The sequence below is a fragment of the Verrucomicrobiia bacterium genome, assembly GCA_035946615.1.
In the GTDB taxonomy this organism is placed as follows: Bacteria; Verrucomicrobiota; Verrucomicrobiia; order Limisphaerales; family UBA8199; genus DASYZB01.
In genome coordinates this window covers 1-57,671 of record DASYZB010000013.1, presented here as the reverse complement: position 1 = coordinate 57,671, position 57,671 = coordinate 1, and the positions used below count along the sequence as shown (strand labels likewise).

At 58.1% G+C, this 57,671-nt stretch carries 51 protein-coding genes, 1 tRNA gene and 2 pseudogenes (1 of these 54 running past the window's edge); 37 read left to right on the top strand and 17 right to left on the bottom strand.

The annotated features are described in order from the left end of the window. The 4 genes from VG146_02565 to VG146_02550 form a co-directional block, all read left to right on the top strand. On the top strand, nt 1-1,666 hold the 3' portion of the coding sequence (locus VG146_02565; protein HEV2391225.1) for a hypothetical protein. The gene continues 1,085 nt to the left of window position 1, outside the view; 1,666 of the gene's 2,751 nt are visible here — the last part of the coding sequence; the start codon falls outside the window, past its left edge; its stop codon occupies nt 1,664-1,666. A 6-nt stretch (nt 1,667-1,672) separates the two neighbouring features. Next, a complete protein-coding gene (locus VG146_02560; protein ID HEV2391224.1) occupies nt 1,673-3,850 on the top strand; it encodes a PQQ-binding-like beta-propeller repeat protein in 2,178 nt (725 codons plus the stop codon). A gap of 316 nt (nt 3,851-4,166) precedes the next feature. Then, on the top strand, nt 4,167-4,316 hold the full coding sequence (locus VG146_02555; GenBank protein ID HEV2391223.1) for a DUF5989 family protein: 150 nt from the start codon (nt 4,167-4,169) through the stop codon (nt 4,314-4,316). A gap of 19 nt (nt 4,317-4,335) precedes the next feature. Beyond that, nucleotides 4,336-5,994, top strand: coding sequence for a hypothetical protein (locus VG146_02550; GenBank protein HEV2391222.1), 1,659 nt, complete (start codon nt 4,336-4,338; stop codon nt 5,992-5,994). 20 nt (nt 5,995-6,014) lie between these two features. On the opposite strand, the gene VG146_02545 is transcribed toward VG146_02550, so the two are convergent. From VG146_02545 to VG146_02525, 5 genes are all read right to left on the bottom strand, one after another. After that, nucleotides 6,015-6,395: a hypothetical protein gene (locus VG146_02545; protein ID HEV2391221.1), complete on the bottom strand. Its 381-nt coding sequence runs from the start codon at nt 6,393-6,395 to the stop codon at nt 6,015-6,017. An 87-nt stretch (nt 6,396-6,482) separates the two neighbouring features. Beyond that, a complete protein-coding gene (locus VG146_02540) occupies nt 6,483-7,046 on the bottom strand; it encodes a c-type cytochrome domain-containing protein (GenBank protein HEV2391220.1) in 564 nt (187 codons plus the stop codon). A 104-nt stretch (nt 7,047-7,150) separates the two neighbouring features. Further along, nucleotides 7,151-7,900 carry a prepilin-type N-terminal cleavage/methylation domain-containing protein gene (locus VG146_02535; protein HEV2391219.1) on the bottom strand — a complete coding sequence of 250 codons (750 nt, stop codon included), beginning with the start codon at nt 7,898-7,900 and terminating at the stop codon, nt 7,151-7,153. A 424-nt stretch (nt 7,901-8,324) separates the two neighbouring features. Beyond that, a complete protein-coding gene (locus VG146_02530; GenBank protein ID HEV2391218.1) occupies nt 8,325-8,468 on the bottom strand; it encodes a hypothetical protein in 144 nt (47 codons plus the stop codon). Nucleotides 8,469-8,551: 83 nt separating this feature from the next. Further along, complete coding sequence (locus tag VG146_02525) at nt 8,552-9,133, bottom strand: hypothetical protein (GenBank protein ID HEV2391217.1); 582 nt, start codon at nt 9,131-9,133, stop codon at nt 8,552-8,554. Nucleotides 9,134-9,404: 271 nt separating this feature from the next. Between VG146_02525 and VG146_02520 the strand changes: the two genes are divergently transcribed. The 8 genes from VG146_02520 to VG146_02485 all read left to right on the top strand — a co-directional run bounded on the left by VG146_02520 (nt 9,405) and on the right by VG146_02485 (nt 15,579). Beyond that, nucleotides 9,405-10,061, top strand: coding sequence for a response regulator transcription factor (locus VG146_02520; protein ID HEV2391216.1), 657 nt, complete (start codon nt 9,405-9,407; stop codon nt 10,059-10,061). Further along, nucleotides 10,058-11,605: an ATP-binding protein gene (locus VG146_02515; protein ID HEV2391215.1), complete on the top strand. Its 1,548-nt coding sequence runs from the start codon at nt 10,058-10,060 to the stop codon at nt 11,603-11,605. The genes VG146_02520 and VG146_02515 overlap by 4 nt, the downstream gene beginning before the upstream one ends. An 82-nt stretch (nt 11,606-11,687) precedes the next feature. Further along, the gene (carA, locus tag VG146_02510) at nt 11,688-12,842 is read left to right on the top strand and encodes a glutamine-hydrolyzing carbamoyl-phosphate synthase small subunit (protein HEV2391214.1); all 1,155 of its coding nucleotides are present in this window, start codon (nt 11,688-11,690) and stop codon (nt 12,840-12,842) included. A gap of 117 nt (nt 12,843-12,959) precedes the next feature. Further along, nucleotides 12,960-13,472, top strand: coding sequence for an FHA domain-containing protein (locus tag VG146_02505; GenBank protein ID HEV2391213.1), 513 nt, complete (start codon nt 12,960-12,962; stop codon nt 13,470-13,472). Between the two features lie 122 nt (nt 13,473-13,594). Beyond that, nucleotides 13,595-13,668, top strand: a tRNA-Gln gene (locus VG146_02500). Nucleotides 13,669-13,788: 120 nt separating this feature from the next. Continuing rightward, the gene (locus VG146_02495) at nt 13,789-13,977 is read left to right on the top strand and encodes a hypothetical protein (GenBank protein HEV2391212.1); all 189 of its coding nucleotides are present in this window, start codon (nt 13,789-13,791) and stop codon (nt 13,975-13,977) included. Between the two features lie 351 nt (nt 13,978-14,328). After that, a complete protein-coding gene (locus VG146_02490) occupies nt 14,329-14,835 on the top strand; it encodes an asparaginase domain-containing protein (protein HEV2391211.1) in 507 nt (168 codons plus the stop codon). A 111-nt stretch (nt 14,836-14,946) separates the two neighbouring features. Further along, nucleotides 14,947-15,579 (top strand): MBL fold metallo-hydrolase, encoded by a 633-nt coding sequence (locus VG146_02485; GenBank protein HEV2391210.1) that lies wholly within the window; start codon nt 14,947-14,949, stop codon nt 15,577-15,579. A gap of 40 nt (nt 15,580-15,619) precedes the next feature. On the opposite strand, the gene VG146_02480 is transcribed toward VG146_02485, so the two are convergent. Beyond that, nucleotides 15,620-16,864, bottom strand: coding sequence for a hypothetical protein (locus VG146_02480; GenBank protein ID HEV2391209.1), 1,245 nt, complete (start codon nt 16,862-16,864; stop codon nt 15,620-15,622). 135 nt (nt 16,865-16,999) lie between these two features. After that, nucleotides 17,000-18,049 carry a type I glyceraldehyde-3-phosphate dehydrogenase gene (gene gap / locus VG146_02475; protein ID HEV2391208.1) on the bottom strand — a complete coding sequence of 350 codons (1,050 nt, stop codon included), beginning with the start codon at nt 18,047-18,049 and terminating at the stop codon, nt 17,000-17,002. 242 nt (nt 18,050-18,291) lie between these two features. On the opposite strand from gap, the gene VG146_02470 reads away from it, so the two are divergent. Next, nucleotides 18,292-19,320: a hypothetical protein gene (locus VG146_02470; GenBank protein HEV2391207.1), complete on the top strand. Its 1,029-nt coding sequence runs from the start codon at nt 18,292-18,294 to the stop codon at nt 19,318-19,320. A gap of 34 nt (nt 19,321-19,354) precedes the next feature. After that, nucleotides 19,355-19,507, top strand: a pseudogene (locus VG146_02465) (GxxExxY protein). Between the two features lie 45 nt (nt 19,508-19,552). Here the strand turns inward: VG146_02465 and VG146_02460 are convergent. Beyond that, a complete protein-coding gene (locus VG146_02460; protein ID HEV2391206.1) occupies nt 19,553-21,172 on the bottom strand; it encodes an amidase in 1,620 nt (539 codons plus the stop codon). A gap of 144 nt (nt 21,173-21,316) precedes the next feature. On the opposite strand from VG146_02460, the gene VG146_02455 reads away from it, so the two are divergent. Beyond that, nucleotides 21,317-22,150, top strand: a complete 834-nt coding sequence (locus VG146_02455; GenBank protein HEV2391205.1) for a glycosyltransferase family 2 protein — start codon at nt 21,317-21,319, stop codon at nt 22,148-22,150. Nucleotides 22,151-22,200: 50 nt separating this feature from the next. On the opposite strand, the gene VG146_02450 is transcribed toward VG146_02455, so the two are convergent. Beyond that, a complete protein-coding gene (locus VG146_02450) occupies nt 22,201-22,806 on the bottom strand; it encodes an FHA domain-containing protein (protein HEV2391204.1) in 606 nt (201 codons plus the stop codon). A gap of 145 nt (nt 22,807-22,951) precedes the next feature. On the opposite strand from VG146_02450, the gene VG146_02445 reads away from it, so the two are divergent. From VG146_02445 to tsaB, 4 genes are read left to right on the top strand one after another with little or no spacing between them, the layout of a single operon-like run. Next, nucleotides 22,952-23,878 carry a CPBP family intramembrane glutamic endopeptidase gene (locus tag VG146_02445; protein HEV2391203.1) on the top strand — a complete coding sequence of 309 codons (927 nt, stop codon included), beginning with the start codon at nt 22,952-22,954 and terminating at the stop codon, nt 23,876-23,878. Further along, nucleotides 23,875-24,804, top strand: a complete 930-nt coding sequence (locus VG146_02440; GenBank protein ID HEV2391202.1) for a thiamine-phosphate kinase — start codon at nt 23,875-23,877, stop codon at nt 24,802-24,804. The genes VG146_02445 and VG146_02440 overlap by 4 nt, the downstream gene beginning before the upstream one ends. Further along, the gene (tsaE, locus tag VG146_02435; protein HEV2391201.1) at nt 24,782-25,288 is read left to right on the top strand and encodes a tRNA (adenosine(37)-N6)-threonylcarbamoyltransferase complex ATPase subunit type 1 TsaE; all 507 of its coding nucleotides are present in this window, start codon (nt 24,782-24,784) and stop codon (nt 25,286-25,288) included. The genes VG146_02440 and tsaE overlap by 23 nt, the downstream gene beginning before the upstream one ends. After that, entirely contained in the window at nt 25,269-25,928 is a 660-nt protein-coding gene (gene tsaB, locus VG146_02430) for a tRNA (adenosine(37)-N6)-threonylcarbamoyltransferase complex dimerization subunit type 1 TsaB (protein ID HEV2391200.1), read from the top strand. The genes tsaE and tsaB overlap by 20 nt, the downstream gene beginning before the upstream one ends. Before the next feature lie 9 nt (nt 25,929-25,937). On the opposite strand, the gene VG146_02425 is transcribed toward tsaB, so the two are convergent. Beyond that, a complete protein-coding gene (locus VG146_02425) occupies nt 25,938-27,398 on the bottom strand; it encodes a beta-galactosidase (GenBank protein ID HEV2391199.1) in 1,461 nt (486 codons plus the stop codon). A gap of 283 nt (nt 27,399-27,681) precedes the next feature. Between VG146_02425 and VG146_02420 the strand changes: the two genes are divergently transcribed. Next, a complete protein-coding gene (locus VG146_02420) occupies nt 27,682-28,068 on the top strand; it encodes a hypothetical protein (GenBank protein ID HEV2391198.1) in 387 nt (128 codons plus the stop codon). Nucleotides 28,069-28,316: 248 nt separating this feature from the next. Then, entirely contained in the window at nt 28,317-29,420 is a 1,104-nt protein-coding gene (locus VG146_02415) for a pentapeptide repeat-containing protein (protein HEV2391197.1), read from the top strand. Nucleotides 29,421-29,750: 330 nt separating this feature from the next. On the opposite strand, the gene VG146_02410 is transcribed toward VG146_02415, so the two are convergent. After that, on the bottom strand, nt 29,751-29,999 hold the full coding sequence (locus VG146_02410) for a hypothetical protein (protein ID HEV2391196.1): 249 nt from the start codon (nt 29,997-29,999) through the stop codon (nt 29,751-29,753). A 62-nt stretch (nt 30,000-30,061) separates the two neighbouring features. Here VG146_02410 and VG146_02405 point away from each other — a divergent pair, with 62 nt between their 5' ends. Together VG146_02405 and VG146_02400 are read left to right on the top strand one after the other, a co-directional pair. Next, entirely contained in the window at nt 30,062-31,690 is a 1,629-nt protein-coding gene (locus tag VG146_02405; GenBank protein HEV2391195.1) for a glycoside hydrolase family 172 protein, read from the top strand. A gap of 229 nt (nt 31,691-31,919) precedes the next feature. Then, a complete protein-coding gene (locus VG146_02400) occupies nt 31,920-34,697 on the top strand; it encodes a DEAD/DEAH box helicase (GenBank protein HEV2391194.1) in 2,778 nt (925 codons plus the stop codon). Between the two features lie 8 nt (nt 34,698-34,705). On the opposite strand, the gene VG146_02395 is transcribed toward VG146_02400, so the two are convergent. Beyond that, nucleotides 34,706-35,215 (bottom strand): hypothetical protein, encoded by a 510-nt coding sequence (locus tag VG146_02395; GenBank protein HEV2391193.1) that lies wholly within the window; start codon nt 35,213-35,215, stop codon nt 34,706-34,708. 357 nt (nt 35,216-35,572) lie between these two features. Between VG146_02395 and VG146_02390 the strand changes: the two genes are divergently transcribed. Genes VG146_02390 through VG146_02375 form a run of 4 tightly spaced genes read left to right on the top strand, consistent with a single transcriptional unit; the run spans nt 35,573 to nt 42,276 of the window. Further along, nucleotides 35,573-36,862 (top strand): glycosyltransferase, encoded by a 1,290-nt coding sequence (locus tag VG146_02390; GenBank protein ID HEV2391192.1) that lies wholly within the window; start codon nt 35,573-35,575, stop codon nt 36,860-36,862. A gap of 45 nt (nt 36,863-36,907) precedes the next feature. Next, nucleotides 36,908-38,122: a UDP-galactopyranose mutase gene (gene glf, locus VG146_02385; GenBank protein HEV2391191.1), complete on the top strand. Its 1,215-nt coding sequence runs from the start codon at nt 36,908-36,910 to the stop codon at nt 38,120-38,122. 37 nt (nt 38,123-38,159) lie between these two features. Next, nucleotides 38,160-39,398 (top strand): beta-glucosidase, encoded by a 1,239-nt coding sequence (locus VG146_02380; GenBank protein HEV2391190.1) that lies wholly within the window; start codon nt 38,160-38,162, stop codon nt 39,396-39,398. 31 nt (nt 39,399-39,429) lie between these two features. Further along, on the top strand, nt 39,430-42,276 hold the full coding sequence (locus VG146_02375) for a glycoside hydrolase family 2 TIM barrel-domain containing protein (protein ID HEV2391189.1): 2,847 nt from the start codon (nt 39,430-39,432) through the stop codon (nt 42,274-42,276). On the opposite strand, the gene VG146_02370 is transcribed toward VG146_02375, so the two are convergent. Beyond that, nucleotides 42,254-42,892 carry a nucleotidyltransferase family protein gene (locus tag VG146_02370; GenBank protein HEV2391188.1) on the bottom strand — a complete coding sequence of 213 codons (639 nt, stop codon included), beginning with the start codon at nt 42,890-42,892 and terminating at the stop codon, nt 42,254-42,256. The two genes, VG146_02375 and VG146_02370, sit on opposite strands and share 23 nt — an antisense overlap. Before the next feature lie 210 nt (nt 42,893-43,102). On the opposite strand from VG146_02370, the gene VG146_02365 reads away from it, so the two are divergent. After that, entirely contained in the window at nt 43,103-43,288 is a 186-nt protein-coding gene (locus VG146_02365) for a hypothetical protein (GenBank protein HEV2391187.1), read from the top strand. 282 nt (nt 43,289-43,570) lie between these two features. Here VG146_02365 and VG146_02360 read toward each other — a convergent pair whose 3' ends face one another. Continuing rightward, nucleotides 43,571-44,086, bottom strand: a complete 516-nt coding sequence (locus VG146_02360) for a response regulator (GenBank protein HEV2391186.1) — start codon at nt 44,084-44,086, stop codon at nt 43,571-43,573. Nucleotides 44,087-44,273: 187 nt separating this feature from the next. Between VG146_02360 and purB the strand changes: the two genes are divergently transcribed. Genes purB through VG146_02345 form a run of 3 tightly spaced genes read left to right on the top strand, consistent with a single transcriptional unit; the run spans nt 44,274 to nt 46,080 of the window. Next, entirely contained in the window at nt 44,274-45,587 is a 1,314-nt protein-coding gene (gene purB, locus VG146_02355; protein HEV2391185.1) for an adenylosuccinate lyase, read from the top strand. Between the two features lie 50 nt (nt 45,588-45,637). After that, nucleotides 45,638-45,760 carry a hypothetical protein gene (locus tag VG146_02350; GenBank protein HEV2391184.1) on the top strand — a complete coding sequence of 41 codons (123 nt, stop codon included), beginning with the start codon at nt 45,638-45,640 and terminating at the stop codon, nt 45,758-45,760. 23 nt (nt 45,761-45,783) lie between these two features. Further along, on the top strand, nt 45,784-46,080 hold the full coding sequence (locus VG146_02345; GenBank protein HEV2391183.1) for a hypothetical protein: 297 nt from the start codon (nt 45,784-45,786) through the stop codon (nt 46,078-46,080). Here VG146_02345 and VG146_02340 read toward each other — a convergent pair. Then, nucleotides 46,061-47,167, bottom strand: a complete 1,107-nt coding sequence (locus tag VG146_02340; protein ID HEV2391182.1) for a hypothetical protein — start codon at nt 47,165-47,167, stop codon at nt 46,061-46,063. The genes VG146_02345 and VG146_02340 overlap by 20 nt on opposite strands. Before the next feature lie 344 nt (nt 47,168-47,511). On the opposite strand from VG146_02340, the gene VG146_02335 reads away from it, so the two are divergent. The 5 genes from VG146_02335 (at nt 47,512) to VG146_02315 (ending at nt 55,583) form a co-directional block, all read left to right on the top strand. Further along, nucleotides 47,512-49,026, top strand: a complete 1,515-nt coding sequence (locus tag VG146_02335; GenBank protein HEV2391181.1) for a DUF1553 domain-containing protein — start codon at nt 47,512-47,514, stop codon at nt 49,024-49,026. A 19-nt stretch (nt 49,027-49,045) separates the two neighbouring features. Next, entirely contained in the window at nt 49,046-50,398 is a 1,353-nt protein-coding gene (locus tag VG146_02330) for a DUF1501 domain-containing protein (GenBank protein ID HEV2391180.1), read from the top strand. 194 nt (nt 50,399-50,592) lie between these two features. Then, nucleotides 50,593-52,839 carry a hypothetical protein gene (locus VG146_02325; GenBank protein HEV2391179.1) on the top strand — a complete coding sequence of 749 codons (2,247 nt, stop codon included), beginning with the start codon at nt 50,593-50,595 and terminating at the stop codon, nt 52,837-52,839. A 72-nt stretch (nt 52,840-52,911) separates the two neighbouring features. After that, a complete protein-coding gene (locus VG146_02320) occupies nt 52,912-54,744 on the top strand; it encodes a pyrrolo-quinoline quinone (GenBank protein ID HEV2391178.1) in 1,833 nt (610 codons plus the stop codon). Nucleotides 54,745-54,896: 152 nt separating this feature from the next. After that, nucleotides 54,897-55,583, top strand: a complete 687-nt coding sequence (locus VG146_02315; protein ID HEV2391177.1) for an SGNH/GDSL hydrolase family protein — start codon at nt 54,897-54,899, stop codon at nt 55,581-55,583. A 167-nt stretch (nt 55,584-55,750) separates the two neighbouring features. On the opposite strand, the gene VG146_02310 is transcribed toward VG146_02315, so the two are convergent. Both VG146_02310 and VG146_02305 read right to left on the bottom strand, forming a co-directional pair. Next, complete coding sequence (locus VG146_02310; protein HEV2391176.1) at nt 55,751-56,539, bottom strand: prepilin-type N-terminal cleavage/methylation domain-containing protein; 789 nt, start codon at nt 56,537-56,539, stop codon at nt 55,751-55,753. A 50-nt stretch (nt 56,540-56,589) separates the two neighbouring features. Continuing rightward, nucleotides 56,590-56,778 (bottom strand): annotated as a pseudogene (locus VG146_02305) (glycosyltransferase family 2 protein). A 702-nt stretch (nt 56,779-57,480) separates the two neighbouring features. Here VG146_02305 and VG146_02300 point away from each other — a divergent pair. Beyond that, nucleotides 57,481-57,671, top strand: a 191-nt coding sequence (locus VG146_02300; protein HEV2391175.1) for a DUF4372 domain-containing protein, incomplete at its 3' end; no start/stop codon positions are given.

Genomic DNA, 57,671 nt, shown 5'->3' with positions numbered 1-57,671 from the left:
CCAGTTGGAGCGCGGAGAGCATGCCACCCCTTATGAACCGCGCCAGCCGCTCGAATCATTTATCGAGACAACCGCCCCGGGAAATATTTTCACCAACCCCGCTGCAGGTCTAACCATCACGCTACGGGCTTACAACGACTCCGAGCGGGCCGCAACCCTCCGAGGCAACCTCGAATTGACTGATTTCTTCGACCGCCGGGCTTTTGCCGCCGAGCGGCGCCTGCATGTTCCGGCGCACGGTGAGCGCAGCCGGGCCTGGGCACATCTGTGCAGTGGCCGCCAAGGTTTTTTCAGGGCCAACTGGACCGCTGTCCCATCCCGCTCTCTGGAACCTCGCGCGCAGTCGTCGTCCCTGTCCTTCTCAAATGGGACTGTCCTGTCACAAACTCAATCGCTCCGTTGCGGCCTTATCCTTCCAGCGAACAACGACCTGGCTGACTCGGCCTTGGGTTTCAATCATGCTTACCCGTGGGACTTCCTTGTTCAGCGGGCGCGGCAGGCGGGCATCGTTTGGTGGCGTGATTGGTCGGCCAAGTGGCAAACGATCGAGCCTGAGCCAGGCCGGTTTGATTTCACCGCCGCAGACACTCAAATCCAGCGCCTGTTCGCCCTGGACGGCCAGGTTGAGGTGCTTTTGCCCTTTCCCTCAGCGCTTTGGTCCACAACCGCCCGTGCCGATGAGGTCCAAAAAGCTGCGGGCAAAAACCAGTCCCTGCGGACGCGCCTGCCCGTAGCTTTTGCGCCCAGAGATTTAAAGGCCTTTGGCGATTACGCGCTCAAAGTGGCGCGGCATTATGACCGGCGCAAAGTCACTTACATACAAGTCCTCAATGAGCCGGTTTATACTGATTATGCCCTCCCGCGCCAGTTTGGTTACTCGCTGGGCGACTACCTGCATTTTCTTGAAACGGCTGCCAAGGCCTTGCGCGCAGAGGGGCAGTGCCGGGTTGTGGGCGGCATCAGCGCGGGTCTCGAAGCGGGGCTGACGCAAGATTTCGTGGCCCAGGGTGGCCTGCGCTGGCTTGATGTGTTCGACCTCCACATGTACGACCCAGCCCGGCCAGCGGAGAGCTTTGAAGATTCATTCTCATTCCTGGAACATCTCATGAACGAGCATGGCGGCCCGAAGCCGGTCTGGATTACCGAATGGGGTTGCTACGCCGATGACGACCCCGCCTGCGCGCCGCCGAGTGTGGGCGATGCCACCATGAACCGGTGCCGCTGGCCCAGCGAGTGCGCCGCTACAGAGCACATTGTGAAGTTTACCGCTGTCGCCTTTGCCCATGGCGTGCGAAAAATATTTTTTCATGCGGGCACCTGCGGGACCATCAACGGGCCTGATGCCGCCGGCGTGCTCTTCGAGTACGGCGGCACACCCCGCAAGATGTATTGCGGCGTGGCCACTCTGACGCGCTTGCTCGGCGTCCCCGACCGCTGCATCTCGCAAATTGTTCATGAGGGCACCCGGGTGTACTCCTTTGAGAGCGCCGGGCGGGTCGTCTCAATCGCCTGGGCTGCGCCAGAGCATCCCGCGCGACTCAAGCTGGGTCCAACCGTGAAGGCCTGCGATATGATGGGCAATGAACTCCCCGGGGGCAGCGTCCAACTCGGGCCCTCGCCGGTGTATCTGGTTGGTGAATCGAAAGAGACCGTGCTGAGCGAGTAATAAACCATGAAATTGCGCAGTTCCAAATTCAATCGGCTCTGCCTTGGGGCGCTTGGCTGCAGCCTCTGGGCTTTAAATAGTTTCCTGTGCGGTCTTGCCGCGGCGCCCGCTGAGCGCAACTGGCCCGTCTATCTCGGCGACCGCGGCAGCACCCATTACTCGCTCCTGAAGCAAATTACGCCGCGCAACGTCCGCCAACTCGAAGTCGCCTGGGTTTACCATTCCGGGGATGCCCGCGCGGACAACCTGTCTCAAATCCAGTGCAATCCACTCATCATCGACGGCATCCTGTATGGGACGACGCCCCGGCTCAAACTCATTGCCCTCGACGCCGCTACCGGACACGAGCTATGGCGCTTCGATCCCTTCGAGAGCCGGCCCAGCAGCGATGCCCTGGGCGTCAATCGCGGCGTGGTTTATTGGGCTGACGGCACCGACCGCCGAATCCTCTTCTCCGCCGATCATTTCCTCTATGCTGTGGATGCGGCAACGGGCCGGTCCATCGAGGGCTTCGGCGACAAGGGCCATGTGGATATCAAAGACGGGCTTGGCCGCGACGTGAGCAATCTCTACGTCGTTTCGACCTCGCCCGGCGCAGTTTATCGCAACCTCCTGTTCCTTCCCCTGCGCGTCGGGGAAGGACCCGCGCCCGCTGCGCCTGGGCATCTCCGGGCTTATGACATTCGCACCGGCAAAATCGTCTGGACCTTCCATATCCTTCCCTATCCCGGAGAACCAGGTTACAACACCTGGCCGCCCGATGCCTGGACCTACGTCGGGGGAGTGAACTGCTGGACAGGCATGAGCGTGGACGAGCGCCGCGGGATTGTCTATGTCCCAACCGGCTCAGCCGCGTTTGATTTTTGGGGTGGTAACCGCATCGGCCAGGACCTCTTTGCCAACTGCCTGCTCGCCCTGGATGCCAACACGGGCCGGCGCATCTGGCATTTCCAATGCGTTCACCACGATCTATGGGACCGCGATTTGCCTGCACCACCGGTCCTTGTTACGGTCCGGCACAATGGGCATCCGATCGATGCGGTTGCGCAGACTACCAAGTCAGGGCATGTCTTCCTGTTCAACCGGGACACCGGCGAGCCGTTGTTTCCGATCAAAGAGCGCATGGTTCCTCCCTCCGATCTCCAAGGTGAAGCGGCCTGGCCCACCCAGCCGCTGCCGACCAAACCGCTGCCATTTGCGCGCCAGTTCTTCACTTACAACGAAATCACTGATATCTCTCCCGCCTCACGACGCGAGGTGCTCGACCGATTTTCCAAAATTCGCCCGCACGTGCCTTTTGCCCCTCCCAGCACCGAAGGCACGATTATTTTTCCGGGTTTCGATGGCGGCGGCGAATGGGGCGGGGCGGCGGTCGATCCGGACGGTGTGCTGTATGTGAACGAAAACGAGATGCCCTGGATACTCACGATGGTGCCAATCGCTCTTTCAACCAACGGTCCCTCCGGCGGTGGTCATCAGCTTTTTACCCAAATCTGCGCGGCCTGCCACGGCGTCGAGCGCAAGGGCAATGCCGCCCAAAACGTGCCCTCCCTGGTTGAGATCGGCAAAAAAATGAAACGCGCCGACATCGTCCATTTGCTGGCAACCGGGCGCGGGATGATGCCTTCATTTAATTTCCTTTCGAACCGGCAAAAGGAGGCCCTCGCCGATGTGCTGCTTGGGACCACAACGCCGGCCGCGGGCGCCGAACGTCATGAGGAAGTCTCCGGCGACGTTGTCCTGGGCGGGATTCCCTACACGATGACCGGCTACAACCGGTGGCTCGATACGAACGGTTACCCCGCCGTTAAACCGCCTTGGGGTACCCTCAACGCCATTGACCTCAATACCGGTGAATACCGGTGGCGTGTGACGTTGGGCGAAATCCCGGCCCTCACCGCTCGGGGGATTGCTCCGACCGGCCTGGAAAACTACGGTGGACCGATTGTCACCGCAGGCGGCCTGCTCTTCATCGCCGCCGCCAAGGACGAAATGATTCGCTCCTTCGACCAGCGGACGGGCAAAACTCTGTGGCAGGCCAAGTTGCCCGCCAACGGTTTTGCTACGCCGTCAACGTACATGGTGAATGGCCGCCAATTCGTGGTCATCGCCTGCGGCGGCGGCAAGGTTGGCACGAAAAGTGGCGATGCCTACGTGGCCTTCGCATTGCCGGGGCGGAAATAGGAATGAAGGCTAAAACAGGACATTTTTCGGCGAGTGAATCCCCCAGACGCCACAGCGCCAAAGCCGCAAGCCTTATTCTCATGAAGTCACGCTCTAGGGAAGAGCCAGCAGTTTGACGGCTTCCGCCGCGCCAACGATTGGGATACCAGGTCCTTGTCACCACTGATAATCATATCCGCCACCGCTGCCCGGGCAGCGCGGGCAGCGGCTAGCACTTGATTTCATGCCTGCAAGAACCTAGTTTTGGCACGTGTTTGGCAGAATGTATGCGCGAGAGAAAGCCGTTTGATGTCGTTGGTAACCAAAGGAAGCAGCCATGAACATTCTGAAGCAATTCTGGACTTTCCTAAGAGAAAATAAAAAGTGGTGGCTCCTTCCGATCTTTATCTCGCTGCTTATTCTGGGCGCTTTGCTCTTCTTTACCAGCGGTCCGGCGCTGGCGCCGTTTTTGTACAAGCAGTTTTGACATTTTGTCAGCGCATTCGATGAGGCCGGAGAAACCGGAGTATGTGCGTGTTGCTATGGCTCTTCGAGTCACCAGCGTCGCGCTCATTGGCCTCGCCATCTATTTGGCCGCTCTGACCCAAATGCCTTGGCCGGACATTGCGGCTTTGGGTTTTCTTGGGGCGAGCCTGCTGACACCCTGGATTCCAAGTAAACCGCGCCACCCGCAAATCGGCCTCTCGCTTTGGGCCGCAGCAATCGCCTGGTTCTCGACTCTCTTCCTGGCGATCAGCCTCATCCTCGCCCGGCAAACGATCACCGTCTTCGATCCCTATTATGCCATTCTGGCGTGGCTCATTGCCGCTGCCGCCGCGTTGCATGCGCCCCTAATGGACTCCTCGCGTTTTAAAGCCTGGTGGAAGGCGCTCTCGATACCATGGGCTTTTTGTGGCGCTTTTGTATGGCTGGCCGCCTCCTATCTGCAGGACAGAACAGCTCCATTTTATATCGGACTGCTTGTCTTGGTCTTTTTATTGCTCCTGTGCAAAAGATGGTTCCCAATGCCTGCATCGTCTGTGCTGATTGTCAATACGCTGCTCGTGCTGGTAATCCTGCTCCCAATTGCGGATTGGGTCGCGCGCAGCCCTCGACCCTTGGACCCTCACCCCGAAGTCGCCGGAACCGGTTATTTGTATGACGTTGCGAAAAAAGAGCCCAATGCCTTCCTGCATTGGTACGGAAAGTATTTGAATCAGTACGATCGGTTAGTCCGCGATCTCTTTCAACCCGACCCTGCTGGCGTCCTGCCTTTCCGCATACGGACTAATACCAATACGACCTTCTTCCAAAGCCGAATTCACATTAACAGTCTGGGCTTTCGGGGCCGCGAAATCTCACCTGCCAAGGGTAGGGCCTACCGAATTGTCGCTTTGGGCGAGTCCAATACTTTTGGATTCACTCTGACTCCGGAGCATAAACCCTGGCCGGAGGCCCTCGAACAACTGTTTCGCGAACATTTCCGAGGAGCCGTTCCCATCGAGGTCATTAACGCGGGCCTTCCAAACCACGGCCTTGAGAATAACCTTTATCGGTTAAGGAAGGATATCCTTCCGCTGCATCCCGATATGATCCTCTCCTATCACGGCTGGAATACCTTCCGTTCCCTCTTTTCTTCGCTGCCTGCCAATTCGGTAAAGCATCCCCCGGCCTTTAAGCAGCGTCCCATGCCTTTGCTCGCCAAAGCCGAGTACCGTTTCAAAATGCTTTCGTTCAGAAAACAGTTCGCGGCAAATCCCGCGTTCGAACCGCCTCCTGTCTCTAAGTTGCTGCAATCGGCCTGCGCTGAGGATTACCGGCAGCTCATCAAAATCGCCCGGTCCAACCACATCCGGTTGGTCATTGGAAATTATTCCATGGCAGTTGACAGCCAAAGCACTGGCGAGTTGGTGGAATTCTATCGTAAAGCGTTCCCCGCCGTTTATGCCTTAATCGGGGTCAACCAATTAAACTCGCTGCTGCTCGAAGAACTCGCACGCCAAAACCCGGAGGTTTGCCTGGTGGATACCCATCCTCAGTTGGATGGGGCACACGATAAGTTCATCGACCTGGTCCATTTCGCCCCAGCAGGTGATCGGCAAATGGCCGAAACGTTCTTCGCCGCCATCACCAACCTCGTGCAGCAGGACCTTGGCGGGCGATGAGGCCGCTAACTGTTTCAATGCTAACGGCGCCAACCGTGCCCACGCCAGCCCCAACCCCCATGCCGCCACCCGCCCCAGCCATGATAATAGCCGCCCCCGTAAACCCGCGGGCCGAAGCCTAAGTAAAGGCTCGGTGCAGGCGCGTACACAACGGGAGGCGGGGTGTAAACGACTGGTGGCTGGGCATAAATCGCAGAAGGCGGCGAGTAAACCGGCGCTGGCGCCTGGTAAACTGGCGCTGGCGCCTGGTAATAAACCGGAGGTGGCGCATAAGCGACCGCCGGCGGGGCTACCACAACGGCAGGCAGTGGAAGGCCGAACCCGAGGCCAAAATGGAGCCCGGCTTGAGAGGCCGAAACGGCTCCAAACAGAACAGCAGTCAGTATCAGCAACTTTTTCATATCACTACCATAGACGATACTACGCTACCGCGGATTCATAAAGCCCAAAAAAGTTTGTTTTCTTTTGAACGCCTTCAGGGATTGCCTCTACTTGGCCCCCTGATCTATCCAGGCGCGGACCAAGCCGACTTGTTCGGCTGTCAGCGGTTTGGGTGGCGGGCCGAAGCGGCCTGGGGTGCCGCCGGGCGGTCCAAAATTGCCGCCGCCGGGAGCCCCCTCGGGGCCAGGACCTCCTGGTGGATGGTTGCCGGGTTCTTGGCCGGGCCCTCCGGGGCCGCCAAACCCACCCGGCCCGCGCGGACCATGGTGCCCCGGCTTGGGGGGCATGGCCTTTTTCTCGTCCAATTGCGACACCGCAATCACCAGCGGGCTCTCCATGCTTTTGCCCGGCACAATGACCTCGCCGTCCTTACTGCCCTTCAGGGCCCCTTGCAGGCTGTCCAGACGCAAACCCGCTTTTGGCCTTTCGCCGCTATGGCAGCGGACGCAGGAGGCCTGGAATAAGGGGCGAATATCCTTGGCATAAGTAACGCCCTCCTTGCTCGAAGGAGGGGGCAGCTTGCTCAGGTCCACCTCAACGGCCAGCGCGGACCATCCAATGGCCGCCACGCCCAGGGCCAGCGCAGCTTGAGTGTTGTTTATAATCTTCATTTGGTTTCGCTTTATTCAATCGGATGCGTTTTTCAATGGCAACGCTTTTTTGGTGGCGGGAATTTAACAGACCCAACCTTAAGAGGACATTAAGGAAAGCTTTCTTACCAGGGACCCGGCGGGACATCGCCTGGTTTGACGTAATACTTGTAGGTGCCATTATCCACACCGACGGCGATGGTGCCGGGGTTGCCCAGCGCGAATTTGCGCCAACCGACGTGGGAATCTTCATAGAGGAAGTTTGCCCCCAGGGGGGCATTCGCCACTCCCCGATGGGCGCACGTTGGGTAGGCGACGCCAAGACCGGGGTCCATCCATCCACCGGGAGTCTTCCACTGAACGACATCGCCCATGACAGGGGCATTGCGGTACTCGGCGCCCAGCTTCTTGCGATAGAACCACGGGCCGAGACCGGCCACTTCATATTCGGGGTCTTTTTTCCGGAACGGAAAATAATCGTAGCCGATTAAATTCACGACATCTTTATCACCTTCAAAAATCCGGTGCCACATCTCAGTGGGGCAGTAAAGGACATCATTGAGCGTGCGCTGCCCGACTTTGGTGCTGCCGGGGGTGTTCTTGTACAAATACTGGGGATAGAAATTGGTGTTGAAGGCCGCATTCATCCAAGCCAGGTCCGAAGCTCCCCCGAATGTATTATCCGGAAAAAACTCCCGGTTATCTCCGCCGTACAGGGCCAAGGCGATCCCCCATTGTTTGAGATTATTCGCGCACTGCGTGCGAAGCGACTTGGCCTTCGCTGCGGACAGTGCGGGCAACAACATCGCTGCTAGAATTGCTATAATGGCGATGACAACCAGCAGCTCGATCAGAGTGAATGCAGGCAGCGGCAAGGACCGTGCCTGTGGCCTGGCTGCTTTATACTTTCCCCGAGAATAGACCCTGCCGCGCATGAGCAGTGAACGATTTATAGAACGATCTACAACCCATCCTCCAATTCGTCAATTGAATTTTAAGGGCGCGTGGGCGCGTTTTAAAAACTGAAGTGCCCTCAGTCGCGTCGTCCTCAACCAATGACAAGGTCAGTTCCAGGTCAGTTCCAAACCTTTGTAGGAGATGACGTAAGGAGTCTCTAATCAAGATTGTCAGATGGCCGCCTTTGGTTCACCGGGAGGTTGCTGATCAGAGGCTTTTTACGTCGTCTCCTACACTCAGGAATGGCGGCTCGTCGCTTCGACTCTGTCATTAGCCCCGCCTAGTTCTCGAAACCTCTAAAAAATCGGGGACGAGGATGAAAAGAGAGAAAGACCAGCCGCTTCACTGTCCCAAAACCAGCGCGGCAAGGATCAAGGCGCAGGCGAAAACACCGCCCAAAATGAATGCGAAAAAGACGCGCTCTTCGCGGCGCAAGATTCGGCGGATTTCGCGCCGGTAATCCACTTGCGGGGCTGGGTAGCTCATAGTCGAAGCTTCATGGTTGCGCCAGAGGCTGGCGGTGATGCTCGGCACCTGCCAGCCTCGAGGCTTTTGGTTGAGGCGCGGGTTTATGGGCCGCCTGGGGCATCCGGAGCTCCGGGGTCACCAGGAGGCGGGTCGCCTGGAGGAGGGCTATCGGGACCGCCAGGACCACGAGGGCCGGGCGGACCTCCAGCCCATTTGGGCCGCAATTCTTCACGGCTCAGCTTTCCGTCCCCATTTGTGTCGAGCTTCAGGAGCGACGCGCTGGCGTTGGCGATTTCGTTGGCATCCAACTCTCCGTCACCATTAGTATCCAATGTTGCCAGCAGCGGCGGGACCGGCGGCTTGAACCCGGGCGGGGGAGCAAACCGGAACCTGTTTGTGCCGCCTGGGAATTGAGGCCGGAGTTCGTCGGCGGTAATTTTTCCATCGCCGTTTTTATCCAGCTTCATGAGGGCGGCAGGGGCATTGGCGATTTCAGCCGCGTCCAGTTCACCGTCGCCATTGGAGTCCAGCGCCGCTAAGAGCGGGGGGAGCGGGCGATGCCGGTGGTGCGGGAGAGAGCCCGGCGGCCCATCACCCGGGCCGGGATTGTCCGGCGGATTCTGGGCCTGGGCGCCCAACAGGCCAAGACCCAGGCCAATTGCGATTAACACCGTTCGTTTCATTTGCTTATCCTTTCAGTGAGGGCTGCGCAGACTGGCAGCATTGCAGTCCCGTGGTTTGGTTTGATTTGTTATGCCAGGTTTTTGATCTATCAATCGGCGCCCTCATGCGCTTATCCCTTTGAGAGCCAAATTCATTTTTCATGAGGCCACTCTATCGAGAGCCACCTTAAAAGAACGTTAAGTCGAAAAATATTTTCTTAATCTTCTCTTAAGGTTCATTTTGCATTGATTGCTGGCGTGACTCGGACCGTTTAGAATGGAAAGCGACGCGATGAGAATCCTGGTCGTTGAAGACGAACCCGACCTTTTAGGCAGCCTTTTGCAAGCGCTGCGGGAAGAGGGGTATGCCGCCGACGCCGCCCCCGATGGGGAGGAGGGGTTATACAAAGCGGAGAGTAACGACTATGACGCCGTAGTGCTGGATATCATGCTGCCGCGCATCGATGGTTGGGAACTGCTGCGCCGCTTGCGCAAGACAAAAAAGACGCCGGTTCTGCTGCTCACGGCGCGCGATGGGGTGCGCGACCGGGTGCGTGGTCTGGATACCGGCGCCGACGATTACCTGGTCAAGCCATTCGATGTCGCGGAATTGCTGGCGCGCTTGCGGGCGCTCATCCGCCGGTCCGCCCATGAAGTAGAGCCGGTTTTGGAAATCGGCAATGTGCGGATCGATACGGTCGCCCGGACAGTCTCGCGCGGAAGCGAGCCGGTCATCCTGACGGCGCGGGAGTATTCGCTGGTGGAGTTCCTGGCCCTGCACCGGGGCAAAGTGGTTACGCGCACTATGCTCTACGAGCATCTTTTCGACGAGAACGACAGCACGCTTTCCAATCTCCTCGATGTGCATGTATCGAATATCCGCAAGAAACTTGGCCACGAGTTTATTACCACCCGGCGCGGGCACGGGTATTGTATTGGAGTGCCATGATTTTTCATTCCATCCGGTGGAGGGTGCAGGCCTGGCACGGGTTGATTCTGGTGCTGGTGCTGGCGGCATTTGGATTCACCGCTTACCATGTGGCGCGCGACAACCAGTTGCGCCGGATTGATCAGGACCTGGGCCAAAGATTTATGGCCTTGTTCCGTCCACCGCCACCGCTCGAACGCCACTTCGAGCGCGCCCCGGGACCACCGCCAGAGTCCGAGCCACAGCCCTCCTCAGAGCGGCCACATGTCTTGCGTCGATTTGATTTTGATGCGTTCCTGGCCCGGATTCAGGAGACGATTCAGCAAAATGCGCAACAAACAGCGGGGATAGAGTCTGGCCAAACCAACGCCTATTATTACGTGCTTTGGGGGCAAAACGGTTCCGTTCTGGCTCGGTCACCGGCAACACCGGCCGGCGTCGTATTTCCGGAGCGCTTTAGTTCTGCCAAGGACGCAGCGTCACAGGCCGCGGAAGATTCGGGGCCTTGGGGCATGCGACACAAAGGGCCAGTGCCTCCGGCGGCCTGGACGCGCGGCCAATACCGGGAGGCGTTCTCCTTTTTACCTGGCGGTGAGTGCGTGCTGGTAGGCCGTTCAATTGCGCCGGACCTGGCGGCTATGCATCGGTTAGCTTTTTGGCTGATCATTGCCGGGGCAGGCGTTCTGGTGCTGGGATTGGCCGGCGGCTGGTGGGTGGCCTCCCGCGCGATTCGTCCCATCGAAGACATCAGCGCCACCGCCATGAAAATCGCCGCCGGAGACCTCTCACAGCGCATCAACGCTGCCGATACCGAGAGCGAACTGGGCCGCCTGGCGGGAATCCTCAACTCGACTTTTGGCCGCCTGGAAGCCGCCTTCGCGCACCAGGCCCGCTTTACCTCCGATGCCTCCCATGAGCTACGCACACCCGTTGCGGTCATCCTTTCCAAAACTCAGACCGTTTTGTCCCGACAGCGCGCCCCAGGCGAGTACCGTGAGGCCCTTGAGACCTGCCAGCGCGCCGCGCAACGCATGCGCTCGCTAACTGAGTCGCTTCTGGCACTCGCGCGCCTCGATGCGGGTCAGGAACCGCTCAAGCGCGAGAAGTTCGACCTCTCCCGAGTGGCGCGAGACAGCGTCGAGTTGGTCCGCCCATTGGCAGTTGAGCGGGGCATTGAGTTACATTGCGACCTGCCGGCGGTGGAATGTGTTGGGGACCCGGATCGAATCGGGCAGGTAGCCACCAACCTTCTGACCAATGCCATCCAGTTTAATCGGGAGCGCGGCGAGGTGCGCGTCCGCGCGAAGGCCGAGAACGGCGCCGCATCCCTGATCGTCACCGATTCCGGACAAGGCATACCGGCCGAGGACCTCCCGCATATTTTCGAGCGTTTTTACCGGGTGGATAAATCCCGTTCCCGCGTTCAGGGCAGCACTGGCCTGGGCCTGGCAATTTGCAAGGCGGTGGCAGATGCTCATGGTGGAGTCATCGAGGTTTCCAGCCAACCGGGCAGTGGCAGCACCTTTCGGCTGATCTTGCCAGAGTTTTGTTCCTTTCCTCTGTAAAGTCGCGCTGATTGCGGCTACCTTCTCCCTTGACCGCCCGGGGTGGTTGCCTAATATCCGCCCGCTTGGCGACCAGCTTTAAATGAGAGCGATTCTTGCTTTGGAAGATGGGTCCCTTTTCCACGGGGAAGGCTTCGGCGCGCGCGCCTCAGCCTGCGGCGAGGTGTGTTTCAATACCTCGATGACCGGTTACCAGGAGATTTTAACCGACCCTTCCTACAAAGGACAAATTGTGACGATGACCTACCCGCTCATTGGCAATTACGGGGTCAACCAGCAAGACGCCGAATCCTGGCGCCCGCACGTGGGTGGTTTTGTTATTCGTGAATTGTCGCCCGTTGTCAGTAATTGGCGCGCGGACCGCTCCCTGGCCGAGTATCTCGAACAAAACGGCATTCCGGCCATTCAAGGGGTCGATACGCGGGCCTTGACGAAAAAGCTCCGCGTCCGCGGCGCCCTCAATGGGTTTATTTCTACCGAAGACATATCCGATTTGGAAGCGCTGCGCCGCGCAAAGGAATGGCCGGGCCTTGTGGGGGTCGATTACGTCCGGGAGGTCACTCATAAGGATCCATTTCTTTGGGACGAGCCGGACGAGCAAAGCGCCAGTTTCAAGCTGGTCCAGGGCACGGCGGGGCAGGCCCAGGGTGAGCCGTTGCCTCCAGCCGACATTCCGATTGTCGCTTATGACTATGGGATGAAGTACAATATTCTGCGCCGCTTGCGCCAGCAGGGGTTGCGTGTTCAAGTCGTTCCGGCCACCACCCCGGCAGCGGAGGCTCTGACGCATAAACCGGCCGGAATTTTCCTCTCGAATGGCCCCGGGGACCCTGCGGCGCTGGATTATGCAGTCCGCGCCGTCAGCGACCTGGTGCAGACGGGCATCCCTATGTTCGGCATCTGCCTTGGGCACCAGATTCTGGGCCAGGCATTTGGCGGCAAGACTTTTAAACTAAAATTTGGCCATCGCGGCGCCAATCAACCCGTCAAAGACATGCAATCGGGCCGGGTCGAAATCACCGCGCAGAACCACGGGTTTGCCGTGGACCCGAAAACATTGCCGCCGGAGGTTGCGGTGGACCGAATTAACCTCAACGACCAGACAGTCGAGGGCATGCGCCACAAACGGAAACCCATTTTCTGTGTGCAGTACCACCCCGAGGCATCCCCAGGGCCCCACGATTCCACACCGCTTTTTGCCCGCTTCCGCGCATTGATCGAAAAGGGCGAGGCCTAAGAACCACGCCGTTCCTGCCCTTCTTCTCCACTCCGCAAACCGCCTTAATTCCGCCGCAATTCCTTTACATTTGACTTGCCGGCCACGCGGCCCATAATGCGGCCACCGAAGCAACTTATGCCCAAACTTGTTCTCTTGAGCGCCGGAATGACGGGCCGTACCCACGAACTCAAGGCCGACAAAACCACCATTGGCCGAGTGGAGGACAACACCTTTCAAATCGCCGAGCCCTCGGTTTCGAGTCATCATTGCGAAGTGCTCCTGCGCGGCAATGACATCGTCGTGCACGACCTCAACTCCACCAATGGCACTTTCATCAATGGAGAAAAAGTTGCCGAAAGCCCAATCAAACCTGGGCAAATCCTGCGTTTGGGGCAGATCGAAATGCGTTTGGAAACCGACAATGCGTCGGCGGCCCCCAAAAAGCTGGACCAAACGATGGTCATGCAGAGAGGGGTGAGCTTGACAGAGCTGGAACAAACCGCTCGCGGCATCGGATTTGATACCAAAGGGACCGGCTTCTCGAAGAAAGACAACAGCGTCAACAAAATCGTGATTACCGTCTGCGTCATCCTGGGAGTGGTGATTGCCGTTTTACTCCTGTACGTCTTTGCGATCGCCGGCAAGTAGGCCGATCAGTTTCCGCCCCGCAATATCGCACCCAACGCACCTCGCGCCCATTTTTTCCTTGAACCCTTGAACCCATTTTTCCTTTGCGCCCTGGTAACCTCAAAGCTACTTTGGAGCGGCTTTGTCCGGTGGTGTAATGGTAGCACAAGAGTCTTTGGAGCTCTTTGTCATGGTTCGAATCCATGCCGGACAGCCAGCTTTTCCACTGGAAAATGAAGATTCGGCCGCCGGAAACCAAAGAAACCCCAAACATTTTGGCAGTTAGACGGGTGAAATTTGGACCTGACAAGCGCGTCCACACGCATTAACTTCAATCATGAGCGCAACAGAAATCATCAACGAGCTGCCCAAGCTGAGCGTAGCTGAGCTGCGGTTGGTGCGCCAGCGACTGGTCGAAATCGCTGCCCAGAACCAGGATATTGAACTCTGCAACCAGGCTGCGCTGGATAGCGCGATGATGCTCGACCGCATGGAGGATGACGATGCCCGTCGTCAACCCCGGTGAAGTCTGGATAATTGATTTCGGGAAGACGGCCAAAGTCCGGCCGGCCTTGCTTCTGACGGGTACTCCCGCTGACGACGAGCTTGATATCGTCACCGTGCTCCTCCACACAACCGAATTGCGCGGCAAACCGTTGGGAACTTTCCATCCCAAAGCCGTTTCTGAAACCCGGCGCATTCCATCTGCAACAGGTTCAGACCGTTTCGACCGTCAAACTAGAGCGAAAACTGGGCGTGCTAACCGGGCAAGAAATGAACCGAGTGCGGGATGCGCTGGCCAAACGGCTGGCCATTTAACAGCTACCAGCCTGCCTCGGCGCTTCGGCCTTCCTAATCAAGCTACGCGAACTGTGCAATGAAACTCAAGTTCTTCACCACGGGCGGTACGATTGACAAAGTCTATTTCGACGCCACAAGTGAGTTCCAAGTCGGCCCGCCTCAGGTCCTGGATGTCCTCAAAGAAGCCAATGTCGCATTCGAGTATGAGATTGAATCCATCCTGCGCAAAGACAGCTTGGAGCTGACGGATGCCGACCGGCTCCTGATTCGGGAACGAGTCCACGGCGAGCCTCTTTCGCGGATCGTCATCACACACGGCACCGATACCATGGTCCAGACTGCCCGAATCCTCGCAGGCATCCCGAATAAAACCATCGTTCTGACCGGCTCAATGCAGCCCGCTCGCTTTCGGCTCACCGATGCCATCTTCAATATCGGCTCCGCTATCACCGCGGTCCAGAGTTTGCCCGCCGGGGTTTACATCGTCATGAACGGACGGATTTTTGATCCTTTCAAGACGAGGAAAAATCGAGAAAAAAACAAGTTCGAGGAGGATGCCTCAGAGTCCCCGCCGGCGTTTTAATGGGGTCTCCCCGCTTTCCCGGGGGCCCAGAACGCAATGGGTCGTCCCGGTTGAACAGATTGCCTGACAATCCTGGCCGGCCAGCGATAGAATAGCTGCATGATTCTGCTCATGAACACCGGCGGTGTGGCTGCTACCAATTGCTTTCTCATTGCAGATAACTCGAGCCGCGAGGCGGTCTTATTTGACGCGCCGGACCACACAACCCAACCGCTGCTGGATGAAGCTGCCCAGCGCGGCTTGCGCCTGGCGGGCCTGTGGCTGACCCACGGCCATTTCGACCACTTCGCCGATCATGCGGTGGTGAAAGAAAAATTTCCGCAGGCAAAAATCCTCATCCACGCCCTCGATGAACCAAAGGCGGAGCATCCCGAGGTCCAGACGCGCCTGTTTGGGCTGCCGTTTTCCATCCCACCGCTGGCTGCTGATGGGCACGTCACCGATGAGCAGCAACTCAAGATCGGCGCCTTGGGTGTCCAAGTGATTCACACCCCCGGCCATTCGCCCGGCCACGTCGCCTACTACCTGCCCGCCGAAGGCCTCCTGGTGGGCGGCGACCTTATCATCGGCGGCTCGGTCGGGCGCACGGACCTGCCGGATTCGGATCACTCGGAATTGGAAAAGTCGATTCGGCGTGTCATGGCCTTGCCCCCAGCCACTCGATTGCTCGGCGGTCATGGGCCGCCGACAACCCTCGAACAGGAGCGACGGGAAAACCCCTATGTCCAGCAGGCGCTAGGGTAACGCAAAGGCCCCCGCGCTGCGGGTTTTCATTCCGACTTGGTCATCCGCCCAATTCCGGCGCATCCGGATTCACGGCGGGCCCAAAGTACCTCAGCATCACCAGAGGCTCGGTTTCGCTGTTGTTTTCAAACGTCACCCCGGTTTTTGCCCCTTCCTCCGCGCAAAAGTACTCATCCTCGGTCAGTTCGCCGAACCGGATGAGTTTGGGGCTGTTGAGGGGCTGGCCATTCATTTTCCCAATGCCCTGGACGCAAATGAGGCCGTAGGCGCCGTTGTCAGTAATGCGGCATGTCACTCCCGGCTCGACGGTAAGTTCTTTGGCGGTGAACAGTTGTTGCCCCTTGATTTTTCCGTACACAATCCAACGGTCGATGTAACCTTCACTGGCGCTATCGGCGGCGGCGATGGGTTCGAGATAATGATGCTCCTTGAAATTCGGGTCCACGTTGCCTTCCCAATCGAGCTGGTCCACGATGAAATCGAGGTCTTTGTGTCTGTTTTTTGGCATGTCCTTTACCAGCAGCTCCCAGGGGACGTAGCGGCCTTCGACCATGCTTTGGTACATCCCAAAGACGTCGCTGCCCCACTGTGGTTCATAGGTGCAGAATGAGCCGGGCGCGTGCAACAGGCAGGGGCCCACCAGCCAACCGCTGCCCGGTTTGAGCCGGTAGGCCTTCGACAAATCCAGAATTCCGTTGTCCCCGCGGTTCCAGTTCTCGAGACACTGCCGTACCTGGGCCTTGGTGGTACCGGGTTCGAGCCCGAAAAAGGTATATGGAAAATTATTGCCAACGTTGTTGTGTTGCGGGGGGAAAAAATAGGACTCGGGTTTGCCTTCCTGCCCGACCAGTTTGGCCTGGCGCGCATTCTGGTGCATGTGCAGGGGAATGGGGCCCATGTTATCGAAGAACTTCGAATAGACCGGCCAGCGGCCATATTGCTTCCAGATGGCCTTGCCAACCAGCGCCCCACCGCACTCGGCAACGGCGCTGCGCAGGGTGAACCGCTGCTTGCCTGCAATACAATAACTGAGACCCTCGTCCGGAACGCGCCCTTCGTTTGCCGCTTCGGTGGTGGAAGCGAACCAGCGTTCATCAATGCCGCCACGGTGGGCGCCATAGGCGTAGGTATCGTCCGGATGAAGCTTGATGCGCAAGCCCGGCTGCAGGAAAGAGCGCGGCACCCAATTCGGCGTGAGGCGCAGCAGGCCGCCCGTGCGCTCCAGTTCCCCTTCCACCAGCGACCGTACTCCGCTTTTGGCGATTTTGAGAGAGACCATGTTCATATTGAAAAACGGCCCGTTCGTTGCACCTCAGCGCAGAGGCCAACCGCAGCGCGAGATAGCCATGCTGAAATCCTGTGGGCCGGCAAGGCCAACCCGCGCTTGAGAGGAGCCGGGGCCGATGGCCCAACTCTCAGCTTAAACGCCTTTTTGGATCATGAACTTGAGCAGGTCGGCAACGCGGCAGCTATAGCCCCACTCGTTGTCGTACCAGCTCACGAGCTTGAAGAAGCGCTTGTTTAATTCGATGCCGGAACCCTTATCGAAGATCGACGAGGATTTCGAGTGAATGAAATCCGAGCTGACCACCTCGTCCTCGGTATATTCCAGGATGCCCTTGAGATAGGTCTGGCTGGCCTTCTTCATGGCGGCGCTGATCTCCGCATAACTGGTGTCCTTGGTTGTGCGAACCGTAAGGTCCACCACCGAAACCGTCGGTGTCGGAACACGGAAAGCCATGCCGGTGAGCTTGCCTTTGACTTCCGGTAACACCAAACCAACCGCTTTGGCCGCTCCGGTGGTCGAGGGAATCAAATTCAACGCGGCGGAGCGCCCGCCTTTCCAGTCTTTCTTGCTGGGGCCATCGACGGTCTTTTGGGTGGCGGTGTAGGAATGGACTGTCGTCATGAGGCCCTCATCAATTCCGAAGCCTTCCTTGAGCAGCACATAAACCAGCGGCGCCAGGCAATTGGTGGTGCAGGAGGCATTCGAAACCACGTGGTGCTGGTTCGGGTCGTATTTGTCCTGGTTCACGCCCATGACAAGGGTCGGGCAATCCCCTTTGGCAGGAGCGCTGATAATCACCTTCTTGGCCCCGGCAGCCAGGTGGCCTTTGGCCTTCTCAACGTCTGTGAACAAACCGGTGGATTCAATGACCACATCCACACCCAACTGTTTCCATGGCAATTGCGAGGGATCTTTGGCGCTGACGACATTCATCTTTTGCCCGTTGACAATCAGAACGTCGTCCTCCGCCTTATCAGGAGCGGATTTCTCGGAACCCACGGTGCCGTGGAAACGACCCTGGGTGGAATCATATTTTAAGAGATAGGCCAGGTTGTCCGCCGGGACGATATCGCCAACGGCAACCACCTGGACTTCTTTGCCAACCAGACCCTGTTCGACCATCGCCCGGAAAACTAGGCGCCCAATGCGGCCAAACCCGTTAATTGCAACCTTCACTGCCATATGTTAGATGTCAAAAACTCACAAAATGTCTAAAACCAGAACGCGAATCTTAGTCAGGACCGCCCAAGGGTCAACCAGGAAACAGAGGATTTGTTGCGATATTTGCGGGGCTGATATGGCAAAAAACTTGCTCTTAATGGGATGAAGGCTGCTACGATAAGTGCCGCTATAGATGGCCGGTCACTAAACTCAAAATGACAATTCGCTCGCGGCGAACAGGGAAAGCTGTTGCACCCCGCCGGATGTCCGGCAGGAATGCTCTGTCGCGGCTGTTCCGCGGGAGTTGGTTTGCTGCAGGCTGCGGGTTATGGATTCTGGGTCTTTGCGGTGGAGCATTCGAGGCCCGGGCGCTGGTGGACGCCAACTCGCCAGGCAATACAAATGCGCCGTCCGACGGAGTGCCTTGGGCAAATCTGGGGCGAGTCAATGGATCAGGCGGCATTTACCTGGGCAACGGCTGGGTTCTTACCCCGGTTCATGTTGGCCCCGGGAACGTCGATTTCGATGGCACAATTGTCGCCTGGGACGGGACCTCAAAACAGTTGACCAACTCCGATGGCTCGGGCGCCGACATGATGCTGTTTCATCTGGGCGCGCTGCCGGTCCTTCCGAATTTGGCCCTGGCAAGTTCTACCCCACCCGCATTGAGCACCAACGATATGATCGGTTTTGGATTCATAGCCGGCTCGGTTCAAACCTCACTAGGCGCTTACTCAGGGTTTGATTGGTCGGCGATACAGTTCAAAAGTTGGGGCAATAACCGGGTTAATACAGGCCCTGTCACTATGCAGAATGACGGAATTGGGAACAATGCCTCGTTCATGATGGATTTTACCAGCCCGCTAACCCCCGGACAAACCTCCGATGAAGCCCAGGCTGCACCCGGTGATTCGGGTGGAGGGGTGTTTTACAAAAACCCGTCCGGCTGGGAACTGTCCGGAATGATATACGCCATCGACACGCTGCCTTCACAACCCGGCAATACAGCAGTTTATGGTGATATAACATACGCCGCTGACATCGCCACGTATCGCAGCCAGATTCTGTCGATTGCAGCCCAAACGCCAGCCGTCTCGATATCGTCCTCCGGCACTAATGTCCTGTTGTGTTGGATGGATACTGGCGTGAGCTATAGCCTTCAAACCACTCCGACTCTTCAACCCACCAGTTGGGCAATCATTACCCCTTCAACTTTCCCCACGAATGGCGACATTTGCGCGCAGTTGCCGGCGACTAACAGCGCCCGGTTTTTCCGCTTGAGCCACCCGTGAGACAAGGCAGTCGCCGAATAAGGCCACCGAACACGAAGCCCGACTTTTCAATTATATGCGCATTGCCCGCCAACCTGTGGGGTATTTATTGAATTTCGGCCACAAAGCCACCCTCGAGTGGAAGCGCTTCATCCTTTCCGAGCTGATCGCCCATCCGACCAGTGAATCAGCGCCACTCAGCTATTAGCCTTTTATAAGTGGAGATTAGCGTTCCCAACATGCACCTCACCCATTAGCGGTTCTTCAGCGTGCCCAGGAACCTCGGAGGCCGGCGCGCTTTCGAGGCTTGTTCGAAACCATAGGCAATGCGCAAGAGCTTCGGCTCGCTCCATGCCCGTCCGAAGATTGAGAGCCCCACCGGCAGTCCAAAAATAAATCCCGCGGGCACAGTGATGCTCGGATAACCTGCAACCGCCGCCGGGGTGGTGCTGTCGCCCAAGCCGTGATCCCCCAGTACACAATCCGTTACGTGAGCGGGGCCGGAAGTAGGGGCAACAATGGCATCCAGATGATGCTCGTCCATGGCGGCGTCGATCCCTTCAGTCCGCGCCAGGCGGCGGCAGGTTGCCAGGGCCTCGATGTAACGCGGCTCTGTCAAAGGTCCCTTGGCTTGAGACTTAATCAGCTCTTCCTGGCCAAACCACTTCAACTCCTCGGCACGATGGCGCTCGTTGAACTCGATGATGTCCCGGAGCGTTCGCACCGGGGCGTTGGGACCGAGTTGGGCAAGATACTCATTCATGTCGGTCTTCATTTCATAGCGCAACACTTCGATCTCAGCTCGCTCGAGTTCCGAGGGCTTTTCCAAATCCACTGGGTCAATCAGTTCGGCGCCTCCAGCCCGCATCAGGTCCAAAGCCGATTGGACCAGGGCATCCACACCGGGATGGAACCCAAAGAAATTGCGGGCGACACCCAGGCGCGCGCCGCGCAAGCCGTCCGGGCCGAGATGGCGCGTGTAATCGGTATCAGCCTGGCTGCTGCTCGAAGCGGTAGCCGGGTCGCGCGGGTCCGTTCCGGCCAGGGCCCCTAAAAGAATCGCTGCATCGGTTACGGAGCGCGCCATCGGCCCGGCGGTGTCCTGACTGTGTGCAATCGGGATAATTCCCGAGCGGCTGATCAGGCCCAGAGTCGGCTTGATACCGACGATGCCGTTAAAGGATGAGGGCGAAAGAATCGAGCCGTCGGTTTCAGTCCCCACTGCGATAGCGCAGAGATTGGCCGCCACTGCAACGGCCGAGCCGGAACTCGACCCCGAGGGATTGCGATCCAGAACATACGGGTTACGCGTTTGCCCGCCGCGTCCGCTCCAGCCGCTGGTCGAGAGTGAGCCGCGGAAGTTGGCCCATTCGCTCAGGTTCGTCTTGCCCAGAATGACGGCCCCCGCCTCGCGGAGTTTCTGCGCCACAAACGAATCGCGCGGCGGGATGGAGCCAGACAGGGCCAGCGACCCGGCGGTGGTGGTCATCCGGTCATGTGTAGCGATGTTATCTTTAATGAGCACAGGCACGCCGTGGAGCGGGCCGCGAGGGCCCTTGGCGGCGCGTTCTTTGTCGAGCGATTCAGCGATGGCCAGGACATCTGGATTAAGCTCAATGACTGCGTTCAGGGCCGGGCCGCGACGGTCCACCTCCGCAATCCGCGCCAAGTACCTTTTTGCAATCACGCGGGCAGACGCTTTGCCATTAGTCTGAAGCTTTTGCAATTGGGCGATGGCCACCTCATCGAACTCAAAGGGGCGAATGCGGAAAGAGGAAGCCGTGGGCTGTGCCGCAAGGCCCTCCTGGGCAAAAGACGCCACACCCAAGCTGGTAAGGCCTCCCAGCGCAGAGAAGAAATTTCGTCGGTTCATAGTGGAGTTGCTTTTGCCCAGCGTTAGCACAAGGCCACCTGGCCGGCCAACCAATTCCAAGTCTTATCGTCCTATATTTCCCGTGACAGCCCGGCAGTGCGTTGTTTAGCGTTCTGCCTGCCGCCTAGAACCAAACGAGACGCTATGGATGAAGCAGCGCAGGAATCCGGCCCCGGCCCCACCGCTGGGTCGTCGCCTTCGCTCGCGCCCATTTCGGCGCCCGGCTCGCCCAGTGGAAGCTCTGGCATCGCTTCGCCGGAGGTTTCTGTCGTCGTCCCATTTTGGAACGAGCGGCTGAACGTGCTGCCTTTGGCGCGCCAAGTATTTGCGGCATTCAGCGAGCCACCGCGCGATATCGAATTGCTCCTGGTCGATGACGCCAGCACCGACGGGACCTGGGAGCAAATCCTCGAAGCCCGGCGGCTGGATAGGCGCGTGCGGCCTTTACGCCTGCTCCAGCACAGTGGCCAAAGCGCCGCCTTATGGACCGGCTTCAACGCCAGCCGCGCGCAGGTTATCGCCACGCTCGATGGCGATTTGCAGAATGACCCTGCCGACCTCCCGCGCTTGCTCGCCCAACTCACCACCTGCGATATGGTCTGTGGTGTGAGATTGCGTCGCATGGACAGCGCGCTGCGCCGGTTCTCAACCTGGATCGCCCGGGCGGCCCGTAAATTGATTCTGCAATCCGATTTCCGGGATACCGGGTGCAATCTGCGCGTTTTTAAACGCTCGCTTGTCCCCAAGCTCCTGCCCTTTGACGGCCTGCACCGTTTCATGCCCATCCTCGCCCAGGATGCCGGGGCGGTCGTTCTAGAAACACCGGTTGCACATCACGCGCGTACCGCTGGCCGCTCGAAATACGGTGTGTGGAATCGCCTCGGACGCGGCGCGCTCGACCTGGCAATGCTCGCCTGGTACCGCCGCCGCCGCCTCCCTCAGACGCCCGTTTCCGAGCCCGCGCCAGACCGTCCGTAGCCGCCGCAGGGCAGTTGTTGGCGCCGATTGAAAAGGAAGCGTAGCATCTCCTATTCATCCTCCTTCATCGCATGAAGGAACGGGAGCTTGACTGTTTTGTGCAAGAAACCCAAAAGCGATTTTTTCTTCTTCTTACGCTCGCCACCCAGCAGCTCAACTTTGTGGCTGCACAAGGGACATAGCTTGAGGACCTTTCCCCCGCGCCGGCGCAGACGGTGGACGCACGCGTCACAGAGGACTTCGAGGCAAAACGTGCATTGATGGGTCACTCTGGCTTCGGGATGCCGCGGGCAAATCAGCGAACCGTCTGACAAAACAACCGGCGGGGCAGGGCGCGGCAGGTCAAATTTGGGAATGGCAATGTTGACCTCGGCGGTTTCGACCAGCATCTCGACATCGCCCAATCTAAGAATCTGGCCGGTAACCAGGGTCCCTTCCTCGACCGGGTCGCCGCCCACAAAGGTGCCATTGGTGGAATTACAATCCCTCACCAGCAACTCGCCGTCCCGAAGCAGAACGTCGCAATGCCGGGCCGAAACCGTTGGATGCTCGATTTGGAAGTCGTTCTCCGAGCTGCGCCCAAAGCGGTTGACTCCCAGGTTCAATTCAATCACCTGGTTGGAGAAACCCTTCGATGTGATGAGAAGTCTTGCCATTTTGCTCCAAACTGGCCTTTACTTTACATTTCACCGGCGTCCTTGTCGATAGTTTTTTAGGGCCCGAAGGCCTCCATAAAGTCTTGGTTTGCGGAATTACCATTGCGCCCGCTCGATGGCGCCCTTTATTGTAGCGCCTTTACGAATGCTATCAGGGACACCATGGAAAGCGGAGGCGATCGTCCGGTTGTTCCTGGGCCTCGTCGTCTGTGTGTATGGCGGCTCGCTCAGCATCCTGGCGATGCATTTTCATTCGTTGCCAGGAAAATCCGGCTTCCGCTTTTATGCGATACTGATTGCGACATTTGGCTTGCTGGGCGCAGCCTTGGTTTTGTTGCGTAAGAAATGGACCCTCGACAATTTTCTGCGCCGAATGGCGGGCTCTTTGGTGTGTCTCTACGCCGCATTTTGCTTCGGCTTGTGGTTGCAGAAATTCTCGGGACCGCCTGCTCCTTCCGTCGCGCAGATGATCATCTCGGCCCTGAGCTTTCAGGGCGCGGCCTTGATTTTAGTTGCCTATTTTCTCCATGAGCATCAAACCGGCTGGGTTGAGGCGTTCGGGTTTTCAACCCGCTGGCCTCGGGCTCTGCTGCTGGGGTTTATTCTGGCCTGCCTTTTCCTGCCAGTCGGTTGGGGTCTGCAACTTGGCACGGCGGTGTCCCTTGAGTGGGTTGCCAAAAGGCTGCCACAACTTGGGCTTCAACCTCAGGAGCAGCAAGCCGTGCAGACCTTGCAAATGGCCATGACCTTTGCCTCACGCCTGGCCCTGGGGGTCGTCACGATTATCCTGGCTCCCATCGCGGAGGAAATCCTCTTTCGCGGGGTTCTTTACCGTTGGATTCGCCAGGCCGGTTTTCCACGCCTGGCACTCTGGGGCACCGCATTGTTGTTTGCCGCAGTTCACTTGAACCTGATCAGTTTCATTCCGCTGGCCTTATTGGCGGTCGGCTTGGCTTTGCTCTATGAACGCACCGGCAATTTGCTGGCCCCCATTACCGCCCACGCTCTCTTTAACGCCCTCAATTTTGCAATCCTCTACTCCTTTCAGCAGACCTGGAGTAAAACGCCATGAACGAGTTCGAACTCATCAGCCACCTGACTCGTTCGGTCCCGACCAACAAGTCCGTTGTGCTCGGGCCGGGCGATGATTGCGCGCTCCTCGATTTCGATCTTCCCGATCGATTGTTGTTGTTCAAAACCGACGCTGTGGTCGAGGGTGTGCATTTCGCCACGGGTGCGGCGCCGGAAAAAATTGGGCATAAGGCGATGGCGCGGTGCTTGAGTGATGTGGCCGCCATGGCGGGCACGCCGACCGCCGCGCTGGTCACGATTGCGCTGCCACCCGGATTCGATACACCGCGCATCGAGGGTGTGTATGCCGGATTAAGCGCTTTGGCGCGCAAACACGAAGTCGCCCTTGCCGGCGGCGAGACGGTCGCCTCTCCGGGCGGCCTTCTTATCTCGATTGCGCTGTTGGGCTGGGTTCAACGCGGCAAAGCGGTGCTGCGTTCCGGCGCGGAGCCGGGAGACGCGCTGTTCGTTACGGGCGAGTTGGGCGGCTCGATGGCGGGCCGGCATCTGGAATTCGAGCCGCGCCTCGCGGAAGCTCGCTGGCTCGCCCAGCAATTTTGCATCCACGCCATGCTCGACCTGAGCGACGGACTGGCGGGCGACCTGCGCCATGTCCTCAAAGCCAGCCGGGTCGGGGCGGAATTGTTGGCCACAGCCATCCCCATCAGCCGCGACGCCCGCAACGCCGCCAAGAAACCCTTGGGCAAGGCCCCTCTGCAAGCCGCTCTCAGCGATGGGGAGGATTACGAACTGCTCTTTGCTCTTGCCAGCCGCGATGCCGTCCCGCTCGTGGACGCGTGGAAGGAGCAATTCCCTCAACTGCGCCTGAGTTGCATCGGCAAGATCACTCCGCATGAGGGCATTTCAATCCGGGACAAACAGGGGGTGCGCCCCTTGGCCGCGCATGGTTACGTGCATTTCTCATAGCCCCTCCGAGACTCAAGCGCTGGGTGAGGCTTGGGGACGCGATGCGATGCGGGGCTGGGTCATTGCCCTTACCGGGCACCTGGGTTCGGGCAAAACCCAGTTAGTCAAAGGGCTGGCGCGAGGATTGGGTTTCAGCCAGCTTGTCTTATCGCCCACCTTCGCTCTCGTGCATACCTATGCCGGTGGCCGATTGACCCTGTTTCACCTCGATTTGTACCGGCTCGAAACACCTGAGCAGGTGGTCGCTGCCGGGCTGACCGATTATTTGCAGCCCGACGGCGTCACAGTGATTGAATGGGCCGAACGGTTCGTGCAACGAGCGCTGGATGCAACCGGCGAACCAGGGGAGGGCAGGGGAGGGCCAACGCCTCTGATCTCGCTCCACTCAAACATGGGCCGCGGCTCGGTCCCGCTGCGCATGGTTCGTATCGAGACGCTCAGTGAGCGTGAACGGCGCATTGTGTATGAAGATATTGGGTCTTGAATTCTCTTCCCCGCAAAGGAGCGTTGCGGCGGTTGAGGTCCGCGCCGAGGAGCCTCTGGTGCTGGCCGAAGTCATCGAGACCGGTCCCGGCTCGATGAGACCGCTGGCCATGATCGAGGAGGCCTTGCGGCAGGCGCGCATCGAGCGCGAGCAAATCGAGTGTCTCGCTGTCGGTTTGGGGCCGGGATCTTACACCGGTATCCGCACGGCCATCGCCCTGGCGCAGGGCTGGCAATTGGGGCGTGGGATAAAGTTGTTGGGCATTAGCAGCGCCGAATGCATTGCCGCCGAGGCTCAAGCTGCAGGCCTCACAGGCCGGGTCCATGTGATCATCGACGCTCAACGAAATGAATTTTACCTGGCTGCTTATGAGCTGAAACCCGCCCAGCGCCGCGGGCTTTCTCCGCTTCGGCTGGCGTGTTCGAGTGAAGTGCAGCAAGGCCTCGCTTCGGGTGGTCTGCTCGTGGGACCTGAAGTGACCCGCTGGTTCCCCGAAGGCCGGCTTCTCTTCCCGCGTGCGGCCACGCTGGCCCGCCTCAGCGTGGGGGAAACGGACTTTTTGTCCGGTGAAGAACTCGGGCCGATCTACCTGCGTGAAACGAGCTTTGTTAAAGCACCCCCGCCTCGAATAATACCCTAAAAACCGTTCTTACTTTTCGGCCGGATAGTCCTTGAGGAAGGCCGCAAGGTACCTTTTCCGGAATTCTCGTTGAGTGCCCCTGTCGGTCAGGCAGGCATCCCAATCCAGGGCAGGCCGGGGCCCGATTTTTGCCGGCGGGATTTGGCTGCCGCTGTACTGCGCAGCCAACTCATGGAATGTTTTGCCCCAAGCCTTGACGCTTCCATCGGCAGTGACCAGCCCCGTGAATTCGCTGCAATCGCTGGCGTCCGGGCAATCGTAGAAACCCCAGTTTAGCCAGCCGGCCACAAAGCAGGCAGAGGTTTTTACAACGCGCCCGCAATAGCCAGCCTGTTGCTCCTGGGTCGCCGCAGGCTGGTTTCCGTTATCAAATTTGGGCTTGCCCCCGCCATACCAGCCGAACTCGGCTAGAACCACCGGCTTGCCTGGACGCGCCGCCTCGCGGACTATCCCCTCGAGATACGCAAGATTTGCCAATTCATCCTCTTCGTCGCGATACGCGTACGCCCCGTGTTCGAGCGGGTAAAAATGGATTTCAAGAAAATCGAGAAACCTTGCCTGCCGCTCCGGGCGAAAAGCGGCGTAGTGTCGCGGCCCTGCCGGCAGGAGAGATGGAACGGACCATTGGATGAGCCCAGCCGTCACCAGAGCGCCGGGGTCAACCGACTTGATGGCCGCCGCCTGGCGCCGGGTCCACTCGTCCGCAAGGCCCTCGCGAAAGTGTTGAAAATCCAGCAACTCGGGATTATTCAATGCGTCCTGTTCATCGGGGAGTGGGAGGCTTCCAAACTGGCCGGAATGGGCCGCGCCCCATGCCCTGTCCAGCCGCTCAAGAGTGCCATATTTGTTTTGGAGCCACGCATTCCAACCAGGCTTCATCCGGTCGTTCCATCCAACCTCGGGTTCGTTCTTCAAATCATAGGCCAAGATGACGTTCCGGCCCTTGTAGCGCGCCGCGAAGAGCTTCCAAAACTCTTCCAATGCCTGGACGGTTTTCTCGTCTTCGACAGCCACCGGACTCCAATTCGGTGGACCTTCCCAAAAATCCGGGCCGGTCGGATGGACGTAAATGCCGGCCTCCTCGGCAAGCGTTAGGAATTTATCGAATTTCGCTAAACCCTCCGTCCGCAACGTGCCCGGGTCTGTGTAAAAGGACTTAAAGCTGAGGAAAACCCGGATGCAATTGACGCTCAACTCTTTCATTTTGGCAAAGTCTTTGCGGGTTGCCTCGGGGTCGAACTGTTTCCAAACCTGAGGCGCCCATCCAGTGTTTGGCCGATAGTAGGTGACGCCGAACGGGACGAATGGCCGCCCATACTCGTCGATAAAGGTGCGTCCATCTTTGGCGACGCGGATTTTTGGCAAGCCCTGCGCAGGCTGCTGAGCCAGGCACGCCGGCCTGAGCGCGGTGAGGAGAAGAGCCAGGACCAGGGGCCAGGCTGGTTGCGAGAAGTGGAATCGGAAGGCCATGTTTCAATGTTTCAGGGATGAAGTATGAGTTATGAAGTAGGAATCAGCTACTGCATAATTCATGGTATCGTGCCTTCGGTTGGAATCACCCTTTGCGTTCTCTTGCGGCTGCTTCCGGTTCCGAGACGCTATCGGTTACAAGCAGTAAGACAAGCATTTTTAGCCGCAAAGGAACGCAAAGAGCGCAGAGAAACTGAACGCCAAAATGCTCAGGCGGACGCCGCGGGGATGGCATTCCTTTCCAGATGGCTGTATGCTGGGGCTAATTGGCGAGCGTAAGCCGATGACAACATCAACAAAACTGCCGCGCTGGTTTGGCGTCCCGGCATTGACCCGGAAACGCATCTGGTTCGCCTATTCGGTGGCCATTGCAACCGATGCCGTTCAGTTGCTGTTTGGGGCCGTTCCGGGGGCTGACGAGGTTCTGGATGTGATTGCAATGGTCCTGGTTTCAGCAGCAATTGGGTTCCACCCGCTCCTGCTGCCCACTTTTGTTATCGAGCTGGTCCCAATCGTCGATATGCTGCCGACCTGGACCGGGTGCACGGCGGTGGTGATAATGCTGCGCAAAAAAGCGCCAACTCAGCCGCCCGAAGCTCCGCCCATCGATATCAGCGCCAAAGTCTGCCCTGTCCCGCCCAATGAGGCGCCGCGGAGCGGGTCAAATTGATGGGAAGAGCTAATCCTACGTAGTGTGCGCTGACGTAAAACTGAAATGTCACGCTGCAATCAACAAAAGCTTGTGCGGACAAAAGCGTTCAGCTAAAAGGCTGATCGTCCGGTGACAGAACGTTTTCTTCAGCGGGGTTCCCCACCCCCACCTCCTTGGCGTCTGTCATCGGACGCTTGCTTGAATTGAGGAACATCGACGCGTGATTTTCACGCAAAAAGCGTGAAAATGACGAGCGAAGCTCCGATTTGACCACCTGGAGCGTGCTCGGCGGGCCGATGAGCGGAACACCGGGCCAAACCCTTAGCCTCCAGGATTCTCTTTCCGGCGCGGCCTTTTACCGCGTGCAATCAAGCATCTCTCTGGAGTATGCGGAATTGAACAACGCGAATCTCGCTTTCGGCGAGCTGGAGGACGCGGATTTCTTCGGCGCGAATCTATTCGGCGCCAACCTCAGCCAGGCCACTCTGACCGGCGCGAACTTGGGCGGCGCAGACCTCCGCTCCGCGGACCTCAGCCAAGGGGTCCTGACCGGCGCTGACCTGTTCGGCGTCCAGGCCGCCTCGGCTAATTTCAATTTCGCCAGCTTCGATGGGGTGGACGCAACGTTTGGCGATTTTGAAAACGCGGGTCTGTTGGCAGCCGACCTGACAGGAACTGACTTCACGTTTGCGATCCTCACCGGCGCCGACCTCCGGTTCGCAACTTGGAACAATGTGATACTCGACACCGACACGCAGATTGATGCGAAACCACAGCTCATCTGGCAGTTAGTCAACCATCCGGCCACAAACGCCATCCTGCTCAATGTTGATCTCAGTGAAGCGACCCTGGCAGGAGTCAATTTCAATCACGCTAACTTCAGCGGCTCATCGTTCTTCGAGACCGATCTCAGTGGCGCCGACCTCCGCGGGGCCAATTTTACCGCGGCGAGTATGGCGTTTGTAGATTTCAAGGGAACGCTGATTGACGGGACTACCCTCATCGATTCCAAATCGCGCCTGGTTTGGCAGATTCTCAATCAGCCCCTCATCGGGCGAGACCTTCATGCAGCAAACTTGAGCTCGGTCTTGCTGTTTCAGGCAGGCCTTATTGGGGCCAATTTGACCAACTCCTTCTGCTTCGAGTCCGTCCTTGAAGAATCCAATTTCGGCAATGCGAACCTGACCGGCGCCAACTTCAATAATGCCGATTTCTTCGGCGCCATTCTCACCAATGCCAATCTTACCCAGGGCCGGTTTCGCTCCGCCGACTTCTCCCAGGCAAATCTGCTCAATGCGATTACAAATGGCGCCGATTTTACCGGCGCCATCTTCACCAACACCATTATGCCCGACGGATCAATCAGGTGATGGCAGGCTTGGGTTTTCGTAGAACAGATTAGAGCGCAAAAAACGCGGAAAGAACTCATGAGGTTTCTTGCCTTGGCGGCGCTTGGTCTCGAACAACTGCGGAGCACGCTACGGTTTTGCAGGCCCTTTTCGGAGCGCGTACTTTGGACGACTTTTCCCCTGATGACCACACGCAAGCTGCGCTTGGCCTGATTGTTGGCTCTGTTATGGTATTACATAATGCAACCCCAAGCCATTCCCCCGCCGTAATTGCCCAGTAATTGCCCCCGTACAAGTCTTCTGTTATACCAAGGTCCCTGGGCATCCGACGCCCAATCCCGTAAGGCGCCCTTAGCTCACCTTACCCACGAGTTCGTCAGCCAAGGTGACGGATTGGGGAAAAAGCTTGCGCGCGTGGGAAGGGAAAAACAAAGTGCGCCAAGGCTTGTTCTCGTCATGGATGCGCAGCTCATGGCAGTGCCCGCAGACGACTACAAGCCTGTCGCCGGCCGATCGCGCCAGCGCAACAGAAAGAAGACCAAAACATGAAAACCCGGTTCCGTCCTCGACCTGCGTCGCCTCCGCAGCCAGCCCGGTCATCAATGTGCCGCCTTGCAGCCCCTCACCTGCGAAAAAGTCTCGCCGCCCTAGAGACGACCAGCGTGAACGCCGTCATCCTGGCGCTGTGGTTGTTCCATTTGACGAGCCTGTGCCGGGCTGGGGTTTTGGATGATCTCGCCAAACCGCAGGAAGGAAGGTCCATGCGCGCGACCTCGACGATGCGGGTTGGGGAGGTGCGGCGGTCCGGCGAGCAGAAGCTCAATCCTCGCGCGGAGCCTCGCGGAGACCTGAGCGAAGAAAGCAATTGGGACAATTTCAGAGTAGCGCCCGGAAAGACGCATGTGCTGTTGGACGAGCGCGGCCCCGGCATTATTACTCACGTCTGGATGACTTTTCTTGGGCCGGAGCCTCAGGATTGGGCCAAAGACGGCTCGGCCAACCACCAGGAAATGCTTTTGCGGATGTATTGGGACGGCGATCCCCGTCCTGCCGTAGAGGCGCCGGTTGGAGATTTTTTCGCCAACTGTTTTGGCCAGAGACGCGAGGTGATTAGCCTGCCCGTCGTTGTGGCGGACGGCGATGCCTACAATTGTTTCTGGCAAATGCCGTTCCGAAAGTCTGCCCGCATCGAAATCGTCAACCAAAGCGACAAGCCCATAAGCCTGCTGTATTACAATATTGATTGGATCAGGAAGAAGCGAATCCCCAAGGACACACCTTATTTTTACGCTCAGTACCGCCAGGAATACCCCGTCGAGCACGGCAAGGATTACGTGCTGCTGGACACGCGCGGTAAAGGCCATTACGTCGGCACGGTGCTGGCGGTGCGGACGCGAAGCCCCGCATGGTTCGGCGAAGGCGATGAGAAGATTTATATCGACGGGGAATCCAAGGCCTCGATTTGGGGCACCGGAACGGAAGATTATTTTCTGTTAGCGTGGGGTTTAAAAACTGCCAGCACGCCGTATTTCGGGGTACCCTTCTTCGACCAATGGGGGATCGTCGGTGGACATACCAGCGCCTACCGCTGGCATATCAACGACCCAATCGTCTTCAATACAGGTATCAAAGTGACGTTTGAACACTTTGGCTGGATCGCTCCCGATGAGAACCATGCCTACAAGAGCACTAGCTGGAATGAGCGCGAAGATGATTATTCAAGCGTGTCTTTCTGGTACCAAACCGGCAAACCGACCTTCAATGCCCGCGCTCCGGACGCCCGCGCCCGCGCGCTGCCCAGCCTCGATCCGATCATCGCTTTCGCCAGAGACTTTACGGGAACGCACTTTCATGGTGATGGAGAACTCATCACCCAGCAGCTTGAGTTCTACCCCGGACGGCAGGTGCTCTATGAACCGACAAACAGCCAAAATGCGTGGCTGGAGCTTGCCTTCAGCGTGACGAACAAGCAGCCGTTCCGCCTCCTGTTGAACCTCACCAAATCCTACGACTTCGGCCGGTATCAAACATATCTTAATGGCGTTAAATTGGGCGAGCCGTTGGACCTTTACAGCCCCAAGGTGATCAATGAAGAGGCGCATCTGCTCGATTTTTGGCCCGATCCGGGCCAATACCGGCTCCGGTTGGAGTGCGTCGGAAGGAATCCGGCGTCCGCAGGTTACTACTGCGGCTTGGAATCAGTGCGACTGCGCGAACGACGCCCTCGAGTGGCCATCTACGCGCACGACAAGAACAAGGACTGGAGGACCAACCCAATCCTTTATCACTGAGCCAAAGTCAAGGAAGGTAATGACGATGGTGCGATGATGATAAAGGATGTATCGAGTCAAGGGGCGCAACTCCTTCGGAGGTGGGGCGCCGCGCGGAGGTTACCCGGGGTAGCTCGTTCCTCGCAACTCCGGTTGGAGGGCGTAATCCCGTCGGGATAAGTGAACAGGCGGTGAATAACTCCGAATAACTCCGTTTTGACTCCTGGCATTTGAAGTCAATGATGGAGCAATGCCAAAAGCTTTAATGCCGAAAATGGAAGTGCCCTCGCAGCACAACTGGCGCACCACGGACGAAGACGAGATTAACCGCCGCAGGGTCCGGGCGAGCACGGAACAATTTCGCATTTCAAACACAGACCCGCGCCACCCGGTTTATTCGAACTTTCGCGTTCAATCTGCCAGCGGGCTGGCGTACCTGGTTGAAATCCGCGATGTGGGCCAGAGGCAGTTCGCCTGTCAATGCGTTGATTTCCGCATCAACGGTTTGGGCACTTGCAAGCATGTGGAAGCGGTTCTGCTCTATCTGCGCGCGCGTTTCAAGCGGCTCTTCCAAAACGCCTCAAAAAACGGCAGCACGCGCCTGGATGTGGTGCCGGACCCATCCACCGATTCCATTTGTTTGTTAAACGGACACGGTGCGCTGCCGTCCCAGTTGCGCCCTTGGTTTGGAACCGGCGGGGCATTGAAGGAAGGCAACCCCGAGGAGGTCCTTGGAAGCCTGCGGCAACTGGCGTCCAGCCGCCTGCCGGAACTGCGCCTGTCGCAGGAGTTGACCCCTTGGCTGGAGGCCCGGGCGCGAGCCGCTGAACGCAAAGAAATCAGGCGACATTACGAGCTTAAGGTCCAAAACGGCGAGTGGCCCGCGCAGGAAACCCGGGTCCCGCTATTCCCCTATCAGCGGGAAGGGATGTTACACCTGGCCTTTACCGAGCGCGCACTGTTGGCGGATGAAATGGGCCTGGGAAAAACCATCCAGGCCATTGCTGCTTGCGCCCTGCTGCGGCGCCTTGGCCGGGCTGAGCGGGTGCTGGTGGTTACTCCAGCTTCCCTCAAAACCGAATGGGAAGAGCAGATTCAACGGTTCACCGAGCTGCCCTATCAACTGGTGTTTGGCTCGAGGATGCAGCGCCTGAAATGCTACCACGCCGCGCGGCAACTGGCCTCAGGGGCTGCAATGCCGCCGTTCTTCACCATTGTCAACTACGAGCAGATGCTGGCCGATGCCCTGGAAGTCAACGAGCGGTTGCGTCCGGACATCGTGGTGCTGGACGAGGCGCAGCGTATCAAGAATTGGAGCGCCAAAACCACCCAGGCCATCAAACGCCTCCGCAGCCGCTACGCGTTCGTCCTGACGGGCACGCCCATCGAAAACCGCATCGACGAACTCTATTCATTGATGGATTTTTTGAATCCATCGCTTCTGGGACCCTTGTTCCGGTTCAACCGTGAATACTACCAACTCGATGAGCGCGGGCGCCCGAGCGCTTATTGCAACCTGGACAAACTCCACGAGCGCATTAAGCCCCACATGCTTCGCCGCCGCAAAGCCGATGTCGAGACGGAGTTGCCCGAGCGCTCGGACCGCAACTATTTCGTTATCCTCAGCGCGGAGCAGCGGGCTGAATATGAGAACCACGAGGCAGTGGTTGCGCGTTTGGCATTTATCGCCAAACGCCGACCGCTCACCCAACAGGAATCAGACAAGCTCTTGCGGCACCTGGCCATGATGCGGATGGTTTGCGACACCAATTATATCCTTAATCCCGAGGACCGGGTTTGTCCGAAACTGGCTGAGCTCGAGAAGATTCTCGAGGAATGCCGGGAGAATAAGGACGTAAAGGCGCTCGTCTTTTCGGAATGGGAGCGGATGCTCGAACTGGTGCAGGGCCTCTGCCGGCGGCTCAAGCTGGGTTTCGCCTGGCATACCGGCAGCGTCCCCCAAAAACGGCGCCGGGCAGAAATCAACGCGTTCAAGTCCGACCCGGATTGCCGGATTTTTCTCAGCACCGATTCGGGCGCATCGGGATTAAACCTGCAAAATGCGAGCATTGTGATTAATTGCGACTTGCCATGGAACCCAGCCAAGCTCGAGCAACGCATTGCACGGGCCTGGCGCAAGCACCAGACCCGCCCAGTCACAGTCATCAATCTGGTTACCGAAAAAACCATCGAGCACCGAATGCTCGATACGCTTTCGAACAAGCAAGCCCTGGCCGACGGCGTCCTGGACCGCAAAGGCAATCTTACGGAGATCAAACTCCAGAGCGGACGTCAGGCCTTCCTGGCGAAACTCGAGCAACTGGTTTCAACGCCAACTCAACCACCGCCAGGAACCGCGCCTGCACGGCCAGCGCTCCCGGCGGACCGCCCGCTGGGTTTTGCGAGCGCCGCGCGCGAGCGCATTAATGGCGCGCTGGTGCGATGTGAAGAGCGGTACCCGGCGGATGCCTCTCATTCGGTGTTGTATGTGATTGTCGAGCGGGACGCCGCCCAGCACCGCGAGAAGCTCCAAGCCTTGCACGAGGAGTATTTCGGGCCCGGCCAATGGGACCCGCTGTCACCGGTGCGCCTGGAGGTTATTGATCGCGCCACAGACGAGGCCTTGCAACGGCTCATCGAACTCGGACTGGTATCTCGCACCACGCGCGCCAGCCGGGATTTGTTTGCTCAGGAAACAACGGCTGCGGGGCCTGCCCCTCTCTCCGAGGCGGAGCGGGAGCAAGCGGCAAGCCACCGCCAACAGGCGGCGCGCAAGATGAAGATGGCGCGTCTGCTGGGCGAAGGTGGCCTGGCCGAAGAAGCCAGGGCCGCCATGCTGGATGCGGTGCTGCCCTTGGGCCGCGCATTGGCTATCGAAGGCCGGTTACCCGAGCCGTCAAAGTTCGAGGACACGCTCCTGGCGCCTTTGGCCCATCAATGGCGCGAGGCCCTGACCCCCCTGCGCCAATTCACCGCCGATCCCACCGCAGCGTGGAAACCGGTGGCGGATTGCCTGGCAGCGCTTTAATGCTGACCTTACAGGCCCATCCGGCTCAGTTCTGATTCGAGGGCTACCTGGAATTCCTGCAAATCCGCCGCAGGCGGTCTGTAGCCTGGTTGCTGCGTCACCAATCCCAGCCGGCCAGATTGATCAAAATACCACTCCGCGCGATTGCCGTCGCTGAAAGTGACCTTGCCGCTGACCACCGCGCCCGGGCGGGCGAGTTGGTCCACGGAAAGGGCTATCTTGGCTGGAGCTCCAGGGGTCTGGGCCTGGGCTACTGGGGCCTGTGACGGTGCTGGTCCTGGTTGCCTGGCTCCGGGCGTTGGGGCGCCTGGGGCGCCTGCCCCCGCCAAAGTCGGCGATGGTTTGCGCGGCTCGACGTCCTTTGGAGTCAGCTTGAGGTCATCGACCAGCAAGCGCACTTCCATGTAAGTCAGTCGCACGCTTAATTCGCCCATCAATCGATTCTGGATTTCTGAGAGCTTTAATCCCTGCTTAATCCACTCCGCCACCTTCTGCTTTTGTGCCTCGTCTAATTGCATAATGTCCCTGCGTCTTGCGGGGCATTCCCGCGCTTTGAAACTTTCCGCCGCCACTGTAGCCGAGTCTGAAGCCGCTGACAGTCAAAAATAGCGCTGAGATTTGCAAGTCGGCCGATGATTTTCGGGTTAAACCCCATTGAGTGAGGCGGCCCTTTGAAGTCTCTTAACCAGAGAGTGTTAGTCCTGTGAAATGAACGCGGGAGACAATGCTCGGCAGGAATATGATTATCGAACCATTAAACACGTTGCTCTATGTCTTACGCGCCGATCGAATCTGAACTGACACCCAAATCCAAAGGTTTTATCGCGCAAAAAACCTCTTTCTTTTCAAGAAAACGTTTCCACAACCCCAACCGCATGCGAAAGAGCAGTGCCTCCGCGCGCGACGCCGCCACGGAGTTTGCCGGCGATTTTCCGATCATTGTCCATTCGCACCTGTGCTGGGACTGGGTTTGGCAGCGGCCACAGCAGTTCATCTCCCGCTTCAGCCGGCGGCGCCGAATCCTGTTTGTAGAAACAGTCTCGCCCGACGTTCAATTGGTGGCGCCGCTGGCGCGGTTCAGCACACCGCAGGATTATCCCAATATCACCGTGTTGCGCCTGCAGTTTCCCGTCTGGCGCTGGGGGGACGGAGAGTATGTCGATGCCGAAAGGCGCCGGTTGGTTCAGAATTTTTTGGCCGGCCCTGCAGCCGGGCAATTCGATAATCCGATTCAATGGTTTTACGACCCGATGGCGGTGAGGGCATTCGCCGGCCAAATGGGTGAACGGCTCACCGTCTATGATTGCATGGACGAGCTGTCAAAATTCCGCGGGGCTCCGCCTGAAATCCGCAAACGCGAGAGGGAGTTGCTGGCGCGGGCCGACCTCGTTTTTACCGGTGGCCGAAAGCTCTATGACAGTAAGAGCCGCTTCCATAATAATTGTCATTTCTATGGCTGCGGCGTCGATGCCGAACACTTTGGCCGCGCGCGCGCCACCCAAACCGCCATTCCCCCAGAGATAGCCGCATTGAAGCGGCCCGTTTTGGGATATTTCGGCGTGGTGGATGAGCGGATGGATTACCAGTTGGTTGGGCGGTTGGCGGAGGCCGACCCGAGTTGGTCAGTAGCCATCATTGGGCCGGTGGCCAAGGTCGAGGAGCGCGATTTGCCGCGGCAGCATAACCTGCATTGGCTGGGACAGCGGGCCTATGCGGACCTGCCTTCATTCTGCAAAGGCTTTGATGTCTGCCTGATGCCATTCGCTCTAAATGAGGCGACCGAATTTATCAATCCGACCAAGGCCCTCGAGTATATGGCCACTGCTAAACCCATCGTGAGCACCGCCGTGCCCGATGTGGTGCGCAACTTCGGAGCCGTCGTTCAGGTCGCGCGAAGCGCCAAAGAGTTTGTTTGCGCTTGCCGGCAAGCTCTCGAACAACCCGATGGGGATGCCATTGCCCGGGGGCTGGACATGGTTGCCAAAAACTCCTGGGACTGGATCGTTGGCGAGATGGAACGGCACATGAATGAGGCCCTGGCACGAAAAACCGCCGCCGCCAGTTCAATATTCCAGGCATTCGACAGCGCCGCGGCCCTCTCTGCCCAGGTGGAAACCTGCCCTCCGGCTATCCCTGGGGAAACACCTTTCCCCGCAGCCGCCTGACGCATGAACGGCTTTTGCGAGCAATCCCGGCCAGGTCGAGTGGAGCTGTTTGATTATTTAATTGTCGGGGCGGGCTATGCCGGGTGCATTCTGGCCGAGCGCTTGGCGCGCGGGTCGGGCAAACAGGTTCTGCTTGCGGATCGCCGCGGACATATTGGCGGCAACGCATACGACCACTATGACGAGGCGGGCATCCTGGTGCACAAATACGGGCCCCATATCTTTCACACGAATTGCAAGGAGGTATTCGATTATCTCTCGCGCTTCACCCAATGGCGTCCTTATCAGCATAAGGTGCTGGCCAGCGTGGACGGGCAGTTGGTTCCCATCCCGATCAACCTCGATACGATTAATCGGCTTTACGGTTTGAGTCTCAATTCCTTTCAGATGGAGGAATTTCTGGCCAGCCGCGCCGAAGCCAGGGAGCAAATTCGCACCTCAGAGGATGTGGTTGTGAGCAAGATTGGCCGCGAGCTCTACGAGAAGTTTTTCCGCGGTTATACGCGCAAGCAATGGGGCTTGGACCCATCCGAGTTGGATGCCCAGGTGACCGCGCGCGTCCCCACGCGCACCAATCGCGATGATCGGTACTTCACCGATACCTACCAGGCCATGCCCAAATTCGGGTTCACCCGCATGTTCGAAAACATGCTCGATCATTCCAACATCAAGATTCTCTTGAACACCGATTACAGGGATGTTAAAGACGCTCTACCATACCGCGAACTGGTCTATACCGGCCCGGTGGATGAGTTTTTCGATTTTCAGTTCGGCAAACTGCCTTACCGCTGCCTCGAGTTCAAACACGAGACGCTAAACCGCGCCCAATACCAGCCTGTGGCGGTGGTCAATTATCCGAATGATTATGAATTCACCCGGGTCACTGAGTTCAAACATCTGACCGGCCAGGAGCATCCCAAAACCAGTATCGTTTATGAGTATTCGCGGGCCGCAGGAGACCCTTATTATCCGATTCCGCGGCGGGAGAACGCGCAGATTTATCAGCAATATCAGGCATTGGCAGAGGAAACAGGGGTGCACTTTGTCGGGCGCCTGGCCACTTATAAGTATTACAACATGGACCAGGTTGCGGCGCAGGCCCTGACCCTTTATGCCCGGCTTTGCAATCTGAGCCGTTCCGAAGCGGTGGATTTGACTTACGAACAACCCGCGCGAACGGTTGCTTTGCCTATCTCAATGAAACCGAAGCGGCCCAAGGCACTCACGGGCCGGCGGCGGCCTGTTTTGGTTGAGCCATAAACTTCCTCGACGAGGGAAAGATCGAGCGATGCGAGCAATGCGACCTGCACGGGGCCTTCAGAAGAGCAGAGCGCCGAGATTTCAGGCGGCTACTGAGATCATCCCTCAGCGGCGCCTCTTTCAAAGCTTTTTCGCCGGCGGTTTTGAATGCTCGAGCATCGTTCGGCGCTCCGGTTACCGGCTCGACCTGGTGGCTGCGACCGCCCACGACACCTTTGCGCGCCAGGATTATATGCGGCTTAAACAGCAGGGCTTGCGGGTCGCACGCGAAGGGGTGCGCTGGCATCTGGTCGAGAGCCGGCCTGGCCGCTATGATTTTTCCAGCGCCCTGCCCATCGTGCGGGCTGCGCGGGCTACCGGGACACAAGTGATCTGGGACCTGTGCCACTTCGGCTGGCCCGACCATCTGGATTTATTCAAGCCGGAGTTTGTCTCGAGCCTGGCCGAGTATGGCGCTGCCTTTGCCCGCTGGCTTGCCAATGAAATTGATGGGCCGGGGTTTTTCGTTCCCGTCAACGAAATCTCCTTCTTCTCCTGGGCCGCAGGCGACGAGGGAACACTGTTTCCATTTGTTACGAGGCGGGGTTTCGAACTCAAGACCCATTTGGTGCGGGCGGCCATAGCCGCTATGAATGCCATCTGGGCGGGCCGGCCCGACTCCCGGTTCGTTCATGTCGATCCCATCATTCATGTGGTGGCCAGCAGCCGCCATCCCGAGGAACAACCCGATGCCGAGGCTTATAGGCTGTCGCAATTCCAGGCCTGGGACATGCTGGCAGGCCGGCTCTGGCCGGAATTAGGCGGGCACGAGCGGTACCTGGATATCATTGGGGCGAATTTTTACCCGCACAACCAATGGTTCTATAACCTCAAAGACTTCCGGCGCGTGCGCAAATTTACTCCTTTGACCCGCCATCACCCGCGCTACCGCCCATTTCGCGAGATGCTCAATGAGGTCTATAGACGATATCACCGCCCCATTTTCATCGCAGAGACTGGCGCCGAGAAGATGCTCCGCGCCGGCTGGCTTCGCTATATTTGCCAGGAAACCCAGGCCGCCATGGGAAACGGTGTTCCCATCCAGGGAATCTGTCTTTATCCCATAGTAAATCATCCGGGCTGGATTGACGATCGGCACTGTTATAATGCCTTGTGGGATTATCCTGACTCGCGCGGTAATCGCAAGCTTTACAGGCCTCTGGCCATGGAACTGCATCGCTGGCAGGGTGTATTCGAAGCAAATCAACCCAAACCCCGGCAGGAGAACGGCGAATAGAGTCTGGAAGTAGTGGAGTAATGGGGGCACGATGCCGAACCAATTCCTCTATCCGCGTTTTGAATATCCCCGGCCTGAACGCCAGCGGGGTACCGTCGAGGGGTACGACTGGCTAAACCTCAACGGCCCCTGGCAGTTCCGCTTTGACGCGGACAGGCGCGGGCTGGAAGAGCAATGGTTTCTGCCGGATGCCCCCGAGTGGCGGGAACAGATCATCGTGCCTTTTTGCTGGGAGTCACTCGCCGCATGGGGCGAGGGGGACGCGGCCGGCAATGATAATTTCTATTCCACGCGCGTTTTCCGCCACCCTCTGGAGGTGACCCGAGAGAACCATCGCTCGGCGCCGCGTTATGAGATTGGGTGGTACCGGCGGGCGATCGATATTCCTGGCCAAGAACCCTGGCGCGGCAAGCGGGCGATTCTGCACATTGGGGCTGCGGACTTTTTCACCGATTGTTGGTGTAACGGCCAGCACCTGGGGCATCACGAGGGCGGCTACACGCCATTTGAATTCGACCTGACCGAGGCGCTGGGCGATTCAAATCCCTGCACCGCGCATCTGGTGCTGCGGGTTGAGGACCCAATGAACAACGCCGAACAGCCGGTGGGCAAGCAATGGCACTGGTACACCACCACCAGCGGCATCTGGCAAACCGTCTATATCGAGCCGCGCGCCCCCAGGCACATCCGCGCGTTCCGCATCTTCACCGACGTTGATTCCGGCTCGGTCCGTTTTTGCATCCAATGCGCCCACGCGGGAGGGGAATGTCGTGTTGAGGTTAGCATCGCAAATCCCGACAGTGATTCCAAGGCGCCCGCCCAAATCGAGACGGTAGCTTTGCGCAATGGGCTCGCTGAACAAACCATCAAACTGGCATCCCTGGAACTGTGGGACCCCAATTCGCCACGGCTCTACCCGGTCGTCCTGCGGTTGCGCGAGGGAGACCAGGTGCTCGATACGGTGCGCACGTATTTTGGAATGCGCAAAGTGGATTTTGAGCCCGCCCGGGAAACTGGCGCGCCGGCCTCTTTGCGCCTCAACGGGGTCCCTCGGTACCTGCGCGGCGCCTTGTACCAATCCTATTTTCCCGATGGGGTCTATACGGCCTCGTCGGTTGAGACCATTAAGAACGACATCCTGTACGCAAAGAAATTCGGGTTCAACTTCCTTCGTGTTCATATCAAAATCGACGACCCGCTCCTGCTCCATTGGGCGGACAGGCTGGGCATCCTGTTGATGGCGGATTTCCCGAATTTTGGCGAAGGAGGCGACACGCCCCTGGGCCGAAAGCGCTTTGAAACCATGATGCGCGAGGCCATCGAACGGGACTTTAATCATCCATCGATCTTTTGCTGGTGCTTGTTCAATGAGACCTGGGGATTTGGAGGCCAAACCAGTTTCGTCGATCAGTTGGTTGCTCCTGAAAAGGGCCCTGTCGAGCAGTCTCCGGCTCCGCCCAATAAGAAGAAACCGGCATCCGGCGCCCGGCCCGGCATGACAGCGCCCCAGGAATGGGTGCAGGAGACGTGGGAGCGGGCTAAAGAGCTGGACCCGACGCGCCTGGTGGAGGATATGAGCGTGTGTCATTGGGATCACCTCGAGTACTACCTGCACTGCGATACTGATATCAATTCCTGGCATTTTTACATCGGCGATTACGCAAAAGCCAAAGCCCATATCGCGAAAGTGGTCACGTCCACATTTATCGGCTCGAGCTTCAACTACGTGCCCGGGTTTTTGCACAAGGGCCAGCCGTTGATCAACAGCGAATACGGCGGCATCGGCGCCCTCGATGGAGACCGGGACATAAGCTGGAGTTTCAAATTCCTTACCAACGAGCTGCGGCGTTACCAACAAATTTCCGCTTACATCTATACCGAGCTGCACGATGTGGAATGGGAGTACAATGGATTCCTGAATTACGACCGGACTCCCAAGCAGTTCGGTTACGACCCGCGCATCATCAACGAAAGCAATGCGCTGCCCGTCGATTCTCCGCCAGTGCAACGATTGGCCCCCGGCCAAACCGTCCGGCTCGATGTCGCCTCATCCCATTTCTCCACGCGGCCATGCCGCGAGGTCTCTTTGCATTGGACCATGGGGGGCATCGACACCCGGGGCCGCTTTTATCAAAACATCACTTGTGGCCGTGTTCCGATAGCCTTCCCGCACCGGCAGGTCGCCCCGGCGCACACGATCGAACTGCGCATGCCCGAAAGCACCATGCTCTGCACACTGTGGCTTAGCGCCCGAACCGCTCAAGGGGCGCCTGTCGCGGAGAATTTTGTGCATTATTTTGTCAGCTCCGGCTATCCGCTTGAACGCGAGGAGGCCGCGCGGGCTCTATTCCTGCGTGGCCTGCCTGCGAACTGGGCTCGCGCCGAATGGAGCGGTGGCGGGGGCGAACGTGAACGCGAACGTGCCGAGGATTGCTGCTACGGTTTTGGGCACGGCTTCTTCGAATGGGTCCTGCCGCTCGGCGGGTCAGACATCCGCAAAGCGCGCCGCTTGCGCGTGGTTTGCGAGGCCTCCTCCCACCGCTCCGATTCGCCGCAGACCGATGATGACGTTTTCCCGACGACACTGCACATGTTCCTCAACGAGGTGCGCATTTATGGCGCTGTGGTTCGCAACCATCCCCACGATGCCCGAGGCGTTTTGAGCTATCTCCGTGGTGGACGAGGCGCATACGGCTATCCTGCGTATGCATTGGCCGAAGGAAAATTACTCGCTGAAATCGCAAACAACATCACGGATGATTCCCTGCGCCTGCGTTGTTCTGTCCCCGCTGATGCCCTGGCCCAAGGCGGTTTGACCATTTACGGCGCGGAATGTGGCCGGCTGCCAATCTGCCCTACAATCGTCCTGGAGTGGTGAACATCTTCACCGCCCGTTGATAATCCTCGGGTCTATCCATATCCAGGTCCAGGCCGGGGTCATCGATTTCGCAAAGGGCAGAGGAGAAGCAGGCCAAGAACTGCTTCAAATCGGACGCCGTGGACTCCCCCAGCCGGGCAAAAACTGGTTTGGGAAGGAGCACTGGATGCCGGGGGCGCCCGTGCCTCGCAGGTTGGCAAACTTGTTCCGGGTGAGCGAAGGCGAAAGCCAGGACTGTCTCCAACGTTTCGCGCCTCAGGTGCGGCTGGTCTCCCAGGACCACTGCCCAATGGGTCAGCCCCTTGTTCCATCCCTGCCAACTCGCCGCGCATTGAATCGAGCTGAACATGCCTCGCTCCGCAGCGGGGTTGAGAATCAGATTGCAAACCGGAAATCGGAGGCGTTGCAACTCGGTTTGGACAGCCGAATTATCCCTTGCGCAGACCACTGCGACTTGCCTCGCACCCAGGGCCGTCCAAAGCTCAATTAACCAGCCGAGAACGGAGTTGGCGCCCCAAGGCAACAAAAGCTTTGGCCGCCCCATGCGCGTCGAGCGTCCGGCGGCCAGAATGAAGACGCCCAAACTGCCGTCTGAGCGACCAACAGGTGTCAGCATCCTGCCGCAATCATTAGAGCGTTGTAGCATAAAAACAAGCTTTCGTCTGAACAGAAAGCCAAACTGGTTCAAGTGGCAAACCGAACAACCCTTCGAACTACCGCTAATTCCAAGAGTATCTGATTGCCTCTCGTTTTCAAAATCAGCCGGGTAAAACCCCATGGCCCGACTATCGGGCAGGTGCCAGGTTTTGAGCAGAGAATCTAAATTATGAAAACGATTATCTTTCTAATGGGCCTCGCGGTACTCCTGTTCACAGCGGTGGGTTGCGAGGAAGAGCACGAACATCATGGTTATTACGGCGGCGGCGGCGTCTACGAGGGATATAATCAAAGCTACGGGCATGGCGAATGGAATGAGCACCCGTACAATTATCAATACCCCTATAGCCACTGAGTTAATTAAACCGCTCGGGTAACTTCCAAGCGGCACATCCTCTCGCCCGTGCTCGAAGCACTCAGTGGTTGTTTTTGGTTAGGGTGGTTCCGGATTCAGCAGCGGGCAAAAAACGAGCAGAAGGGCGGGTTTCGTGCTTCCTGGCATAGCTAGCGCGCCCGCCCCGCTGGTCGTTGAGGATCTTCTGAGGACGGAGGGGGCGTTCGAGAAGCTGCAAGCCCTCTCCGTCGGTACGGACCCCAAAACATTCATCCAAAAAACGTGGATGTTGCCAAGAAAGATTTAAAAGCGAGGGCGGCCAGGGCTTAAATTGGGGTCTCGGCGCTCTTCCGGTTCGGCCTTTTCCAGGGGCTCTTTCATTCCCATGGGGACTTGATCCGACCACAACCAAAAGCCACTGAGCGCCTGGCTGAACTCGACGAACCGCTCGAAATCCAAGGGCTTGATCAAGAACGAATCGGCGCCAAGTTCGTAAGCCTTGGTCACATCGCGCATTAAATCCGAAGAGGTCAGAATGATAACCCGCAAATCTTTGAAGGTCTCTTGCCGTCGAATCCACTCCAGGACCTGGAATCCGTCCATGCCTGGCATCTTCAAATCCAGCAACACCACGGAGGGCACCGGATAGCCGCCTCGATCGGCATAGCGGCCATACCCGCTTAGGTAGGCAATGGCCTGTTCCCCGGTTTTGACAATGGCCAGAGGGTTTAGAACTCTCGCTTGAATGAACGCGCGGCGGATAAGCAGCACATCATCTTCACTATCCTCTACCAACAGAAAAACTGCCTGGTCCGGCATAACAACCTTTCGAGATGTACGCTACGCCATTACTTTGGGTAGTGACATGGGGTCAACCGCCCAAAAAATAAGTTTGTTTACGGCGCGTTCTGTGCTCGCATCTATTTTTCTGCCCCTATCTTTCTTATCTTTCTGCCATGTTTCGCATTTTTTCTGTTCAAATCCCTCTCTCTGGCTAACGTAGGCCATGATTCAACGCTACTCACGTCCCGCGATGCGGGAGATTTGGAGCGAACAACGCAAGCTTGAAATCTGGCTGCAAATCGAGCTGCTTGCCAGCGAGGCCCTTTGCGACGAGGGCCTGGTTCCCAAAAAGGACCTCAACCAAATGAAAGCGCGGGCCGCCTTCAGCCTCGAACGCTGCAAAGAGCTGGAGCGGGTTCTGAACCATGATGTCATCGCCTTCACCACCAATGTCGCTGAAAATATTGGCGAGCCAGCCAGTCGCTGGCTCCATTTTGGCCTGACCAGCAGCGACATCCTCGATACAGCATTCGCTGTTCAGATGGTGCAATCGGCGGACATCCTCCTCGAGGATGTGCGGACGTTGCGAAAGGCCATCGCCGCCAAGGCCCGCCAACACCAATTCACACCCATGATTGGCCGGAGCCATGGCATTCACGCCGAGCCCACCACCTTCGGCCTGAAAATGGCACTGATGTATGACGAATTTGGCCGCGCGGCGCAGCGGCTCGAACGGGCGCGCGAGACAGCCGCTGTCGGCAAACTCTCGGGAGCTGTCGGCACCCACGCGCATCTCTCGCCTGAGATAGAAAAAGAGGTGTGCCAAAAGCTGGGACTCAGCCCGGCGCCCATCGCAACGCAGGTGATTCAACGCGACGTGCACGCGGAGTTTATGTCGGCGCTCGCCTTGGTGGGCGCCAGCATCGAGCGGTGGGCGACCGAGTTCCGGCATCTGCAGCGCACCGAAGTGCTTGAAGCCGAAGAATTCTTTGCCAAAGGCCAGAAAGGCTCGAGCGCCATGCCGCACAAGCGCAACCCCATCACTGGCGAGCGGCTCACCGGCCTGGCCCGCGTTTTGCGCGGCAACGCCATCGCCGCGCTGGAAAATGTGGCGCTGTGGCACGAACGCGACATCAGCCACAGCTCAGTCGAGCGGATCATTTTTCCCGATTCCTGCACGCTGCTCGACTATATGCTGGTGACCCTTACCCGGCTGGTCGAGGGGCTCGTCATTTACCCCGAGAACATGAAGCGGAACCTTAAGCTTTCACTAGGGATGTGGAACTCACAAACCGTTTTGCTTGCCTTAATCCGCAAGGGCCTCACTCGCGAACAGGCCTATGAACTGGTCCAGCGCAACGCCATGAAGACCTGGGAAACCAAACACGCCGGTCGCGACGACGCCGATTTTGTCGAACAGCTTAAAAGCGACCCCGAAGTGGCAGGGCACTTCAAGAAAGGCGAGCTGGAGAAGCTTTGTTCGCTCGACTTTCATTTCAAGGAAGTGAAGAACCGGTTTAAGCGGCTGGGGTTGTAACAAACTCGCGAGTTCGACTTGTTGCGAAAAACAATTCGCGATTATATGATGTGCGAGTTACATTTCCGGGCGGCGGCACACCCGAGGAAGCCGCTGTGCGTGACGTTCCGAAGATAGTCGGCGAGTACTACCAGGCGGGTGTCTTGCCCGCTTACGCCTTGTTCGAGGTCTGACACTCAACAATGTCCGCTTCGAAGTGGCGGGTCCCGAGGCGCGCCCAGCGATTGTGTTCGATCATGTCCAGGATGCAGCGCTGAACGGGTTGAGCGTTCAAGGAACGCAGCAAGCGGAGTCCGCGCTGCGGTTTATCGAGACCCAGGATGTGCTGCTCACCGCGGAACGCTTGCTGGCGTCGGCCACAGCGTTCGTTCAGGTCGAAGGCCCTGCCAGCGCCGCTATCACCATTGATGGCGGCGTCCTGGCCAAAGCGGGCGAGCGCGTGTCTTTTAAAGCGGGCGCCCGGAGGGAGTCGGTCAAAGAGCGTGGGGCTTGAGCGGCATGGGATACCGCAGGTCCGCCTCCGCTTCGAGTTCGAATAGCAGTTCGTCCCGGCAAATATCGCAGTTGGCCAGCACGACCGGCAAGGAGAGCAGGCCGTGAGCAGCACACCATTCCAGGAAAACCTTGGCATCGGCACGCCGCTTGAAATAAGCGGTCGCACGGGTGAGGTCGGACAATGCCCCGCCTTGTGACCGGACGATGCCTTCTACGACTCGCATGGTCTCTTCCACCTGGTGAGCGATCTCTTCTTTCCACAGGCTCGCTCCTTCGGGCGCAATGCTCGCCGTGCCCGAGATCAGCAAACGACGGCCTGCGGTTGACCCATACTCGACAGCGCGGCTGAAGGAACTGCCATAAGCCGGTGCGGGACACTGCAAAGGAGAAGCCACCTCTTTCGCGCGAGCCGAGGGATGCCTTGGTTGCATCGCCCACGCCGCCAAAGTGAGTGCTGCCCCTGCCGGATTGCGCCCCCCAACGCCTGTGCTCGCGGGAAGGGATTGTGAACGGAATCTGATCCCGGAATAGGTTTGGGTACGGGCCCGGTTGAATTCTCCGTACCAGGCAAGAATGTCTTCCAGAAAAAACCAGGTTCTCACCGTGTCGGCAATTGAGAAACCCGCTTGCGCCAGCGCTGCATCCATTTCCTCAAGGCATTGCTTCGTTTGGTCCCCTCGAGAGCGCAACGGTTCCGCTGAGAATAGGCCGCCCAGGAGGCAATGCCGCACGTCGCCATCCTCAAAGACCGAACCCAGGCAACGTCCGTTCAACCGGATGCCCTGCACCTCACCGGCATGGACGGCGAACACTTGAATCCCTGCAATCGAATTCACGTCGCAAGCGCCACCTTCAACCCATGTGACCGGCCAGCAAATCTCGCCCAAAACCAGCCTCATCGCCTTTGCTCCCGCTTCGCTCATACCGGCGGGGCCGAACACAAACATATTGAGAATGGACGCCCCGTTCAGCAGGTCTGAAAGACGACGAAATAATGCCCGAAGGCCTTCTCCCGGCAGAGGTGTGATCGTCGCCGATATCTCGCGTCCAAACGTCTTCCTCCATTCAGAGGCCGGTTTGAACATCTCAGGTCCTTGAAAAGATCTTGAGGGCTTAGTTTGCGAATCAAGTGCGGGAGCAACAGTTAACATCACTTCACATGACGCTGGAGCGGAGGGTCCAGGTTACAAGCAGTTCTGCTTCTTTGATCTTTGACCAATCAGAATTTGTCATAAGAATGCCAAGAATTGTACTGCTTTTTTTGAATCCTCTCTTCACGCTGCCCCGTCTGGTCTGATTGATGCGCCCGCGCTGCTTTTTGGCTCGAACCCTGACGTCGGTTTTCCGAAGGGCGCACCTCCGCAAATTTTGGCTATTTCGCAGCGCTCTGCTGGCCGTGTGTTTGGCTGCAGCTCCAGGCCACGCGGCCGTGTCCACACCCTTTCAAAGCGATACGTGGCCTGGTCCTGCGAATAAGATAGACGGCCTGGTATTCTCGAAGTTGCAGCAGTTGAACATCGAGCCGGCGAAGCCCTGCTCCGATCCGGTATTTGTGAGGCGGGTTTATCTGGACGTTACCGGCACCTTGCCCACGGGCGCTGAGGCCAGAGATTTTATCCTGGATCGGACCCCGGACAAACGCGAGCGGCTCATTGAACGATTGTTCGAGCGCGATGCTTTTGCGGATTTTTGGGCCATGAAATGGAGCGACCTGCTCCGCATTAAGGCCGAGTTTCCCATCAACCTGTGGCCTAATGCGGCGCAGTCGTATCATCGCTGGATTCGGGATTGCATCCGCAACAACGTCCCGTATGACCGGTTTGTGCGCGAGTTGCTGACTTCCAGCGGCAGCAATTTCGAAGTGCCGCCGGTAAATTTTTACCGGGCCATGCAGAATCGAACGCCTCTGGGGATAGCGCAGACTGTCGCCCTGACCTTTATGGGTGAGCGGGCGGAGAACTGGCCATCCAATCGGCTGGCCAATCTCTCGGTGTTTTTCGCCAATGTCGGCTACAAATCCACGGGCGAATGGAAAGAGGAAATTGTCTTTTTCAACCCCCGGGCAACCAACTCCGGCTCGGTGAACGGTTCGCCGCGCCCAGCGATTTTGCCGGATGGCACAACTGTTACACTCGCGCCGGAGCACGATCCGCGCCAGGTTTTTGCACAGTGGCTGCTGAACGCGAATAACCCCCGGCTGGTTCGCAACCTGGTCAACCGGGCCTGGTCCTGGTTGATGGGTCGGGGCATCATCCAGGAGCCCGACGACATTCGCCCGGACAACCCACCCAGCAATCCGGCGTTGCTGGCCTTTTTGGAACGCGACTTTGTTTCCTCCGGGTACGATTTTAAACATCTCCTGCGCCTGATTCTGAACTCAAGGACTTACCAGCTTTCCTCGCTCCCGAATACGACGAACCCGGACGGCGCAGCTCATTTCGCATTCTACCCGCTGCGGCGGCTCGATGCGGAGGTGTTGATCGACGCTATCGATCAGCTCACCGGCTCGTCCGAAAGTTATTCGAGCGCCATCCCCGAGCCGTACACCTTTGTTCCAGATAACCTTCGCTCGATTGCGCTGCCCGACGGCAGCATCAGCAGTTCGTTCTTGGAAATGTTCGGGCGCCCGGCGCGCGACACCGGGCAGGAATCCGAGCGCAACAGCCGGCTGAGCGCCGCGCAGAAGTTGTGGCTGTTCAATTCCAGCGTGCTTCAGCGCAAAATCGAGCAAAGCCGCATGGTTCAATTCCAAACCGCTTCGGATCATCCTGCGCCGGAGGTCGCCACGGGGATGTATCTCGGCATCCTTTCGCGCTTCCCCACAGGTGAGGAAATAAAAGGCGCGCAGGCTTATTTTCAAAAGCAACGTGGCGGCAGGCGCCAGGCCATCGTGGACCTGGCCTGGGCGCTGATGAACAGTTCGGAATTCATTTACCGGCATTAAACCTAAATCCATTCAAGCCATGAAAACTTGTTTTGATCTTGAAAAAAAAGGGCGAGGCCTTAGCCGGCGCGAGGCCATCCGCCGCGCGCTGCTGGCCGCAAGTGGCTTGGTTCTGGCGAAGGATTTGTCTTTTCGGGCCTATGGTGTGCCGGCAGCGGCCCGAGCCAAAGCCGTCATCCAAATCTGGATGTGGGGCGGCCCGCCGCATCTGGACACCTTCGATCCGAAACCGGAAGCCGGCAATGATTACTGCGGCCCGCTCAATAAGCCGATTGAAACGAATGTGGCCGGTATCCGCATTTGCGAGTTGATGCCTTTGCTGGCAAAGCAAGCGGACAAATATTCGATCATCCGCAGCATGACCCACGGCAATAATGGCCATGAGACCGCCTCTTATATCGTGCAGACCGGGCGCCAGCCAGGGGGCCGGCTGGTATTTCCATGCGTCGGCGCGGTGACTTCGTTGTTCAGGGGTTACGACGGCGGGTATAAGGGATTGATTCCCCCTTACGTCGTATTGACGGAACCGCAAGGCCGCTTTTCCGAAGCCGGTTTCCTGGGGTCGCGCTATAAACCGTTTGCCACCGGGGGCAATCCGGCGCAAACACCCTTTGCCGTGGAAGGAGTGGTTGCTCCAGGCATTACCGAGCAACGCCAAAAGGACCGGCGCGAACTGATGCATGACCTGGACACGTTAGCCAAGACGTTGCCGAACGACCCGCAAATCCTCGCCGCGACGCAGGCCGAGCACATGGCCTACGATATGATTCTCGGTGACGGGGCGAAGGTGTTTGATTTAGCCCAGGAAAAGCAGGAACTGCGGGAACGCTATGGCAAGAGCAAATTCGGGCAATCCTGCCTGGTGGCCCGGCGCCTTGTCGAACGAGGGATTCCCTACGTGACGATTAATTATCCCGGTTGGGACACCCACAAAGAGAACTTTCAGGCCATGCGCCGGCAGTTGCCGGATTTAGACAAAGGGATGGCCACGTTGCTTCAGGACCTCAGCGAGCGCGGCCTGCTCGACAGCACCATTATCTGGTGGGGCGGCGAGTTTGGGCGCACACCCAAAATCCAATGGGAAGCTCCCTGGAACGGCGGGCGCAATCATTGGGGCAAAGTCTTCTGCACGGTCATGGCGGGCGGTGGGTTCAAGGGTGGCCAGGTTGTCGGCGCCTCCGATGCCCGCGGCGAGGAGGTGAAGGAACGCCCGGTTTATCCGGTTGACCTCATTGCCAGCATCTACTCGTTGATGGGAATTGATCCCGCTGTGAAACTGCCCAATCCGGAGGGACTGCCCACCTATGTCCTGCCTTCTCCGGATGAAGGCATTAAGACCGCCGGCTTGTTGAAAGAAATCATGGCGGTATGAATCTGCTGTGTATAAACAAAAGCGGTGGTCGATTCGCCTCTTGTGGAGTGCGCCGGCAAAGCGCAGGGACGATGGCGTTTTCTATATTTTGCGATAAGGGGCCATCTCCAAAGCGGCGTCGCGCTTCGCTTGCCGCCGCACTCCAAAGGACTGCGCCCAAGAACTCTGGTCGCGCCCCGAAGGTCTTGGGAGTGTTGGCGGCTTGGCTCGTGATATCGGCGGGTGCGTTGGTCGCGCAGCAGGCGCCCCACTTGGCTTACGTTTATCCTGCGGGGGGACGGGTAGGCACAACATTTCAAGTCGTGGTCGGGGGGCAATTCCTTGCGGCAATTTCAAACGCGGTTATCAGCGATACGGGGATTCGCGCGACCTTTCTTGAGTTTAACCGGCCCATGAACCAAAAGGAATTCAATGACCTGCGCGAGCGCCTGCAGACATTGCAACGCAAATGGCAGAGTGCGCGCCGCGATGATTCCGGAACTAACGCCTGGACTGCGGCCGACGCGAAGGAACGCGAGCAAATCCGCGAAAAAATTCTCAAAAACCCGCCCAATCGCGCAGCCAACCCGGCGATGATCGACACGGTGACGCTCCAATTCGTCATCGAAACCAATGCCGCCCTTGGCGAACACGAAATCCGGTTGGCCGCTCCGAATGCTGTCTCCAACCCCCTTTGGTTTTTCGTGGGCACATTGCCGGAGACGACCAAACCCGCTTCCAAGGCGGCCAATCCTGACCTGGACCGCTTTCTCGAACGGTTCGGCAAAACACCCGTCAAGGGCACACCCAAATATGAAGGGGCTATTTCGCTGCCCGTGACTGTAAACGGCCAAATCATGCCGGGAGAGGTGGACCGTTATCGGTTTAGCGCCCGGCGCGGCCAGCACCTGATCTTCTCGGCTGCGGCGCGCGCGTTGATCCCTTACCTGGCCGACGCCGTTCCGGGATGGTTCGAGGCCACACTCACCCTTTACGATTCGACTGGAAAGGAAGTTGCGAGCGCGGAACGGTTCCGCTTCAAACCTGATCCGGTTTTGCATTTTGAAGTCCCGTCCGATGGCGAATACACCGTCGAAATCCACGACTCGATCTTTCGCGGACGCGAGGATTTTGTTTATCGCCTGAGCATTGGCGAACTGCCCTTCGTGACGGACATTTTCCCTCTGGGTGGCAGGGCAGGGGAAACGAACACAGTTTCCTTGAGCGGCTGGAATCTCCCGACCCAATCGCTGACCATGGATAACAGCGCCAATCCGCCGGGCTTTATCTTGATTGCCGGGGATTTCCTCAAGCGCGTTCCGTTTGTTTTAGATGATTTGCCGGAGTGCTTAAGTCAGGAGAATTCTTCCGAAACGGCCCAGCCCATGACATTGCCGGTGGTCATTGATGGCCGTATCAGCCGGCCCGGCCAAACCGCCCTGTTCAAATTCGAGGGCCGCGCCGGGCAGCAAATTGTGGCCGAGGTCCTGGCGCGTCGGCTAAATTCGCCTTTGGATTCTGCTCTCGAATTGACGGATGCAGCGGGCAAGCGGCTCGCCTTTAACGACGATTTTGAAGATAAAAGCTTTGGCCTGGAAACCCACCACGCGGATTCCTATATCAAAGCCACCTTGCCGGCGGAGGGTAATTACTTCCTGCGCCTCAGCGACGTACAGGATCAAGGCGGTCCGGCGTTCGCTTATCGGTTGCGCGTCTCCGAGCCGCGACCCGACTTCGCCTTGCGCGTGACGCCGTCCAGTCTCACGGTTCGGGCGGGTATGAGTGTGCCGGTCACCGTATATGCTTTGCGAAAGGATGGCTTCACTAATGCAATCGAGCTGCACCTTCAGGACGCCCCACAGGGATTCTCACTCGCTGGCGCCAGGGTCCCGGAGAATCAGGACAAGGCCCAGTTCACCTTGAAAGCCACGCCCCAATCCCGCACAGGAATCACGAATCTCGTATTGGAAGGCCAATCCGCCGTCGCGGGCCGGAGCATCGTCCATGAGGCCGTGCCGGCCGACGAACGGATGCAGGCCTTCGCCTATTGGCACCTGGTGCCGGCACAGGAACTGGCAGTTTGCGTGGCGGCCAATCCCCGTCCCTTTGCCAGTGACGCGTTGAGAATCCTCAGCGCGACCCCGGTGCGAATTCCCTCCGGGGGCATGGCGCGGGTTCACATCGGCGCGCCCTCCCCCGCATTTGCCAGCCGCTTTGATCTGGAACTGGTCGGCGCGCCCGAGGGCCTCGCTATCCAGGAAGTCTCGCCTGCCGCCAATGGCGTCGAAATCGCTTTCGTCAGCGACAGTGCCAAAACCAAACCAGGCGCTAAAGGGAACCTGATTATTAACATCATACCGAAAAATGCCCGTCTCATCCCCGCCGCCGCGAAGCAGAACCGCAAACGCAATCCGGTTGGCACCCTGCCCGCTATCCCTTTCATTATCATTTCTTCTTCCTGATTTGACAAACTTACCGCCTGACTCGACTTTGTCCCTAACCCAGTCCTGGCGCTTGCGCAGACTGGGCATCATATGCGCCCATTCATTGTTGGCCTTGTTTTGATGGTTCTACTCAGCTTGTTCAGCGCACCCGCCCAAGTCAGCGTATTGACCAGCCACAACGATAATGCCAGAACCGGCCTCAATGCGGCAGAGACCCTGCTCAACACGACGAATGTCAATATGTACGGCTTTGGCCGGGTATTCTCGCAACCTGTCGATGGCCAGGTCTATGCCCAGCCACTTTATGTTCCGAGTGTGAGTATTCCTGGCAAGGGAACACACAATGTTGTCTTTGTCGCGACCCAGCATGACAGCGTGTATGCATTTGATGCGGATTCGAATGCCGGTTCGAACGCGCCGCCGGTGTGGCGCACCAGTTTTATTGATCCCGTTGCAGGGATTACGACCGTCTCACCCGCCGACGCGAGTTATCCCTACGGTGATTGCGGGACATTCTCGGGCGAAATCGGGATTGTGGGCACGCCCGTAATCGACAGCGCCAGTGGCACGCTTTACGTCGTGGCACGCACAAAAGAGCCCACCGCTCCCCCTGGCAACCTTTCTTTGGTTCAAAGGCAACGATTGCACGCCCTGGACATTACGACAGGGGCTGAGAAGCCCGGGAGCCCGATCCTCATCACAGCAACAGTCCCGGGCACTGGCGATGGCGCCAGCGGTGGGATGGTCAGCTTCAACCCTGCGCGCGAGTTGCAACGCTCGGCGTTGCTGGAGAGCGGTGGGGTAGTCTATATCGCCTGGGCTTCGTACTGTGATTTCAATCCGTACCACGGCTGGATTCTAGGCTATGATGCTCAAAGCCTGCAGCAGGTCGGGGTCTTCAATGATAGTCCCAATGGCAGCGAAGGCGGCATCTGGATGTCCGGCGCGGGCCCTGCAGCGGCCCCTGACGGAACGATTTACTGCATCACTGGCAACGGCACGTTCGATACCTCGGCCAATCCACAGGATTTTGGCGATAGTTTCTTGAAGCTTTCCCAGGGAACAGGGATCACACTGACCGATTATTTCACGCCCTATAATCAGGCAAGCTTGGCCGCTGCAGACGAGGACCTCGGCTCTGGCGGAGCAGTGGTTTTGCCGGATTCAGTTGGCAGCCCGGCCCACCCGCACCTGGTGATTGGTTGCGGAAAAGAAGGAAAGATTTATCTGCTCGATAGGGACAACATGGGCCACTTCAACCCAGCGGGGGACACCCAGATTATCCAAACAGTCCTGCTCGGCTCGACCGTCTTTGGCATCCCAGCCTGCTTCAATAACCAAATCTTTTTCCAAGCCGTGGGCCAGCCGCTCAAGGCCTTTGCTTTCGCAAACGGGTTACTGGGAACTTCGCCGGTTTCGCAAGCGGGCGATACCGTTACGTTCCGCGGCGCTACTCCCAGCATTTCAGCCAACGGAACCGCCAACGGAATAGCATGGGAATTAACGCCCACGCCCGCCCTTGGAGTAGCCGCCCTGCACGCTTATGACGCCGGCAATCTGGCCAACAAAATCTATGATAGTTATGCCGCTTTGCAGGCCGGCGCGCCGGATCGAATCAGCTTCGTAAAGTTCGTCGTGCCGACGATTGCCCAGGGCAAAGTTTATGTGGGCGCCGTGGATTCGCTCGCCGTATTTGGGCTGCGCGCCATGATTTGGTCCTTTGGCCGCGGCCCGGTCCCGGGCACAGTCCAGTTTGTTTTTAGCGGCCCGGCAGGATTCAATAATGTCCTGCAAAGCTCGCCTGACTTGGTCCATTGGACCAACCTCAGCACAGGCGCCCCCACCGGCACGGGCACTTTCACCTACACCGACACAGTGGCAGCGGGAAACGCGACAAAGTTTTATCGAGTGTGGGCAGAGTAGAGGTATGCTTTAACGAGTCGCCGTTCAACGCCGAACATCGAACATCGAACGAAACAACGGGCGAGACGCCCGTTTAACCCCCCGGCGAGGACGCCTGCGCTACGCTACAATTTGTTGAATCTTGCTTTCGAAGGCCCATAGCCGCACGATTGATGCATGCCAAAACTGTTTTCCAAAACAGCTCTTTTTTGATACTGCTGGCCTTGGCGGCCGGGCTGGCCGTCCTGTCAGCCCAGAACCCCGCTTCGGATGCAAGACTCTCCCGCTGGGAACCGGAAATCCGGGCGCTCGAAGCCCAAGACAGGAGTAATCCTCCGCCGCAGCACGCGATTCTGTTCATAGGCAGTTCTTCGTTGCGGCTTTGGAAAACCATGGCGCAGGATTTCCCTGGCAAACCAGTGATCAACCGCGGGTTCGGAGGGTCTGAAATACCGGATTCGACCGCCTTCGCGGAGCGGATCATCTTCCCTTACCACCCGAGGATGATTGTGCTCTATGCAGGGGACAATGACCTCGCTGCAGGCAAGACACCGGACCAGGTAGTGGCCGATTACAAGACCTTTGTGCGTGCCATTCGCGCCCGCCTGCCCATGACCCGCATCGCCTTCATTTCCATCAAACCGAGTCTGTCACGCTGGCGTTTGAAAGAGAACATCATCGCCGCGAACCGGGAGATTGCGGCCATGAAAGGGAAAGGACTCGCGTTCATCGATGTCTTTTCCCCCATGCTGGGCCCGGATGGCAATCCGCGCCCGGACTTGTTCAAGCCCGATGGGCTGCATCCCAATGCGAAGTGTTACGCGCTCTGGGCATCGCTGATTAAACCTTGCCTGCCGTAGAGCAGTTTCGCCATCAACTGATGCGTCCCTCCGTCCGAAGCGAGTCGCGTTTAAATCTAAAATCGCATCACTTCGCTCACCTGGTCCAGGAACTTCAACTTCGGACTGGGAATAGACCGCTCGGCCGCCTCCAGGGGACACTTCTCCCCGAAAAGTATTAGCCAGCTTCACGGTTGGGCCACAAAATTGGACACCGGCAAGATTGCGCTCTGCAGCCGGCGCAGGTCTATCAAGTCCGCAGGGCTCTCGGCTCGCTTCCAATAGCTCTCCTTTTTCTTGAACTGCTTTGGCCACCTCCATTTCCAGGATTCGGCGTGGCCGTCAGCGAATGACAACACTCCCGCCTGGCCATGGCGATCGGCCGGCAAGTTCACCCAGCGATCATCTGGCGCCGGCCAGGTCAGGAAATGCGCGTCATCGATGCTGTCCTCGTTCTCATCGATGAACACAAAGAGTTGCGACGGCTGCGGGATGTCGCCGCTCCGCAGCACCGTGCTCTGCACCTCATTGGTCCGCCCGCCCAGACAGCCGCTCATGGAATAACTACGCGTCCGCAAGAGTCCCGAATCCTGCCCGTTGAGGCGCCGAACGGTGGATTTGTCCGCTGGACAATGATACGTCGCCAGCGACCGGTTGTAATCATACTTGAAGAGCAATCCGTTTTGAATCGGGAGCGTGGTGTCATCGTAGGGCGCGCTGCTGAAACCAATCCAGGAATCCGGTGCGCTCCTCCAGACGCCGTTGGTCAGAAGGGATTTATTCGGCGGGACAAAGCCGTTGTGATCGTCCACATACAATTGCCAGCAGGTCTGGAGTTGTTTCAGGTTGTTCAAACAACCCACCCCCGTGGCCTTGGCCTTCGCCTTGTTCAGGGCTGGCAACAACAGCGCCGCCAAAATGGCGATCACAGCAATGACCACCAACAGTTCGATTAAGGTGAACGCTTTGGTCTTCATGGGCTCCTTTGCGCGCGGATGCCCAAGGACCCTTGTGTCAAAACCCCATAGGCGCCGCCCCGCAACTTGCGACGGAGACGCGCCAATCCTCTGATATCGGCCCAAGCGGTCGGCAATACTTTCACCCTGGTATCCGGATCGTCAATCCAGCGCACGGGCACATCGCAAATACGGTAACCGCATTTCTCCGCAACGACCAGCAACTCCGTATCGAAAAACCAGCCGCCGTCCTCCACCAACCCGGGAAAGCGAGCAGTACGATTCCCGGCGCCTTGTCAGAATAATAATGGCGGTGAATCAAAGTCTTATCCGGGGTATTCGACTGGTAGCGATCGATCACAAATGTGTTTTGAGAAACAAGTGCATGAAGCAGGTCCGTCCGAGAGAGCACCATTGCATTATCACCGGACCTCGTGTGGCAGTAACAGTACGAACATATCACGATAAGCCACAGGACAAAAGCGGTGTGCCAGCGGCGGTCCGTTGTCTGACTCATAATAAAAGAATGCAAAGCATGTCAAGCATCACACAATCTACTTAAAAGCCGAAGCGGCCGGGCAGTAGCCGCGCCTCGGGTGTGGATATAGACCACTGGGTTAAGCATGTTATGGAGGGACGTCAGAATCACACGCATTTCGGCTGTATGGACTTGCTGAACGGTTTTACGATTTCGCAAGCAAGTTTTCGCGAGTGGTCTCAACTGACGCGGGGTTTCGTCTGTGAGTCCAGATCGAAAATAGGGCAGCATAACTTCCTATGAGGAAATATAATAGGAGGATTTGTATAAATGAATCCACTGCCATCCCACAGGAAGTTGAAAAAAATGGTTGGAAATTTTGGTAAAACCTGCCACACGGCAGGCAAATGAAAAACAAAAAATTCCAACCGCGTCAAAATTCACCATTGTCCGCCAGCTTTGCAACTATATTCCGAACCACCTGGTGCCCAAGTTAGCCCGGGAAACCGGAGTCGATGAGCAGGCGCGCACCTCTGATGAGTGGAGCCACGTCGTTACTCTGTGCTACGCGCAGGTGACTCACAGCATCGGGTTAAACGATGTCTGTGACGCGCTCCAACTCAACTCCGGGCCCTTGTCGGCGATTCGGGGGGCGACCCCGCCCACGCGCAACAA

What these genes read in the sequence shown, in the direction of transcription:
- VG146_02560 (HEV2391224.1), top strand. Translation starts at nt 1,673, where the DNA reads ATGAAATTGCGCAGTTCCAAATTCAATCGGCTCTGCCTTGGGGCGCTT.
- VG146_02555 (HEV2391223.1), top strand. Translation starts at nt 4,167, where the DNA reads ATGAACATTCTGAAGCAATTCTGGACTTTCCTAAGAGAAAATAAAAAG.
- VG146_02550 (HEV2391222.1), top strand. Translation starts at nt 4,336, where the DNA reads ATGAGGCCGGAGAAACCGGAGTATGTGCGTGTTGCTATGGCTCTTCGA.
- VG146_02545 (HEV2391221.1), bottom strand. Translation starts at nt 6,395, where the DNA reads ATGAAAAAGTTGCTGATACTGACTGCTGTTCTGTTTGGAGCCGTTTCG.
- VG146_02540 (HEV2391220.1), bottom strand. Translation starts at nt 7,046, where the DNA reads ATGAAGATTATAAACAACACTCAAGCTGCGCTGGCCCTGGGCGTGGCG.
- VG146_02530 (HEV2391218.1), bottom strand. Translation starts at nt 8,468, where the DNA reads ATGAGCTACCCAGCCCCGCAAGTGGATTACCGGCGCGAAATCCGCCGA.
- VG146_02525 (HEV2391217.1), bottom strand. Translation starts at nt 9,133, where the DNA reads ATGAAACGAACGGTGTTAATCGCAATTGGCCTGGGTCTTGGCCTGTTG.
- VG146_02520 (HEV2391216.1), top strand. Translation starts at nt 9,405, where the DNA reads ATGAGAATCCTGGTCGTTGAAGACGAACCCGACCTTTTAGGCAGCCTT.
- VG146_02515 (HEV2391215.1), top strand. Translation starts at nt 10,058, where the DNA reads ATGATTTTTCATTCCATCCGGTGGAGGGTGCAGGCCTGGCACGGGTTG.
- carA (HEV2391214.1), top strand. Translation starts at nt 11,688, where the DNA reads ATGAGAGCGATTCTTGCTTTGGAAGATGGGTCCCTTTTCCACGGGGAA.
- VG146_02505 (HEV2391213.1), top strand. Translation starts at nt 12,960, where the DNA reads ATGCCCAAACTTGTTCTCTTGAGCGCCGGAATGACGGGCCGTACCCAC.
- VG146_02495 (HEV2391212.1), top strand. Translation starts at nt 13,789, where the DNA reads ATGAGCGCAACAGAAATCATCAACGAGCTGCCCAAGCTGAGCGTAGCT.
- VG146_02490 (HEV2391211.1), top strand. Translation starts at nt 14,329, where the DNA reads ATGAAACTCAAGTTCTTCACCACGGGCGGTACGATTGACAAAGTCTAT.
- VG146_02485 (HEV2391210.1), top strand. Translation starts at nt 14,947, where the DNA reads ATGAACACCGGCGGTGTGGCTGCTACCAATTGCTTTCTCATTGCAGAT.
- VG146_02480 (HEV2391209.1), bottom strand. Translation starts at nt 16,864, where the DNA reads ATGAACATGGTCTCTCTCAAAATCGCCAAAAGCGGAGTACGGTCGCTG.
- gap (HEV2391208.1), bottom strand. Translation starts at nt 18,049, where the DNA reads ATGGCAGTGAAGGTTGCAATTAACGGGTTTGGCCGCATTGGGCGCCTA.
- VG146_02470 (HEV2391207.1), top strand. Translation starts at nt 18,292, where the DNA reads ATGTCCGGCAGGAATGCTCTGTCGCGGCTGTTCCGCGGGAGTTGGTTT.
- VG146_02460 (HEV2391206.1), bottom strand. Translation starts at nt 21,172, where the DNA reads ATGAACCGACGAAATTTCTTCTCTGCGCTGGGAGGCCTTACCAGCTTG.
- VG146_02455 (HEV2391205.1), top strand. Translation starts at nt 21,317, where the DNA reads ATGGATGAAGCAGCGCAGGAATCCGGCCCCGGCCCCACCGCTGGGTCG.
- VG146_02450 (HEV2391204.1), bottom strand. Translation starts at nt 22,806, where the DNA reads ATGGCAAGACTTCTCATCACATCGAAGGGTTTCTCCAACCAGGTGATT.
- VG146_02445 (HEV2391203.1), top strand. Translation starts at nt 22,952, where the DNA reads ATGCTATCAGGGACACCATGGAAAGCGGAGGCGATCGTCCGGTTGTTC.
- VG146_02440 (HEV2391202.1), top strand. Translation starts at nt 23,875, where the DNA reads ATGAACGAGTTCGAACTCATCAGCCACCTGACTCGTTCGGTCCCGACC.
- tsaE (HEV2391201.1), top strand. Translation starts at nt 24,782, where the DNA reads ATGGTTACGTGCATTTCTCATAGCCCCTCCGAGACTCAAGCGCTGGGT.
- tsaB (HEV2391200.1), top strand. Translation starts at nt 25,269, where the DNA reads ATGAAGATATTGGGTCTTGAATTCTCTTCCCCGCAAAGGAGCGTTGCG.
- VG146_02425 (HEV2391199.1), bottom strand. Translation starts at nt 27,398, where the DNA reads ATGGCCTTCCGATTCCACTTCTCGCAACCAGCCTGGCCCCTGGTCCTG.
- VG146_02420 (HEV2391198.1), top strand. Translation starts at nt 27,682, where the DNA reads ATGACAACATCAACAAAACTGCCGCGCTGGTTTGGCGTCCCGGCATTG.
- VG146_02410 (HEV2391196.1), bottom strand. Translation starts at nt 29,999, where the DNA reads ATGACCGGGCTGGCTGCGGAGGCGACGCAGGTCGAGGACGGAACCGGG.
- VG146_02400 (HEV2391194.1), top strand. Translation starts at nt 31,920, where the DNA reads ATGCCAAAAGCTTTAATGCCGAAAATGGAAGTGCCCTCGCAGCACAAC.
- VG146_02395 (HEV2391193.1), bottom strand. Translation starts at nt 35,215, where the DNA reads ATGCAATTAGACGAGGCACAAAAGCAGAAGGTGGCGGAGTGGATTAAG.
- VG146_02390 (HEV2391192.1), top strand. Translation starts at nt 35,573, where the DNA reads ATGCGAAAGAGCAGTGCCTCCGCGCGCGACGCCGCCACGGAGTTTGCC.
- VG146_02380 (HEV2391190.1), top strand. Translation starts at nt 38,160, where the DNA reads ATGCGACCTGCACGGGGCCTTCAGAAGAGCAGAGCGCCGAGATTTCAG.
- VG146_02375 (HEV2391189.1), top strand. Translation starts at nt 39,430, where the DNA reads ATGCCGAACCAATTCCTCTATCCGCGTTTTGAATATCCCCGGCCTGAA.
- VG146_02370 (HEV2391188.1), bottom strand. Translation starts at nt 42,892, where the DNA reads ATGCTGACACCTGTTGGTCGCTCAGACGGCAGTTTGGGCGTCTTCATT.
- VG146_02365 (HEV2391187.1), top strand. Translation starts at nt 43,103, where the DNA reads ATGAAAACGATTATCTTTCTAATGGGCCTCGCGGTACTCCTGTTCACA.
- VG146_02360 (HEV2391186.1), bottom strand. Translation starts at nt 44,086, where the DNA reads ATGCCGGACCAGGCAGTTTTTCTGTTGGTAGAGGATAGTGAAGATGAT.
- purB (HEV2391185.1), top strand. Translation starts at nt 44,274, where the DNA reads ATGATTCAACGCTACTCACGTCCCGCGATGCGGGAGATTTGGAGCGAA.
- VG146_02340 (HEV2391182.1), bottom strand. Translation starts at nt 47,167, where the DNA reads ATGTTCAAACCGGCCTCTGAATGGAGGAAGACGTTTGGACGCGAGATA.
- VG146_02330 (HEV2391180.1), top strand. Translation starts at nt 49,046, where the DNA reads ATGAAAACTTGTTTTGATCTTGAAAAAAAAGGGCGAGGCCTTAGCCGG.
- VG146_02320 (HEV2391178.1), top strand. Translation starts at nt 52,912, where the DNA reads ATGCGCCCATTCATTGTTGGCCTTGTTTTGATGGTTCTACTCAGCTTG.
- VG146_02315 (HEV2391177.1), top strand. Translation starts at nt 54,897, where the DNA reads ATGCATGCCAAAACTGTTTTCCAAAACAGCTCTTTTTTGATACTGCTG.
- VG146_02310 (HEV2391176.1), bottom strand. Translation starts at nt 56,539, where the DNA reads ATGAAGACCAAAGCGTTCACCTTAATCGAACTGTTGGTGGTCATTGCT.